47 protein-coding genes, 3 tRNA genes and 1 other RNA gene (1 of these 51 only partly in view) are annotated in these 53,027 nt (G+C 66.9%); 12 read left to right on the top strand and 39 right to left on the bottom strand.

Going from position 1 to position 53,027, the window contains the following annotated elements; translation table 11 throughout:
- The 4 genes from F813_RS0101365 to F813_RS0101350 all read right to left on the bottom strand — a co-directional run.
- A partial coding sequence (locus F813_RS0101365) for an elongation factor Tu (RefSeq protein ID WP_017925268.1) occupies positions 1-751 on the bottom strand: 751 nt, incomplete at its 3' end.
- A 66-nt stretch (positions 752-817) separates the two neighbouring features.
- Positions 818-893: transfer RNA gene (locus F813_RS0101360), tRNA-Thr, on the bottom strand.
- Positions 894-937: 44 nt separating this feature from the next.
- Positions 938-1,011 (bottom strand) — tRNA-Gly (locus F813_RS0101355).
- 56 nt (positions 1,012-1,067) lie between these two features.
- Positions 1,068-1,152 (bottom strand) — tRNA-Tyr (locus tag F813_RS0101350).
- Between the two features lie 208 nt (positions 1,153-1,360).
- On the opposite strand from F813_RS0101350, the gene pilB reads away from it, so the two are divergent.
- The 5 genes from pilB to zapD all read left to right on the top strand — a co-directional run bounded on the left by pilB (position 1,361) and on the right by zapD (position 7,067).
- A complete protein-coding gene (gene pilB / locus F813_RS0101345) occupies positions 1,361-3,079 on the top strand; it encodes a type IV-A pilus assembly ATPase PilB (protein ID WP_012983546.1) in 1,719 nt (572 codons plus the stop codon).
- A 60-nt stretch (positions 3,080-3,139) separates the two neighbouring features.
- The gene (locus tag F813_RS0101340; RefSeq protein WP_012983547.1) at positions 3,140-4,351 is read left to right on the top strand and encodes a type II secretion system F family protein; all 1,212 of its coding nucleotides are present in this window, start codon (positions 3,140-3,142) and stop codon (positions 4,349-4,351) included.
- A 315-nt stretch (positions 4,352-4,666) separates the two neighbouring features.
- Entirely contained in the window at positions 4,667-5,530 is an 864-nt protein-coding gene (locus tag F813_RS0101335) for an A24 family peptidase (protein ID WP_017925267.1), read from the top strand.
- Positions 5,531-5,534: 4 nt separating this feature from the next.
- The gene (coaE, locus tag F813_RS0101330) at positions 5,535-6,146 is read left to right on the top strand and encodes a dephospho-CoA kinase (protein WP_012983549.1); all 612 of its coding nucleotides are present in this window, start codon (positions 5,535-5,537) and stop codon (positions 6,144-6,146) included.
- Positions 6,147-6,296: 150 nt separating this feature from the next.
- On the top strand, positions 6,297-7,067 hold the full coding sequence (zapD, locus tag F813_RS0101325; protein ID WP_012983550.1) for a cell division protein ZapD: 771 nt from the start codon (positions 6,297-6,299) through the stop codon (positions 7,065-7,067).
- Positions 7,068-7,089: 22 nt separating this feature from the next.
- Here the strand turns inward: zapD and F813_RS0101320 are convergent, their stop codons facing one another.
- From F813_RS0101320 to F813_RS0101305, 4 genes are all read right to left on the bottom strand, one after another.
- Positions 7,090-8,091, bottom strand: a complete 1,002-nt coding sequence (locus F813_RS0101320; RefSeq protein ID WP_026148089.1) for a Nudix family hydrolase — start codon at positions 8,089-8,091, stop codon at positions 7,090-7,092.
- Positions 8,072-9,283, bottom strand: coding sequence for a bifunctional glutamate N-acetyltransferase/amino-acid acetyltransferase ArgJ (gene argJ / locus F813_RS0101315; protein ID WP_017925265.1), 1,212 nt, complete (start codon positions 9,281-9,283; stop codon positions 8,072-8,074). The genes F813_RS0101320 and argJ overlap by 20 nt, the downstream gene beginning before the upstream one ends.
- Before the next feature lie 19 nt (positions 9,284-9,302).
- Positions 9,303-12,089: a preprotein translocase subunit SecA gene (secA, locus tag F813_RS0101310; RefSeq protein ID WP_017925264.1), complete on the bottom strand. Its 2,787-nt coding sequence runs from the start codon at positions 12,087-12,089 to the stop codon at positions 9,303-9,305.
- 113 nt (positions 12,090-12,202) lie between these two features.
- Positions 12,203-13,093: a M23 family metallopeptidase gene (locus F813_RS0101305; protein ID WP_012983554.1), complete on the bottom strand. Its 891-nt coding sequence runs from the start codon at positions 13,091-13,093 to the stop codon at positions 12,203-12,205.
- A gap of 48 nt (positions 13,094-13,141) precedes the next feature.
- On the opposite strand from F813_RS0101305, the gene F813_RS0101300 reads away from it, so the two are divergent.
- Positions 13,142-13,570, top strand: a complete 429-nt coding sequence (locus tag F813_RS0101300) for a DciA family protein (protein ID WP_012983555.1) — start codon at positions 13,142-13,144, stop codon at positions 13,568-13,570.
- Positions 13,571-13,581: 11 nt separating this feature from the next.
- Here the strand turns inward: F813_RS0101300 and lpxC are convergent, their stop codons facing one another.
- From lpxC to rsmI, 19 genes are all read right to left on the bottom strand, one after another.
- The gene (lpxC, locus tag F813_RS0101295; RefSeq protein WP_012983556.1) at positions 13,582-14,505 is read right to left on the bottom strand and encodes a UDP-3-O-acyl-N-acetylglucosamine deacetylase; all 924 of its coding nucleotides are present in this window, start codon (positions 14,503-14,505) and stop codon (positions 13,582-13,584) included.
- Positions 14,506-14,626: 121 nt separating this feature from the next.
- A complete protein-coding gene (gene ftsZ, locus F813_RS0101290) occupies positions 14,627-15,784 on the bottom strand; it encodes a cell division protein FtsZ (RefSeq protein ID WP_012983557.1) in 1,158 nt (385 codons plus the stop codon).
- 91 nt (positions 15,785-15,875) lie between these two features.
- Positions 15,876-17,111, bottom strand: a complete 1,236-nt coding sequence (gene ftsA, locus F813_RS0101285) for a cell division protein FtsA (RefSeq protein ID WP_017925262.1) — start codon at positions 17,109-17,111, stop codon at positions 15,876-15,878.
- Between the two features lie 23 nt (positions 17,112-17,134).
- Positions 17,135-17,857, bottom strand: coding sequence for a cell division protein FtsQ/DivIB (locus tag F813_RS0101280; protein WP_012983559.1), 723 nt, complete (start codon positions 17,855-17,857; stop codon positions 17,135-17,137).
- Positions 17,858-17,916: 59 nt separating this feature from the next.
- Complete coding sequence (locus F813_RS0101275) at positions 17,917-18,858, bottom strand: D-alanine--D-alanine ligase (RefSeq protein ID WP_012983560.1); 942 nt, start codon at positions 18,856-18,858, stop codon at positions 17,917-17,919.
- The gene (murB, locus tag F813_RS0101270; RefSeq protein ID WP_017925261.1) at positions 18,855-19,814 is read right to left on the bottom strand and encodes a UDP-N-acetylmuramate dehydrogenase; all 960 of its coding nucleotides are present in this window, start codon (positions 19,812-19,814) and stop codon (positions 18,855-18,857) included. The genes F813_RS0101275 and murB overlap by 4 nt, the downstream gene beginning before the upstream one ends.
- Positions 19,811-21,247, bottom strand: coding sequence for a UDP-N-acetylmuramate--L-alanine ligase (gene murC, locus F813_RS0101265; protein WP_012983562.1), 1,437 nt, complete (start codon positions 21,245-21,247; stop codon positions 19,811-19,813). The genes murB and murC overlap by 4 nt, the downstream gene beginning before the upstream one ends.
- Positions 21,244-22,344 carry an undecaprenyldiphospho-muramoylpentapeptide beta-N-acetylglucosaminyltransferase gene (gene murG / locus F813_RS0101260; RefSeq protein WP_012983563.1) on the bottom strand — a complete coding sequence of 367 codons (1,101 nt, stop codon included), beginning with the start codon at positions 22,342-22,344 and terminating at the stop codon, positions 21,244-21,246. Before murG ends, murC begins: the two co-directional genes overlap by 4 nt.
- Positions 22,341-23,543, bottom strand: coding sequence for a putative lipid II flippase FtsW (ftsW, locus tag F813_RS0101255; RefSeq protein WP_017925260.1), 1,203 nt, complete (start codon positions 23,541-23,543; stop codon positions 22,341-22,343). Before ftsW ends, murG begins: the two co-directional genes overlap by 4 nt.
- Positions 23,540-24,886: a UDP-N-acetylmuramoyl-L-alanine--D-glutamate ligase gene (gene murD / locus F813_RS0101250; RefSeq protein ID WP_012983565.1), complete on the bottom strand. Its 1,347-nt coding sequence runs from the start codon at positions 24,884-24,886 to the stop codon at positions 23,540-23,542. The genes ftsW and murD overlap by 4 nt, the downstream gene beginning before the upstream one ends.
- A gap of 4 nt (positions 24,887-24,890) precedes the next feature.
- Positions 24,891-25,973, bottom strand: a complete 1,083-nt coding sequence (gene mraY / locus F813_RS0101245) for a phospho-N-acetylmuramoyl-pentapeptide-transferase (protein ID WP_012983566.1) — start codon at positions 25,971-25,973, stop codon at positions 24,891-24,893.
- On the bottom strand, positions 25,954-27,327 hold the full coding sequence (murF, locus tag F813_RS0101240) for a UDP-N-acetylmuramoyl-tripeptide--D-alanyl-D-alanine ligase (RefSeq protein ID WP_012983567.1): 1,374 nt from the start codon (positions 27,325-27,327) through the stop codon (positions 25,954-25,956). The genes mraY and murF overlap by 20 nt, the downstream gene beginning before the upstream one ends.
- Positions 27,324-28,841 carry a UDP-N-acetylmuramoyl-L-alanyl-D-glutamate--2,6-diaminopimelate ligase gene (locus F813_RS0101235; protein ID WP_012983568.1) on the bottom strand — a complete coding sequence of 506 codons (1,518 nt, stop codon included), beginning with the start codon at positions 28,839-28,841 and terminating at the stop codon, positions 27,324-27,326. Before F813_RS0101235 ends, murF begins: the two co-directional genes overlap by 4 nt.
- Complete coding sequence (locus tag F813_RS0101230) at positions 28,838-30,553, bottom strand: penicillin-binding protein 2 (RefSeq protein ID WP_017925259.1); 1,716 nt, start codon at positions 30,551-30,553, stop codon at positions 28,838-28,840. Before F813_RS0101230 ends, F813_RS0101235 begins: the two co-directional genes overlap by 4 nt.
- Positions 30,541-30,825 (bottom strand): cell division protein FtsL, encoded by a 285-nt coding sequence (gene ftsL / locus F813_RS0101225; protein WP_012983570.1) that lies wholly within the window; start codon positions 30,823-30,825, stop codon positions 30,541-30,543. Before ftsL ends, F813_RS0101230 begins: the two co-directional genes overlap by 13 nt.
- Positions 30,825-31,754 (bottom strand): 16S rRNA (cytosine(1402)-N(4))-methyltransferase RsmH, encoded by a 930-nt coding sequence (gene rsmH / locus F813_RS0101220; protein ID WP_038059919.1) that lies wholly within the window; start codon positions 31,752-31,754, stop codon positions 30,825-30,827. The genes ftsL and rsmH overlap by 1 nt, the downstream gene beginning before the upstream one ends.
- Positions 31,755-31,756: 2 nt before the next feature.
- Entirely contained in the window at positions 31,757-32,197 is a 441-nt protein-coding gene (gene mraZ, locus F813_RS0101215) for a division/cell wall cluster transcriptional repressor MraZ (RefSeq protein ID WP_012983572.1), read from the bottom strand.
- A gap of 292 nt (positions 32,198-32,489) precedes the next feature.
- Positions 32,490-32,836, bottom strand: an RNA gene (rnpB, locus tag F813_RS13800) — RNase P RNA component class A.
- A 48-nt stretch (positions 32,837-32,884) separates the two neighbouring features.
- Positions 32,885-33,721: a 16S rRNA (cytidine(1402)-2'-O)-methyltransferase gene (rsmI, locus tag F813_RS0101210; protein WP_017925257.1), complete on the bottom strand. Its 837-nt coding sequence runs from the start codon at positions 33,719-33,721 to the stop codon at positions 32,885-32,887.
- An 80-nt stretch (positions 33,722-33,801) separates the two neighbouring features.
- Between rsmI and F813_RS0101205 the strand changes: the two genes are divergently transcribed.
- From F813_RS0101205 to F813_RS0101195, 3 genes are read left to right on the top strand one after another with little or no spacing between them, the layout of a single operon-like run.
- A complete protein-coding gene (locus F813_RS0101205) occupies positions 33,802-35,667 on the top strand; it encodes a penicillin-binding protein activator (protein WP_017925256.1) in 1,866 nt (621 codons plus the stop codon).
- A gap of 3 nt (positions 35,668-35,670) precedes the next feature.
- Positions 35,671-36,027 carry a YraN family protein gene (locus tag F813_RS0101200; RefSeq protein ID WP_012983575.1) on the top strand — a complete coding sequence of 119 codons (357 nt, stop codon included), beginning with the start codon at positions 35,671-35,673 and terminating at the stop codon, positions 36,025-36,027.
- Positions 36,024-37,418, top strand: a complete 1,395-nt coding sequence (locus F813_RS0101195) for an FAD-binding oxidoreductase (protein ID WP_017925255.1) — start codon at positions 36,024-36,026, stop codon at positions 37,416-37,418. Before F813_RS0101200 ends, F813_RS0101195 begins: the two co-directional genes overlap by 4 nt.
- Here the strand turns inward: F813_RS0101195 and F813_RS0101190 are convergent.
- The 6 genes from F813_RS0101190 to F813_RS0101165 form a co-directional block, all read right to left on the bottom strand.
- Complete coding sequence (locus F813_RS0101190; RefSeq protein ID WP_012983577.1) at positions 37,411-37,845, bottom strand: ClpXP protease specificity-enhancing factor; 435 nt, start codon at positions 37,843-37,845, stop codon at positions 37,411-37,413. The two genes, F813_RS0101195 and F813_RS0101190, sit on opposite strands and share 8 nt — an antisense overlap.
- Entirely contained in the window at positions 37,842-38,468 is a 627-nt protein-coding gene (locus F813_RS0101185) for a glutathione S-transferase N-terminal domain-containing protein (protein WP_012983578.1), read from the bottom strand. Before F813_RS0101185 ends, F813_RS0101190 begins: the two co-directional genes overlap by 4 nt.
- Before the next feature lie 105 nt (positions 38,469-38,573).
- Positions 38,574-39,317, bottom strand: coding sequence for a cytochrome c1 (locus tag F813_RS0101180; protein ID WP_012983579.1), 744 nt, complete (start codon positions 39,315-39,317; stop codon positions 38,574-38,576).
- Positions 39,317-40,726 carry a cytochrome b N-terminal domain-containing protein gene (locus F813_RS0101175; RefSeq protein ID WP_012983580.1) on the bottom strand — a complete coding sequence of 470 codons (1,410 nt, stop codon included), beginning with the start codon at positions 40,724-40,726 and terminating at the stop codon, positions 39,317-39,319. The genes F813_RS0101180 and F813_RS0101175 overlap by 1 nt, the downstream gene beginning before the upstream one ends.
- Positions 40,726-41,328, bottom strand: a complete 603-nt coding sequence (gene petA, locus F813_RS0101170) for a ubiquinol-cytochrome c reductase iron-sulfur subunit (protein WP_012983581.1) — start codon at positions 41,326-41,328, stop codon at positions 40,726-40,728. The genes F813_RS0101175 and petA overlap by 1 nt, the downstream gene beginning before the upstream one ends.
- Before the next feature lie 331 nt (positions 41,329-41,659).
- Positions 41,660-42,409, bottom strand: coding sequence for a Nif3-like dinuclear metal center hexameric protein (locus tag F813_RS0101165; RefSeq protein ID WP_012983582.1), 750 nt, complete (start codon positions 42,407-42,409; stop codon positions 41,660-41,662).
- A gap of 67 nt (positions 42,410-42,476) precedes the next feature.
- Here F813_RS0101165 and F813_RS0101160 point away from each other — a divergent pair, with 67 nt between their 5' ends.
- Positions 42,477-43,595 (top strand): S1C family serine protease, encoded by a 1,119-nt coding sequence (locus F813_RS0101160; protein WP_026148088.1) that lies wholly within the window; start codon positions 42,477-42,479, stop codon positions 43,593-43,595.
- A gap of 36 nt (positions 43,596-43,631) precedes the next feature.
- On the opposite strand, the gene F813_RS0101155 is transcribed toward F813_RS0101160, so the two are convergent.
- The 6 genes from F813_RS0101155 to pepN form a co-directional block, all read right to left on the bottom strand.
- On the bottom strand, positions 43,632-44,540 hold the full coding sequence (locus F813_RS0101155; protein WP_017925250.1) for a CopD family protein: 909 nt from the start codon (positions 44,538-44,540) through the stop codon (positions 43,632-43,634).
- A gap of 3 nt (positions 44,541-44,543) precedes the next feature.
- Positions 44,544-44,912, bottom strand: a complete 369-nt coding sequence (locus F813_RS0101150) for a copper resistance CopC family protein (RefSeq protein ID WP_017925249.1) — start codon at positions 44,910-44,912, stop codon at positions 44,544-44,546.
- A 98-nt stretch (positions 44,913-45,010) separates the two neighbouring features.
- Positions 45,011-46,435, bottom strand: coding sequence for a multicopper oxidase family protein (locus F813_RS0101145; RefSeq protein ID WP_017925248.1), 1,425 nt, complete (start codon positions 46,433-46,435; stop codon positions 45,011-45,013).
- Positions 46,435-47,961, bottom strand: coding sequence for a TolC family protein (locus tag F813_RS0101140; protein ID WP_017925247.1), 1,527 nt, complete (start codon positions 47,959-47,961; stop codon positions 46,435-46,437). The genes F813_RS0101145 and F813_RS0101140 overlap by 1 nt, the downstream gene beginning before the upstream one ends.
- A gap of 147 nt (positions 47,962-48,108) precedes the next feature.
- Positions 48,109-48,549, bottom strand: coding sequence for a hypothetical protein (locus F813_RS0101135; protein WP_051048341.1), 441 nt, complete (start codon positions 48,547-48,549; stop codon positions 48,109-48,111).
- Between the two features lie 270 nt (positions 48,550-48,819).
- Positions 48,820-51,456 (bottom strand): aminopeptidase N, encoded by a 2,637-nt coding sequence (gene pepN / locus F813_RS0101130; RefSeq protein ID WP_017925245.1) that lies wholly within the window; start codon positions 51,454-51,456, stop codon positions 48,820-48,822.
- A 165-nt stretch (positions 51,457-51,621) separates the two neighbouring features.
- On the opposite strand from pepN, the gene F813_RS0101125 reads away from it, so the two are divergent.
- Positions 51,622-52,443: a TatD family hydrolase gene (locus tag F813_RS0101125; RefSeq protein ID WP_017925244.1), complete on the top strand. Its 822-nt coding sequence runs from the start codon at positions 51,622-51,624 to the stop codon at positions 52,441-52,443.
- 93 nt (positions 52,444-52,536) lie between these two features.
- Positions 52,537-53,027 carry the beginning of a RhuM family protein gene (rhuM, locus tag F813_RS0101120; RefSeq protein WP_017925243.1) on the top strand. It continues 523 nt past the right edge of the window, so the window shows 491 of its 1,014 coding nt (coding positions 1-491); the start codon lies at positions 52,537-52,539; its stop codon lies off the right edge, out of view.

The following is a 53,027-nucleotide window of genomic DNA, read 5'->3' as shown; positions in this document are numbered from 1 at the left end:
GGATACCGACAATCTCGATCTCCTCGCCCACCTTGACCACACCGCGCTCGATACGACCCGTCACCACAGTGCCGCGCCCGGAGATCGAGAACACGTCTTCCACCGGCATCAGGAAGTCGCCGTCCACCGCGCGCTCCGGCTCCGGAATCCAGCTGTCCATCGCCTCGACCAGCTTGTAGATCGCCTGCGCGCCCACTTCGCTCTCGTCACCTTCCAGCGCCTTCAGCGCGGAACCGGTGATCACCGGGGTGTCGTCGCCCGGGAAATCATAGGAAGACAGCAGATCGCGCACTTCCATCTCGACCAGCTCGAGCAGCTCGGGGTCGTCGACCATGTCGGCCTTGTTCAGGAACACCACGATGTACGGCACACCCACCTGACGCGCCAGCAGAATGTGCTCGCGGGTCTGCGGCATCGGACCATCGGCCGCGGACACCACCAGAATCGCGCCGTCCATCTGCGCCGCACCCGTGATCATGTTCTTCACGTAGTCCGCGTGCCCAGGGCAATCCACATGCGCGTAGTGACGAATGTCGGATTCGTATTCCACGTGCGCCGTGGCAATCGTAATCCCGCGCGCCTTCTCTTCCGGCGCATTGTCGATCTGGTCAAACGCACGGGCTTCGCTACCGTACTTCTTGCCCAGCACCGTCGTCATCGCCGCCGTCAGCGTGGTCTTGCCATGGTCCACATGACCAATCGTCCCCACATTCACATGCGGCTTCTTACGCTCGAACTTTTCCTTGGACATCTCTCGCTTCCCCGGATCGTGACGCTTTCACAAGCGACGCAGGTTGTACGCTGACTTACACAAAATTGGAGCTCATGACCGGATTCGAACCGGTGACCTCTTCCTTACCAAGGAAGTGCTCTACCGACTGAGCTACATGAGCCTGACTTACCTGGCCAGGGCCGGACCCGAACCGTTCGGATCAACTGGAGCGGGTGATGGGAATCGAACCCACATCATCAGCTTGGAAGGCTGAGGTTCTACCATTGAACTACACCCGCAGAACCCTGGCTTGCCGAACCACCGCCCGCTACAGGCCGCTGGCTTGAAAACCCGATGGTGGAGGGAGGAGGATTCGAACCTCCGAAGGCTGAGCCAGCAGATTTACAGTCTGCCCCCGTTGACCGCTTGGGTATCCCTCCTCGATCAAGCCGCGTATTCTGAACCAGCGCGAAGCACAGCGTCAAGCGGGGATTACATCCCGCGCGCAGATCACGCGGGCATGCGCGCATGTCGCTCATTCTCTACCTATGATTTCCGGTCATACGGTGCGCCTGACGGTTTCCATTCCACGACAGACGCACGTAGAGTGTGCCTATTCAGGACTTGAAGATTCGCGCGTAGAGGCCCATGCCCAACACGACAACGGCGCCCCGCCTGCCGGGTCTGGCCAAGCGTCTCGTGGACGCCGGCCTGATTGCGGAAGATATCGCTGCCCAGATCGCCGAGGAATCGCGCGCTCAGCAGACCCCTTTGATGCCCCTGCTCGCCAGCAAGGGGCAGGTCTCCGAGGCCCGCCTGGCCGAGGCCGCGGCCGAGGAGTTCGGCCTCCCGGTACTGGATTTGTCGTGCTTTGAACCCGAGCTGCTGCCCAAGGATCACCTGAACGAGAAGCTGATCCAGAAACACCACGCCCTGCCGATCATGCAGCGCGGCAACCGCCTGTATATCGCGGTATCCGACCCCACCAACCTGGGGGCCACCGACGAGTTCAAGTTCGCGACCGGGATGCCGGTGGAGGCCGTACTGGTCGAGGGGCACAAGCTCGACCGCCTGATCGAAAGCGCCCTGAGCGCTGCGTCGTCGCTGATGGACGACCTGGGCGACGACGATCTCGAAAACCTGGCCATCGAATCGGGTGGCGGCGATGACGGCGACACTTCGGACGCCGCCGACGCGGTGGACGACGCGCCCGTGGTGCGCTTCGTCAACAAGGTGCTGATGGACGCGATCAACCGCAAGGCGTCGGACATCCACCTCGAGCCGTTCGAGAAGGATTTCCGCGTGCGCTTTCGCATCGACGGCGTGCTGCACGAGATCGCCCACCCGCCGAACACCCTGGCGCCACGCATCACCGCGCGGGTCAAGGTCATGTCGCGCATGGACATCGCCGAGCGGCGGGTCCCGCAGGATGGGCGCATCAAGCTGAAGCTCTCGCGCACGCGAGCGATCGATTTTCGTGTCAGCACACTGCCCACACTGTACGGCGAAAAGATCGTAATGCGTATCCTCGACCCGAGCAGCACCCAGATCGGGATCGATCAGCTCGGCTACGAGGAGCACCAGAAGGAGGCCTACCTCCAGGCGCTCAAGCGACCCTACGGGATGATCCTGGTCACCGGGCCGACCGGCTCGGGTAAAACGGTGTCGCTGTACACCGGCCTTGGGATCCTGAACACGGCCGACCGCAACATCTCCACCGCGGAAGACCCCTCGGAAATCAACATGCCCGGGGTCAACCAGGTCAACGTGAACCCGAAGGTCGGGCTGACCTTCGCCAGCGCGCTACGCGCCTTCCTGCGTCAGGATCCGGACGTGATCATGGTGGGGGAGATCCGCGACCTCGAGACCGCGGAGATCGCGATCAAGGCGGCGCAGACAGGGCACCTGGTGCTCTCCACGCTGCATACCAACGATGCCCCGCAGACCCTGACCCGACTGGCGAACATGGGGGTACCCCCCTACAACATCGCCTCCTCGATCCTGCTGATCATCGCTCAGCGCCTGGCGCGCCGGCTGTGCCCGAACTGCAAGGAACCGGAGGATCTCCCGGAAGAGGTCCTGCGCAAGGAGGGCTTCACCGACGCCGACATTCAGGCCGGCGTAACCGCGTATCGAGCAGTGGGCTGCGATCAGTGCACGAACGGCTACAAGGGGCGGGTCGGCATCTATCAGGTCATGCCGATCAGCGAAGAGATGCAGCGCGGGATCCTGGAGGGCTACAACTCCATGCAGCTGGCTCAACAGGCCGCAAAGGAAGGGGTCGAGGACCTGCGTCGCGCCGGCCTGGTAAAGGTTCTGGCAGGGATGACCAGCCTCGAGGAAGTTAACCGCGTGACCAAGGACTAGCACGCCGCGACCCGCTCAGGACGGCTCCGGTTCGGGTCACCAGCACAGGGGGACAGGTAGATGGCCGATTCCGGGACAATCTACGCTTGGGAAGGACTGAACAAGAACGGCGACCGGGTCAAGGGCGAAACCCCGGCCGACAGCGAAGCCGTCGCACGCTCCGAACTGCGCAAGAACGGCATCAATGTCGTCAAGATTCGCAAGAAGCCAAAGTCGCTACTCTCCGGGGGCAAGAAAAAGATCGTCCCCGCGGACATCGCCTACTTCCTGCGACAGATGACCACGATGCTGCAATCCGGCGTGCCGCTGGTACAGGCCTTCGAGATTGTCGGGCGCGGCAACGAGAAGCCGGCGATGCGCGATCTCGTGCTCAAGCTCAAGGCCGACGTCGAGGGCGGCGAGACCTTCGCCGCCGCGCTCGCCAAACAGCCCAAGTACTTCGACGACCTGGTGGTCAACCTGGTCGAGGCCGGCGAGCAGGCGGGGACGCTCGAGACCCTGCTCGACAAGGTCGCCACCTACAAGGAAAAGACCGAGGCCCTGAAGGCCAAGATCCGCAAGGCGATGTTCTACCCGGCGGCGGTCGTCGTGGTGGCCATCGTGGTGACGGCCATCCTGCTGATCTACGTGGTCCCGCAGTTCGAATCCCTGTTCCAGGGCTTTGGCGCGGACCTGCCGGTCTTCACCCGCATGGTGGTCGACCTGTCGGGATTCGTGCAGTCCTGGTGGTGGCTGATCCTCGCGATCATGGTCGCGATCGGCTTCGCATTCGTAGAGACCCGGCGGCGTTCGCCACGATTTGCACGTTTCCTCGATATCGCGATCCTCAAGGCCCCGGCCTTTGGCCCGATCCTGCGCAAAGCCGCGATCGCCCGCTTCGCACGGACGCTGTCCACCATGTTCTCCGCCGGCGTCCCGCTGGTCGATGCCCTGACTTCGGTCTCCGGCGCCACGGGCAACGCGCTGTATCGCGAGGCCACGCTGCGCATGCGCGACGAGACCTCGGCCGGGGCCCAGCTGCAATGGTCGATGCGCAATACCGGCGTGTTCCCCAACATGGTCGTGCAGATGGTCGCGATCGGCGAGGAATCCGGCTCGCTGGACTCGATGCTGGCGAAGGTGGCGGACTTCTACGAGGCCGAGGTGGACAACGCCGTGGACAGCCTCTCGAGCCTGCTGGAACCCCTGATCATGGTCGTACTCGGCGTACTGGTCGGCGGCCTGGTGATCGCGATGTACCTGCCCATCTTCCAGATGGGTCAGGTCATCTAGGGAAACACTGACCAATGTACACACTCGCGTTGGTACCCCAGGTTTTCCGAGACAAGGCACGTCGCGCAGCGGGTAGTGGTTCTACCCGCCCGGTTTTGATGGATTCGGGGCGCAACGCAGGATCGGGGAACAGGGGTTACCAACCCCACAAGCGATTGAAAGCAGGGGCTCGGCCGCCCGTTGTTATCAAGAACGGGCGCGCGCACGGCGTTGCGGCTCCCTTGTGCAGAATGACTGCACGGCAGTCACCGCGCATTAAACGCACGCAAAAGCGACTCGAGCGCGAGCGTGCACATTGGTCAGGGCTTCCCTAGGATGCTCGGCACGGAAGTGCTCCTGTCGCCACCCTGGGCAATCGCGGTCGCAGCGATTTTCGGGCTGCTAATCGGCAGTTTTCTGAACGTGGTCATCGCCCGGCTGCCGGTGATGCTGGAGCGCGGCTGGAATGCCGAGGCACGCGCGATCCTGGAGCAGGAGCCCCCAGCGGACGACGTCCCGTTCGATCTGCTGCGTCCACGCTCGCGCTGCCCCCACTGCGAGCGACCGATCCGTGCGTACGAGAACATCCCCGTGCTCAGCTTCCTCTGGCTGCGCGGACGCTGCCCGGGCTGCGGCACAGCCATCAGCTGGCAGTACCCGCTGGTCGAGATCCTCACCGCAGTCCTGTTTGCCCTGACCATCTGGCACTTCGGACCCGACACGACAGCGCTGCTGGCGCTGATCTTCACCGGCGTCCTGATCGCCGCCGCCGGGATCGACGCGCGCACCACCCTGCTCCCGGACCAGCTGACCCTGCCACTGCTCTGGCTGGGGCTGCTGGTCAATATCCCGGGCACCTTCACCGATCTGCAGTCGGCCGTGATCGGAGCGGCCGCCGGTTACCTGGTGCTGTGGCTGATCTTCCACGGCTTCCGCCTGGCCACCGGCAAGGAGGGCATGGGGTACGGCGACTTCAAGCTGCTCGCCGCGCTGGGCGCATGGCTCGGCTGGCAGGCCCTGCCGGTAATCCTGCTGCTGGCCTCGCTGGTCGGAGCGGTGGTCGGCATCCTGCTGATCCTGCTGCGCGGGCGCGACCGCAACATCCCGATCCCGTTCGGGCCGTATCTGGCAGCCGCCGGGTGGCTGGCGCTGATCTGGGGCGATACGCTGGTGGCGTTCTACTTCCCACAGGGGCTCTAGTTTTATGCGGCGGGTCGGACTGACAGGCGGGATTGGCTGCGGCAAGAGCCGCGTCGCCGGGTTGTTTGCCAGCCTGGGGGTGCCGGTGCTCGACGCCGACCGCATCACCCGCGAACTGCAGGAGCCGGGGCACGACCTGCATGCCGCAATCGTTCAACAGTTCGGGCCAGGGGTGCTCGACGCACGGGGGCACCTGGATCGCGGGGCCCTGCGCACACGGGTCTTCGCACGACCCGACGAGCGCAAGGCGCTGGAAGCGCTGGTCCACCCCGCGGTGCACGCGGAACTGGAACGCCGTCTCCGTGAGCTGCCAGACACCAACGGTTATGCGCTGATCGTGGTGCCGCTGCTGTTCGAGGCTGGCTGGGAGCAGGAATTCGACGCGGTCATCGTCGTCGACTGCGAGCCGGAGGAACAGCTCGAGCGGGTCACCCATCGCGATGGCCGTACCCCGGCCGAGGTGCAGGCCATCATGGACTGCCAGCTGAGTCCGGACGAGCGCCGCCAACGCGGCGACCGGGTGATCACGAACAGCCGCACGACCACGGACGAGGATCTGCGCCGGCAGGTGTCCGACCTGCACGATCAGCTTCGAGCCGCAACGGGGAAGGGCTAGCCACATGCGTCTAGCCCGCGATAGGGGGAGAGCTTGCGCACCGACTCCGATTGCTGGCAGGGACGGGTGGAAAGTCCCCCCCGGAATACTGGATACTGCCAGGGTCGTGTTGCCCCGCAACACCGAGAACCCAAGCCGGACGGGCCGCCCGTGACCCAATTACTCACCTTCGAACAACCGCTGCACGAACGCGTGCGACTGCTGTTGCGCCTGGAGGCGCTGGCTCAGCGGTTCGGGGACGCCCTGGAGTCCGGCCGGCCTTTTGACCATCACGAGGCCCTGGTCTCGCTGGTCGACATCTATGCCCTGGTCACCCGCGTCGACATCAAGCGCGAATTGATGGGCGAGATCGAGCGCCAGACTGCCAACCTCAACCGACTCACGCACCAGCCGGGCGTCGACCCGGAGCGTTTCACCGAGACCATGCAGGCGCAGAAACGCCTGCACACCGCCCTGGAAGAACAGGCCGGGTCGCTGGATCATCGAGTGCGTGGCAACGAATTCTTCAACAGCGTGCGCCAGCGCATGGCGCTACCCGGCGGGGCCTTCGATTTCGACCTGCCGATCTACCATCACTGGCTGGCCCAGAGTTCCCCGGAGCGCACCGCACTGTTGCTGGAATGGTTCGAACCGTTGAACACGGTTGCCGAGGCAACCGTCCAGGTCCTGTCCTATATGCGCCGATCCGGGCGCTCGGAGTCCGCGATCGCCGAAGACGGCTATTTCGAACGCAGCCTGGACACGAGTCATGCATGGCAACTGATCCGGGTCAGTGTCGATCCCGATCTGGGGTATTACCCGGAGATCAGCGCGGGACGCCAACGCTTCACGGTGCGTTTTTTCTCACCCGAGGATTTCCGCAGCCGCCCCATCCCCGCCGCACAGGACATTGAATTCCAGCTGTGCTGCTGCGCCTTGTAAACGGGCTGAACGGGCTCACCACTCAGACCGCCGTTTCACCGGCCTCCATCCCCAGCAGCCCCCGGATCGCCGCGATCCCCTGGGCACCGCAGGTCCGCGCCTGTTCCAGATCGGACGCACGCATCCCGCCCAGGGCATAAACCGGGACCCCAGCCTCGCGCACCTGCGCGGCGAATTGCGCCCACCCCATACCCGGCACGCCGGGATGGGAGACCGTGGAACACACTGGACTCAGGACGGCAAAATCCAGCCCCAGCCGGGCGGCCGCAGTCAGTCCTTCGGCGTCATGCACCGACGCTGCCACCAGACCCGACACCGGGGGGCGCTCGTCCAGCGCACGCCAGCGCCGTTCGGGAAGATGCCATCCGATACCGGACAGGTCCGCAACCCACTCCCACGGGGCGTTGGCCAGCAGCGGTATGCCGCGACCGCGGGCAAACCCGTGGAGTGGCTCGACCAAGGCTCGGTAGTCCTTCCGCCCCAGCGATGGCGCCCGGACCTGCAGCATCGCGTCGTCCATAGCCACCAGCGCTGCCTGGACCTGCTCAACCACAGCCGGGATCTCGGCCCGCACCGCAGGGGATGGTGTAATCACATAGCGCTGCGGCAGAACCAGGGCCTGAAACATCGGGTGATTGGCAGCGGGGAAATCCGCGGGGTCCAGGGTAGCCGGGTCGCGCCAGGCCCATTCCTGCCCTTCGCGGCCATGCACCGTGCCGGACCAGTCCGTTACCCGGAACACGCGCAGGGCCACGGAACACTCGGCAAAGTCATGGCGCACGGTCAGACATTGAACACCGGCGCGCACGACAATCCCCAGCTCTTCGTGCAACTCGCGCACCAGGCCGGCAAAGGCGCTTTCGCCGGCATCGATCTTGCCGCCCGGAAACTCCCAATAGCCGGCGAGGTGCCGGCCGGCCAGACGTCGACTGACCAGCACGCGGCCCTCGGCATCGAGCACCAGCCCCACCGCGACCTCCAACGGCGGAACGGATCCGGCCGGCTCAGGACCGGTATTCGGCATTGATACGAACGTACTCGTGGGAGAAGTCGCAGGTGTACTTGCGGGCCGCAGCCGGCCCCCGACCCAGCGCGATGTGGATTTCGATCTCGTCCTGCGCAAAGGCCTGCTGCCCGGCCGCTTCGGTGTAGTCCGGGGAACGGCCGCCCCCGCGAACGATCGCGACGCCATTGACGGTGATGGCGACCTGCTCGATCGCCAGGTCCGCGACGCCGGCGCGACCGACCGCGGCCAGGATGCGCCCCCAATTGGGATCGGACGCGAAAAGGGCGGTCTTGACCAGCGGCGACAGGGCCACGGTCTCGGCCACCCGGGCAGCCTCGGCCTCGTCACGGGCCGACTCCACCGCCACGGTCACGAACTTGGTCGCGCCCTCGCCGTCGCGCACGATCGCCTGCGCGAGCTCCAGGCACAAGTCTCCGAGTGCGCGCGTGAAGGTCTCGCGGTCCTCGGCCGTGGCCAGCGTCGCGCCGCTGGCGCCCGAGGCCATGCAGACGACCGCATCGTTCGTAGAAGTGTCGCCATCCACCGTGATGGCGTTAAAGCTGGCCGCATTCGCTGCGCGCAGCAAAGGCAACAGGTCCGCTTCGGTGATAACGAGATCGGTCCCGATGAACCCGAGCATCGTGGCCATATTCGGGTGGATCATCCCGGAGCCCTTGGCGATCCCGGTCAGGTTCACGGTACCGCCCGAGAGCTCGATACGGCGACTGCCGCCCTTGAGCACGGTATCGGTGGTCATGATCGCGCGGCCCGCCCGCATCCAGCCATTCGGCACCAGCGCCGCTTGCAGGGTGGGCAGAACCGCTGTAATCCGCTCGACCGGTAGCGGCTCGCCGATCACGCCGGTAGAGAAGGGCAGCACCGCACGGGCATCCCCGCCGACCACTGCGGCGACTGCCTCGCAACAGGCACGCGCGGCGGCCAGCCCTGTCTCCCCGGTCCCGGCGTTGGCATTGCCCGCGTTGATCAACAGCCAGCGGCCGGGGCACGCGGACTGGTGCTCACGGGCCACGATGACCGGCGCGGCGCAGAAGGCGTTGGTGGTATAGAGCGCCACAATGGTGGCGTCCGGGCCGGCATCGACCAGTACCAGGTCGTCGCGCCCGGCGTAGCGGATGCCCGCCGCGGTAGTCGCCAGGCGGATGCCCGGCACCGGCAGCAGCGTCTCCGGTGGTTGCAGACCGACAGCCATCAAGGAGTCCCGGACAAAATCAGAGCTTGCCGTGGCACTGCTTGTACTTCTTGCCCGAACCGCACCAGCAGGGTTCGTTGCGGCCAAGCTTGGGGCCCTCGCGACGATAAGGGGTGTCACCACTGGCCACAGGCTCGCGCTCTTCCGCCCCGGCGTCCAGCGCGCTGTCCGGGTTCTCGTGCTGGAAGTTCATGTTGGACTCGGCCGGGGCCTTTTTCTTCGGCTGCAGCGCCTCGACCTCTTCGGGCGAGCGCAGCTGGATGCGCAGCAGATACTTGATGACGTCGTGCTTGATGCGCTCCAGCAGGGCCTGGAACATCGCGAAGGCTTCTTTCTTGTATTCCTGCTTCGGGTTGCGCTGTGCGTAGCCGCGCAGCCCGATGCCCTGGCGCAGGTAGTCCATCGCGGCCAGGTGTTCCTTCCACTGGGTATCCAGCACCTGGAGCATCATGTCGCGCTGCAGGCGGTTCATCGTGGTATCGCCCAGCTGCTCGCGCTTGCCGGCAAGCAGCGTGCGGGCGTGCTCGATAATCCGTTCGCGCAGCGGCTCTTCGTGCAGGTCGTCCTCATCCTCCAGCCACTGCTTCACGGGCAACTCGATCCCGAACTCGCCGGCCAGGGCCTGCTCCAGACCCTCGACGTCCCACTCGTCCTCAATGGAACCGGGCGGGATGTACTCGCTGATCTGGGCATTGATCACGTCATTGAGCAACGCCTCGATGGTGTCGCTGATGTCGTCGGTGGTCAGCAACTCGGCACGCTGTTCGTAGATCACCCGCCGCTGGTCGTTGGCGACGTCGTCGTACTCCAGCAGCTGCTTGCGGATATCGAAGTTGTGCGCCTCGACCTTGCGCTGGGCGTTCTCGATCGCGCGCGAGACCCAGGCATTCTCGATCGCCTCGCCCTCCTTCATGCCCAGGCGTTGCATCAGCCCGCGCACGCGCTCGGAGGCGAACACTCGCATCAGGTTGTCTTCCAGCGACAGGAAGAAACGGCTGGAGCCCGGGTCACCCTGACGCCCGGAACGACCGCGCAGCTGGTTGTCGATGCGGCGGGATTCGTGGCGCTCGGAACCGATGATGTGCAAGCCGCCGGACGCGAGCACGGCATCGTGGCGCTTCTGCCAGTCCGCCTTGATCTGCTCGCATTTCGCGGTGTCTTCCGGGTCCACCTCGGCCAGCTCGGCATCCAGCGACCCACCCAGCACGATGTCGGTCCCGCGGCCCGCCATGTTGGTGGCCAGGGTGATCGCACCGGGGCGCCCGGCATGGGCAATGATCGCGGCCTCGCGCTCGTGCTGCTTGGCGTTGAGCACCTCGAATTTGATCCCGGTCTTTTTCAGGGCCTGGGCCAGGCGTTCGGAGGCCTCGACGGATGCGGTGCCGACCAGTACGGGCTGGCCGCGATCCACGCACCACTGGATCTCCTTGATGATCGCCTGGTACTTCTCTTCCTGTGTCAGGTAGACGAGGTCCTGCATGTCGTCCCGCACCAGCGGCCTGTTGCCAGGCACCACAACAACCTCGAGGCCGTAGATCGTCTGGAACTCGTAGGCCTCGGTGTCCGCGGTACCGGTCATGCCGGCCAGTTTCTCGTACAGACGGAAATAGTTCTGGAAGGTAATCGAGGCCAGGGTCTGGTTTTCGCGCTGGATCGGGACGCCTTCCTTCGCCTCGATCGCCTGGTGCAGACCCTCGGACCAGCGCCGACCACCCATGATGCGGCCGGTGAATTCGTCGATGATCTGGACCTTGTTGTCACGCACCAGGTAGTCCACGTCGCGGTGGAACAGCGCATGGGCACGCAGGGCGGCGTTCAGGTGATGCAGGACCTGGATCGCGCCGGCGTCATACAGAGACTGGTACTCCTCCAGCAACCCTTCCTCGCGCAGCAGCTGCTCGGCCTTCTCGTGCCCGTCCTCGCTCAGGAAGACCTGCTTGGCCTTCTCGTCGACGTAGTAGTCGCCCTCGCTCTCCTCGTCTTCCTGACGGGTGAGCTGGGGCGGGATCTTGTTCATCCGCTCGTAGAGCTCGGAGCTGTCGCCACTGGGGCCGGAGATGATCAACGGGGTCCGGGCCTCATCGATCAGGATCGAGTCGACCTCGTCGACCACCGCGAAATTGAGGCCCCGCTGCACCCGCTGATCGGCGGAAAACGCCATGTTGTCGCGCAGGTAGTCGAAGCCGAACTCGTTGTTGGTGCCGTAGGTGATATCGGCGGCATAGGCCTCGCGGCGGGTCACCGGACGCAGGTGGTCCATTCCGCCTTCTTCGGCCTTGTACTCGGGGTCGTACAGATACGAGGCGCTGTCCACGCCCAGCCCGCCGGAGGAGTTAATCACCCCGACGCTGAGTCCCAGGGCGTGATACAGCCGGCCCATCCACGCGGCGTCGCGGCGGGCCAGGTAGTCGTTGACCGTGACCACGTGCACACCATCGCCGGACAGGGCGTTGAGGTAGGCAGGGAGCGTGGCGACCAGGGTCTTGCCTTCCCCCGTGCGCATCTCGGCGATGCGCCCGTCGTTCAGCACCATGCCACCGATCAACTGCACGTCGAAATGGCGCATGCCAAGGGCATGCACGCTCATGGCGCGGCAGACCGCAAAGGCCTCCGGCAACAGCTTGTCGATGGACTCGCCGTCCTGGGCGCGCTGGCGCAGCTCCGTGGTCTTGTGTTGCAGCTCCTGGCGCGGCAGGGCCTCGGTGGCTTCCGCGAGGGCGTTCACCTGCTCAACCTGCTTGCGATAGCGCTTGATGATGCGGTCGTTGCGACTGCCGAAGAACTTCTGTACGAGCTGCTTGACCATAGGGATCCGCTTGAGGGGGGCTTGTATTAAGAGCCAGCCGTTGTCCGAAACCTATCTAGGATAAACCATCCGCCCAGCACCTGCGCGTGGGCGGATGCCGGAGGGGTTCGGATTCAGTCGTCGCTAGGCAGGAAGTCGTAGGGATTAACGGCCTGCCCCGCCTTGAGGACTTCATAGTGCAGGTGCGTGTCCGTGGCACGGCCCGTGCGGCCCATGCGTGCAATGGTGTCGCCGGCATCCACGCGCTGCCCCGGCTCCACGAGCAGCTCGGAGTTGTGCGCGTAGCGGGTACGCAGACCGCCCCCGTGGTCAATCTCCACCATCTTGCCGTAGGCATCGCGTTTGCCCGAGAACACCACGATGCCACCACCCGCGGCGCGGATCTCCGAGCCCGGACTGCCAGCGAAGTCCATGCCGGAATGGAAGCGCCGCGCGCCGGTAAACGGGTCGTTGCGATAACCAAAGGCCGAGCTGATCCAGGCCTCGTCATCGACCGGCATCAATTGCGGACGCAGGGCCTCGCGCGAGGCATCCTCGCGCAGTGTGTCGTCGATCAGGGCCACCGAGGTCTGTTGCCGATGGAGCAGGCGCTCGAGGGCGTAGAGGCGTTCATCCATCGCAACGGGGGAATCCGGCCCCTCCAGTTCAGGTCCACCCTGCCCCCCCATCGCGGGCGTCAGCTCGGACAAATCCAGGTCAAGCGTCTCGCCCACCGAGCGCATGCGCAGGTCAACACGGGCGAGCTGGCGTTCCAGGGCCACCACCCGTTCGGCGAGGTGTTTCAGGCCCTCGTGCGCCACCTCGCGCTCGGCGGCCTCGATCACCGCCTGGTCGCTCCCCGGCACCACCGGTACCTTGATAACCTCGCGCTGCTGTTGCCCCACCCAGTAGGCGGCGGCCACGGCCGCCACGACCAGGGCGAGCAGGGTTACGGACAGGACGAGGGTGACGCGAAGCGGAAGGCGGGTACAAAGGCCATCCGGTCGTAGTACGATCAGTTGCATGCGTTTCTCAATTACTCTTGTACTGTCGGGCTTCGTGGAGCCGCGCCAATGATGCCGCGCCCCGCGAACCGCTTTGTCGCGGCGAATTTGAGCGTTCACAGCGACCGCGACCGGGAGCTGGAACGCGCCCTCGCCCCCGTGGTGGGAGAGGAGCTACGGCGCGGACGCCTGGCGCTGACCCGGCAAGGAGAGACCCTGATCGCGGTCTGCGCCGATCGGCCACTGGCGACCGAGATCCGTTTCCAACAGCGCGAACTGCTGAAGACGCTCGCGGCGGCCGGAATCGACGGCACCACCGAGGTGCGCATCCGACTCGACAGCACGCCACGCGCGCCACAACCCAAACGGGTCGCGGTTCAACGCGAGATCCCGGAGTCGGCCCGCTCCCTACTGATGCAGACCGCGCGCTCGATCAGCGACCCGGAACTGGCCGGGGCACTGGAACGCCTCGCGGCACTGCCCCCGCAGGGACGCTAGCCCCGCCAGGCCTAGCCAGTGGCGATCGTGGGCGCCAGCTGCCCGAAGGAGATCGGCAGGCGCTCCGAGGGGTCCTCGAAGGTAACCTTTTCCCAGGCCGTCTCGTCCGCCGCCAACTGGCGGATTAACTGGTTGTTCAGCGCATGCCCGGACTTGTGCCCGGTAAACGCGCCGATCAGGCTGTGTCCGAGCAGATACAGATCGCCGACCACGTCGAGGATCTTGTGCTTGACCAGCTCGTTGTCGTAGCGCAGACCGTTCTCGTTCAGGATCTTGTAGTCATCAAGCACAACGGCGTTGTCCAGGCTGCCACCCAGCGCCAGCTGGTTGGCGCGCAGGGCCTCGATATCGCGCATGAACCCGAAGGTCCGGGCACGCGAGACCTCCTTTACAAAGGAGGTGGACGAGAAGTCCAGCTCGGCGCGCTGGCTTCCGTCGGTAAACATCGGGTGTTCGAAGTCGATGCAGAAACCGACCTTGAACCCGTCATAGGGGTCGAAGCGCACCCATTTGTCGCCCTCGCGGACTTCCACGCTGCGCTTCACCCGGATGAATTCCTTGGGGGCATCCTGTTCCTTGAGCCCGGCGGACTGCAACAGGAACACAAACGGCCCGGCACTGCCGTCCATGATCGGGACCTCGGCGGCACTGACATCCACGTGCAGGTTGTCGATGCCCAGCCCCGCGATCGCGGAAAGCAGATGTTCCACGGTGGAGACGCGCACGTCCCCCTTGACGAGCGTTGTCGACAAACGCGTGTCGCCCACGTTCTCCGCCCGAGCCGGGATTTCGACGACGGGGTCCAGATCGCTCCGATGGAAGACGATCCCGGTATTCACCGGCGCCGGTCGCAGCGTAAGCACGACCTTTTCCCCGGTATGCAGCCCCACGCCTGTGGCCCGGATGCTGTTCTTGAGCGTTCTTTGTCGAATCAACGCGTATAACCTCTTGCTTTTTCAGGTGCAAAGTGGAGCCCGGGCCCTCCCGGGCTCCTCATGCACACAACGATTACCGCATTATTGCAAGTTTCCGCTCTCCCTGCATGCGGCCCCTTGCTCAGTCGGCTTGTTTGCGCAGAAAGGCCGGGATATCCAGCACATCGATGCCTTGCTGCTGGTTGTAGTCGACCGCGAGATTGTCCCCGCCGCGACGCTTCACCGTCGGCTGGTCGAGGTCCACCTCGACGTCGGAGCCGACCGCGCGCTTCGGCTGGGCATCGACCACACGCACCTGCGGGCGTTCCTGCTGGGCCGTCTGGGCACCGAGGCCGGTGGCCACCAGGGTCACACGCAGTTCGTCGCTCATCTCGGGATCAATCACGGTACCGACCACCACGGTCGCATCCTCGGACGCCAGGGCCTTCACGGCCTCGCCGACCTCCTCGAACTCGCCGATTCCGACATCCATGCCCCCGGTGACGTTCACCAGAATCCCGCGAGCACCGGAGATATCGACATCCTCGAGCAACGGGCTGGCAATCGCGGCCTCGGCGGCCTGACGCGCACGGTCCTCGCCGGTACCGGTGCCGGTGCCCATCATCGCCATGCCCATCTCGCGCATCACGTTGCGCACGTCGGCGAAGTCGACGTTGATCAGGCCCGGGCGGGTGATCAGTTCGGCGATCCCCTGCACCGCACCAAACAGCACGTCGTTGGCAGCCTTGAAGGCGTCCAGCAACGTGGTGTTCTTGCCCAGCACGGTCAGCAGTTTCTCGTTCGGGATGGTGATCAGCGAATCGACCTGCTCGGTCAGCGCCTTGATCCCGGACACGGCCACCTGCATGCGCTTCTTGCCCTCGAACGGGAACGGCTTGGTGACCACTGCAACCGTCAGGATGCCCATCTCCTTGGCGATCTGTGCAACCACCGGGGCCGCGCCCGTGCCGGTACCGCCACCCATGCCGGCGGTAATGAACACCATGTCCGCACCCTGGAGCAGGTCCTGGATGCGCTCGCGGTCTTCCAGGGCCGCCTCGCGCCCGACCGACGGATCGGCCCCTGCACCCAGACCCTTGGTGATGTCGCCACCCAGCTGCAGCAGCGTCTTGGAGTCCAGGCTCTTCAGGGCCTGGGCATCGGTATTGGCGCAGATGAAATCCACGCCGTCGAGTTGCGAGTGAACCATGTGCTGTACGGCATTGCCGCCACCACCCCCAACGCCAACGACCTTAATCGTGGCGTTCTGGCTAAAGGTATCCATCAGTTCGAACGTCATGGCTGCGTCCTCTCGGTTCGTGTGTACATGTCAGTCGTTTGCCTATGGCCGGAGAGCGGTCCGACCCCCATAACCCCGGCGGTTCTGGTCATCAGAACTGGCCGGATAACCAGCGCTTCATGCGCGCCCATACACCCTGGAACCCGCTGCTCACGGGCCGGGCCTCCTGTTCCGCACGCGACTCGCGGGCGTAGAGCAACAGCCCTACGCCCGTCGCGTGGATCGGATTCTTCACCACATCCAGGAGCCCGGTGACGCGTTGCGGCACCCCCAGGCGCACGGGCATGTGGAAGACCTCTTCGGCAAGGTCCACCACACCTTCCATTCGAGACGATCCGCCGGTCAGTACCACCCCGGCGGCGATCATTTCCTCGGTGCCGCTGCGGCGCAGTTCCGCCTGCACCAGCTGCAGCAGTTCCTCGTAGCGCGGCTCGACCACGGAGGCGAGCGTCTGGCGCGACAGCCGGCGCGCGGCCCGATCGCCGACCCCCGGGACCTCGATGGTCTCGCCCGGGTCGGCCAGCGTGCGCAACGCACAGGCGTACTTGATCTTGAGTTCGTCGGCGTACTGGGTCGGCGTACGCAGGGCCACCGCGATGTCGTTGGTCACCTGGTCACCGGCAATCGGGATGACCGCGGTGTGCATGATCGCGCCGTGGGCGAACACCGCGATGTCGGTAGTGCCCCCGCCGATGTCGACCAGACACACACCCAGATCCTTCTCATCCTCGCTGAGCACCGAGTAACTGGAGGCGAGCTGCTCCAGGATGATGTCATCCACCCGCAGTCCACAGCGCTCCACGCACTTGACGATGTTCTGCGCCGCGGACACCGCGCCGGTGACCAGGTGCACCTTGGCCTCCAGCCGCACCCCGGACATCCCGATCGGCTCGCGGATGCCCTCCTGCTCGTCAATGATGTATTCCTGCGGCAGCACGTGGAGGATGCGCTGATCGGCCGGGATCGCGATCGCGCGGGCGGCATCGATCACCCGGTCGACATCACCCGCCACGACCTCGCCGTCCTTGATCGCGACCACGCCGGTGGAGTTGTAGCTCTTGATGTGCGAGCCGGCGATGCCGGTGTAAACCGAATGAATCTCGCAGCCGGCCATCAGCTCGGCCTCCTCCACCGCGCGCTGGATCGACTGGACGGTGGACTCGATGTTCACGACCACGCCCTTCTTCAGTCCGCGCGACGGCGAGGAGCCGATGCCGATGATCTCGATCTCGCCCTCGTCGGTCAGCTCGCCGACGATCGCCTCGATCTTCGAGGTGCCGACATCCAGGCCAACGATCAGTCCGGGTTCCGACTTCTTTGCCATCATCTTTCTGCGTCCTGTCGTTCGTGTCATCGGGCGTTGCCGCCGTCGTTGTCCGCTTCTTCGGCCCAAGCCACGGCCAGCCCGTGCGGATAGCGCAGGTCCACCCGCGCAATCGGGGCATCCTCACGCGCCCGCAGGGCCGGCGCCGCGCGCACCAGCTGGCCCAGCCGGTTCAGATTCACGTCGCGGCCCATCAGGACCTCCGCCCCATCGGCCAGGTGGATGGTCCAGTCATGCCGCTTGCCCTCGTGCACGCCCACCACCTCGAACCCGGCGTCGGCCAGGCGCGCGGAGACCTCCAGGTAGCGGTGCATCAGCACCACCTGACGGCCGTCCTCGCCGGCCAGAGCCGGCAGGAAATCCCATTCGGCCAGGTCCACCGGCCCGAACAGGCGCCCGTGGCGGTCAACCAGGTGATCGTCGCCCCACTGGGCCACCGGGACCGGTTCGGTCACATGGACCTCCAGGGTGTCGGGCCAGCGACGGCGCAGTTGCACCGCGTCCACCCAGGGCATGGCCTGCAGCTCCTCGCGCAGCACCTCGAGGTCCGTACCCACAAATCCCGGCGCATGAGCCCGCACCCGTTCGAGGATCGCGTCCGTGTCGGCATGACGCGGCTCGCCGGTAATCTGGATGGAGCCAATCGGCAGGTGCTGATCCGGGTCGAAGTGCAGCCACAGGCTGAGGCCCAGCACCAGCGCCCCGGCCAGCCCCATGCCGGCGAGCAGGCGCAGCCCCGGCCCGGTCATGGCCTGCAGACGCGACGGACCGGCCGGCCGCCGCGCAGGTCGCGTTGTACGTCGCGCGCTCAACGCAGCCCTCCGCATTCAAAGCTGGAATCGAGAATGCGCAGGCACAGCTCGTCGAAGTCGATGCCCGCCTGCGCGGCGGCCTTGGGGACCAGCGAATGGCCGGTCATGCCGGGGATGGTGTTGACCTCGATCAGGAAGTTCTCGCCGTGTTCGTCCTGCAGGATGTCCACCCGGCCCCAGCCGCAGCCCTCGAGGGCAGCAAAGGCGGCGATCGCCAGCGACTGCAGCTCCAGCTGGGCGCTGCGCGACAGGTCCGGCGGCGGGCACAGGTAACCGGTATCGTCCGCCTCGTACTTCGCGTGGTAGTCGTAAAAGCCGCTGGCCGCGCGAATCTCGATCACCGGGAGCGGCTCGTTGCCGAGCACGGCGACGGTGAATTCGCGACCGGTGATCCACTGTTCGGCGAACACCTGGCCCGGCTGCACGCGAGCGGCCTCGAACGCAGCCGGCAGGTCCGCAACGCGATCGACCCGGGTGATGCCCAGACTGGAGCCACCGCGCGCGGGCTTGACGATCAGCGGCAGGCCGAGGGCATCGGCCACCGCCTCCGGATCGAAGCCCGGCGTCAGCAGGCGATACGGCGCGCTCGGCAGATTCGTGCCCGCCCAGAGGCGCTTGCAGGCCAGCTTGTCCATGCCCAGCGCCGAGCCGAGGACCCCGGTCCCGGTGTAGGGCATGCCACCCATATCGAGGCAGCCCTGCAGCGTGCCGTCCTCGCCGCACTCGCCATGCAGCGCGATAAATACCCGGTCGTAGCCCTCCAGCGCCATGCAGCGCGCCGTCTCGCGGGTGAGATCGACGGCATGGGCATCGACGCCCTGGCGGCGCAGCGCCGCCAGCACGGCATTGCCGCTCTTGAGAGAGATGTCCCGCTCGCCGGACCAGCCGCCCATCAGGACCGCCACCCGCCCATATTCTTCCGGTTTGCGCCTGCTCATTGCCTTCCCTCGGTTGTCTCGTCCATGGGACCCGGTCGACCCAGCAGCCGCACCTCGGGCTCCAGGCGCACGCCAAAGCGCCGCTCGACCTCGCTTTGGGCATGGCGCAGCAGCCACTCGATGTCGGCGGCATGCGCCGAGCCATCGTGGGTAATGAAGTTCGCGTGCTTGGGGGATATCTCCGCGCCGCCGTGGCGCAGGCCCTTCAGTCCCGCCGCCTCGATCAGGCGCGCGGCGTGATCGCCGGGCGGGTTGCGGAACACCGATCCGCAGGACGGCAGGCCCAGCGGCTGCTTGCGAGAACGCTCGCGCAGGAGCTCCTTGATACGCGCCGTGCCAGCAGCCGGATCGCCCGACTCCAGTTGCAGCACGCAGCCGGTAAACCACTCGTCCGGACCCTCGACGCTGCGATAGCCGATGCGGTACTCGGCCGGCTCGCGCCGATGCTCCTGCCCGTCGGCATCCACGGTGGATACCGCCTCGACCAGCGGCCAGATCTCGCCGCCCCAGGCCCCCGCGTTCATGCACAAGGCACCGCCCAGGGTGCCCGGGATGCCGGCCAGGAATTCACCACCTACCAGCCCCTGACGGGCACAGAACCGTGCGGCCTGGGCGCAGGCAAGTCCCGCCCCGAGACGTACGCGGTTGCCCTCCAGGCGCTCGCGCTCGTTGATCACGCCGGACAGGTGCACCACCAGCCCTTCGATGCCGCCATCACGGATCAGCACATTGCTGCCCAGCCCCAGGAAGGTCACCGGCATCGCGGGGGCATGGCGGGCGTGATCCGCCAGCGCCGACACGAGATCGGCCCGATCCACCGGCCGGAACAGCCAGTCGGCCGGACCGCCCACACGCCAGGAGGTCAGCCCTGCCAGCGGGGCATGGGGCCGTACCTCGCCCCGAGGGGCGTGGGCAAACGGACCGTTCACCGGTTCCACCGCGCGCGCCGCCATCATGTCGCACTCCCGGGGCGCTTCTTCGCCCCCAGTTGGTCCGGCAGCAGGCTCGCCAGCCGGCCGATATCGCCGGCCCCCTGAGTGATCACGACGTCGTTCGGCTTCAGCATCCCGGACAGCACCTCGGCCACGTCGGCCGCATGCTCGACGAACACCGGCTCGACCTGTCCGCGCAGACGGATCGCGCGGGCAAGGCTGCGGCCATCGGCGCTGGGGATCGGCTCCTCGCCGGCGGGGTAGACCTCCAGCAGGATCAGCACATCGGTCTCGGACAAGGCCTCGGCAAAGTCCTCGAACAGGTCGCGGGTGCGCGTGTAACGGTGGGGCTGGAACACGGTGATGCGCCGCCGGTCGGGCCAGGCATCGCGCGCCGCGGCCTGGGTCGCCTCGATCTCGCGCGGGTGATGGCCGTAGTCGTCGACCAGGGTCAGCGGGCCCTGCGCGGTCTCGAGCTCCTGCACCTGGAAGCGCCGCCCGATCCCCTGGAAGCGCTCGAGCGCCGCCTGGATCGCCTCGGGGGCGACCTCCAGTTCATGAGCGACGGCCGCCGCGGCCAGGGCGTTGAGCACGTTGTGCCGTCCGGGCAGGTTCAGCGTGACCGGGAACGCGGCCTGCCCCGGCAGCTTCAGGTCGAAGAACATGCGCACGCCTTCCTGGCGCACGTTCAGGGCGCGCACATCGGCTTGTGCCTCGATGCCGTAAGTCAGGCGCGGGCGCTCCAGTTCCGGATAGAGGTCGCGCACCTGCGGGTCGTCCGCGCACAGCACGGCGATGCCGTAGAACGGCAGGTGGTGCAGAAACTCGAGGAAGGTCGCGCGCAGGTTCCCGAAGTCGTTGCCATAGGTCCCGAGGTGGTCGGCATCGATGTTGGTCACGATGCTGATCATCGGCTGCAGATGCAGGAACGAGGCATCGCTCTCGTCGGCCTCGGCCACCAGATAGTCGCCCGCCCCCAGGTTCGAGTGGCTGGCCGTGCTGTTCAGGCGCCCGCCGATCACGAAGGTGGGGTCCATACCGGCCTCGGCGAGCACGCTGGCCACCAGGCTGGTCGTGGTGGTCTTGCCGTGGGTACCGGCCACGGCAATGCCGTAGCGAAAACGCATCAACTCCGCGAGCATCTCCGCGCGGCGCACGATCGGGATCCCGCGGCGGCGGGCCGCCTGCACCTCGGGGTTGGAGGGGTCGATTGCGCTGGAGACGACCAGCACGTCGGCCTCGGCGACGTTCTCTTCGGTATGCGCGGGGGCCACCGGAATCCCCATCCCGGTCAGACGCGCGACCATCGCCGACTGCCCGAGATCCGATCCGGAGACCTCGTAGCCCAGCTGGTGCAGGACCTCGGCGATCCCGCTCATACCGGAACCACCGATCCCGACACAGTGAATACGGCGGATGCGACGCATCGCGTGGCGTGGCAGGCGCGGGGCGTTCATGAGTTCTTCCTCCCGCGCCGGGCATTGGCCATCTCCAGGCAGGCCTCGGCCAGACGCTCGGCGGTGTCAGGGCAGGCCTGCTCGCGCGCCAGCCGAGCACGTTCGCGCAGGGCCTCGCGCCCCAGTGGCCGAACGATGCCGGCAACCCGCTCGGGCGTCAGATCGGCATCCGCCAGGCACCAGGCCGCACCCGCCTCGACGAGGGCGCGGGCATTCGCCGTCTGGTGATCGTCGACCGCATGCGGATAGGGTACGAACAGGGCCGGCACACCAGCCGCCGCAATCTCGGCCACGGTCAGCGCACCGGCCCGGCAGATCACTAGATCCGCCCAGCCATAGGCCGCGGCCATGTCCTCGATGAACGGAGTCACTTCGTATTCCAGCGCGGTCTCGGCATAGGCGGCGCGCGCCTCGTCCAGCGTGCGCTCCCCGGCCTGGTGACGAATCACCATCGGCTTCGCGTCGCGGGTCTGCTCGAGCCCCGCCGGGACGATGCGGTTCAGCGAGCGCGCCCCAAGGCTGCCACCCAGCACCAGCACCCGCAGCGGGCCCGAGCGCTCGTCGAAGCGCTGTTCCGGCTCCGGCAACGCGGCGATCTCCGCGCGGACCGGATTGCCCACCACCGTCACGGTGTGACGCTCCGGGAAGGCATGATCGAAGCCCGCATAGACCCGGTCCGCGATGCGCGCCAGCCAGCGGTTGGTGAGACCGGCGACCGCGTTCTGCTCGTGGATCGCCAGCGGGCGCCCCAGCGCGGCGGCCATCAGGCCGCCAGGGCCGGCCGCGAAGCCGCCAAAGCCGATCACGGCGGCCGGACGCAACCGGGTAATCAGGGCCAGTGCCGCCCACAACGAGATCCCGAGGCGCCAGGGCGCCAGCAACAGCCCGATCAGACCCTTGCCACGCACCCCGCTGATCGGGAGGGTGTGCAGCTCGATCCCCGCCGCAGGCACCAGGCGCGTCTCGATCCCGCGGGCGCTACCCAGCCAGAGGACCTCGACGCCACGGGCACGCAGGGCCTCGGCGACCGCCAGCCCCGGGAAGACGTGCCCGCCGGTACCGCCGGCCATGATCAGGATGCGCAGGGGATTGTTCATGCCTGCCCCCTCTTGCGCCGCGGCGGGGTCGATTGACGCGGGGCCGGGATCTGCGCCTCGCGATAGACCCGCATCACCAGACCGATCGCCATCAGCGTTACGATCAGCGAACTGCCGCCGTAGCTGAGAAAAGGGAGCGTCATGCCCTTGGTCGGCAGCAACCCCATGTTCACCGCAAGATTGAGCGCGCTCTGCAGCGCCAGCCAGATCGCGACCCCAAAGGCCAGATGCGAACCAAATGCATGCCCCGCCCGCTCGGCCCAGAGTCCGATCTTCACGCAGCGCCAGACCACGACCGCAAACAGTGCGATCAGGGCGAGCACACCGATAAAGCCAAACTCCTCGGCGAAGACCGCGAACAGGAAGTCGTTATGGGCTTCTGGCAGGTAGAACAGCTTCTGCACGCTGTTGCCCAGACCGGTACCGAACCAGCCGCCGGAGCCGATCGCGATCAGCGACTGGGTCAGCTGGAAGCCGGTCGCGAACGGGTCCTGCCAGGGGTCGAGGAACGCGGTCAGGCGCGCGACCCGGTAGGGCGCAGCCACGGCCACGAAGGCCATACCCACCGCAATGGTCGCGCCAAGCGTGGCGAACTGCCACAGCTTGGCGCCAGCCAGGAACAGCATGCCCATGCCGATCGCCAGCATGATGGCCGCGCCACCGAAGTCGGGCTGCAGCAGCAGGAGTACCGTCCCGAATCCCAGCACGACCAGCGGGCGGACGAACCCCCGCAGGTGCAGCCGCAATGCCGAGTAGTGGCGCACGATGTAGCCGGCCAGGTACATGACCACCAGCAGCTTCACCGGCTCGGCCACCTGGAGGTTGAACATGCCGATCGGGATCCAGCGAGTCGCGCCGTTCACGGTTCGGCCCACGCCCGGGAGCAGCACCGCAATCAGCAGCACCATCACCAGGATCAGCAGCCAGGGACCGGCCCGCTCCCAGCGCTCCAGCGGAACTGCCCACATCACGGTCGCCAGCGCCAGACCGATGGCGGCGAACAGGACCTGGCGCTGGAAGAAGTGCCAGGTGTTGCCATAGTAGCGCTCGCCCAGATCCATCGAGGCCGAGGCGACCATGATCAGGCCGAGCCCCAGCAGCAACGCGGCCGCCGCCAGCAGCGGCAGATCCACGCTGTTGCGCAGCCCGTCGAGCGAGTCGCGCGACGGCAGTCCGAGGGGCAGCGATCCGGTACTCATGCCGCTCGCTCCCGTACAACCCGCGCGAAGTCGTCGCCGCGGGCCTGATAGTTCTCGTACATGTCCAAGCTCGCGCAGCCCGGCGACAGCAGCACGGTATCGCCGGGCTGCGCCCAGGCCGCGGCCTGCGCCACGGCGGCGGTCATGTCGTCCACCCGCTGCACCGGCACCACCGAGGCCAGGGCACGGGCAATCAGCGGGGCATCCTCGCCGAGCAGCACCACACCCCGGACCTTGCCGGGCACGTAGTCCGCCAGCGGCGAGAAGTCCTGTCCCTTGCCCTGGCCACCGGCGATCAGCACCAGGGGCCCCGGCGTACCCCGAAGCGCGGCCAGGGTCGCGCCCACGTTGGTGCCCTTGGAATCGTTGATGTAGTCGACCTCGGCGACCCGCGCGATCCACTGCGAACGGTGCGGCAGGCCCGCGAAGTCGGCCAGCGCAGCCAGCGCCTCGCTGCGCGCCTGGAGCGATTCCAGCCACGGCCAGGCCAGCGCCAGAGCGGCCAGGGCATTGGCCCAGTTGTGCTGCCCGCGCAGACGCAGGCGCGCGGTGGACAGCAGCCGTTCCTCCCCACGCACCAGGTCCGGCTCCGCCTCGCCCGTGTTCACGCCAAAGTCGGTCGCGGCCAGCGGGGCATCCAGCCCGAACGAGACCACGCGCAGACCGGCCGGCAGGGGCAGCTCGCGCAGCCAGGGATCGTCGCGGTTGAGCACGCCGCGGGCGGCGCGATCGAGGATGCGGGCCTTGGCCTGGATGTACGCGGCAAGATCCGGGTAGCGATCCATGTGGTCGGGCGAGATGTTCAGGATCGCGGCCCCGTCCGGCTTCAGCTGCTCGCTGCGTTCGAGCTGAAAACTCGACAGCTCCAGCACATAGACCTCCACCACCGGGTCCAGAAGATCCAGCGCCGGGGTGCCAAAATTGCCGCCAATCGCGACCTTGCGACCTGCGGCCGTCAGGATCTCGCCCACCAGGGCGGTGACCGTGCTCTTGCCGTTGGAGCCGGTGATCGCAATGACCGGGGCCTGCGCCACAGCAGCGAACAGGTCGATATCGCCGGTAATCACCGCGCCGGCGGCCCGGGCCTGTTCGACGGCCGGGTGTTCGAGCGGGACCCCCGGCGAGACGACCAGGCGGGCGTAGCCTGCAGTATCGAGACCATCCAGGGGTCCGGCCCAGGCCTCGGCCAGCCACGCGGCGTCGGCCCCGGCCGCCAGCGCCGGTGGATCGCGACGCGTGTCGGTGATCGCAAAGGTCTCGCCACGCGCACGCAGAAAACGGGCGACGGACTGCCCCGTCACCCCGGTTCCCACGATCAGATTGTGCGGCTGTGGCTTCGACATGGCGTCAGCGGATCTTCAGGGTCGCAAGACCGATCAGGACGAACACCACGGTCAGGATCCAGAAACGCACGATCACGCGCGGCTCAGGCCAACCCTTGAGTTCGAAGTGGTGATGCAGCGGCGCCATGCGGAAGATGCGCCGCCCGGTGAGCTTGAACGAGGCGACCTGCAGCATCACCGACAGCGTCTCCAGCACGAAGATGCCGCCCATGATCAGGAGCACGATCTCCTGACGGGTCAGGATCGCCATCATGCCCAGGGCCGCCCCCAGGGCCAGGGCCCCGACATCGCCCATGAAGACCTGGGCGGGATAGGCGTTGAACCACAGGAAGCCGAGCCCGGCCCCGACCAGTGCAGCGGCGAAGACACCGACCTCGCCCACCCCTGGCACCGCCGGGATCTGCAGGTAATCCGCGAATACCGCGTGGCCGGCCGCATAGGCGAATACCCCGAGGGCCCCGGCCACCAGCACCGCCGGCATGATGGCCAGGCCGTCGAGGCCGTCGGTCAGGTTGACCGCGTTGGAGGACCCGACCACGACCAGCCAGACCAGCGGGATGAACAGCCAGCCGAGGTGCAGCTCGAAATCCTTGAAGATCGGGAGATAGAAGCTCGTCTCCACCGGGCTCTGCGCGGTGGCCATGATCACCCCGGCGGCGATCAGCGCGAACAGCGTCTGCCACAGGAGCTTGGCCTTGGCCGAAAGCCCCTTGCTGTTGCCGTAACGCAGCTTCAGGTAGTCGTCCCAGCCCCCGACTGCACCAAAGGCCAGCGTGGTCAGCAGCACGATCCAGACGAAGCGGTTGGTGAGGTCGCTCCACAGCAGCGTGGCCACTGCCACCGCCACCAGGATGAGCGCCCCGCCCATGGTCGGGGTACCGGCCTTGCTCAGGTGCGATTCCGGGCCGTCGTCGCGGACCTGCTGGCCCACGTTGCCGACCGTCAGCCGACGGATCATTGCCGGGCCGATCAGCAACGCGATCGCCAGCGCAGTCACCACGCCCAGGATGGCGCGGAAGGTCAGGTACTGAAAGACCGTAAAGCCGCTGTAGAACTGCGTGAGATATTCAGTCAGCGCGTACAGCATTCGCAGCCCCCCGCGCCGACGGGGCCGTCTCCAGCCCTTCGATGATTCGCTCCATGTGCTGGCTGCGCGAGCCCTTGATCAGGACCGTGGTCTCGTCCTCCAGCAGTGCTTCCAGGCGCGTCCGCAGGGCGTCATGGTCGGCAAACCACTCGCCGCCCTCGCCAAACGCCTCGGCGCTGTCGCGCGCGGCCTCGCCCAGGGCCAGGCAGTAGTCCACACCCATCGCGCGGGCCAGCGCCCCGGTCTCACGGTGCAGCACCGGGGTCTCGGCGCCCAGTTCCCCCATCGCACCCAGCACGAGGATGCGCCGGCCGGGCATCGCGGCCAGCACCTCGAGCCCCGCGCGCAGCGAGTCGGGGTTGGCGTTGTAGGTGTCGTCCCAGAGGCGGGCACCGCTGACATGCCAGAGCTCCTGCAAACGCCCCTGCACCGGCGTCCAGCCCGCCAGACCGTTGGCGATCGCGTCGATCGCCACACCCACCGCATTCGCCGCGGCGGCCGCGGCGATCGCATTGGCAGCGACATGGCGCCCCGGGCTGGCCAGACGCAGGTCACGGCCGGCGCCCAGGATCGTCAGACGCAGGCGGTCGGGGGCCTGCCACACACCCTCGATCTCGCCACCGCCCTCCAGGGAAAAGCGCTGGCAGTGGTGGTGCTCGTTCAGCGACAGCCAATAGTCGGCGAACGGGTCGTCCAGATTGATCACCGCCGTACCGCCCTGGGACGGCAGCCCCGAGAAGATTTCGGCCTTCGCGTGGGCCACCCCCTCAAGGCTGCCAAAGCCCTCCAGATGGGCCCGCCCGGCGTTGGTGATCATGGCGACCATCGGTTCGGTCCAGCGCGCCATGCGCCCGATCTCGCCGGCATGGTTGGCGCCCATCTCGATCACCGCGTAATCGGTGTCCTCGGGCATGGCCAGCAGCGTCAGCGGCACGCCGATCTCGTTATTCAGGTTGCCCTGGGTGGCATGCACCGAGCCCACGCCCTCGAGGATGCAGCGCAGCATCTCTTTGGTGGTGGTCTTGCCGTTGGAGCCGGTCAGCGCGATCACCCGCGCCCGGCTGCGGCGGCGCCAGTGCTGGGCCAGCCGGCCCAGGGCCTCGCCGGTATCGGCCACGACCACCTGCGGGTGCGGGACATCCAGCACGCGCTCCACCAGTAGCACAGCGGCCGGCAGGTCGGCGGCGACATGCTCGTGGGCATCAAAGCGCGGGCCGCGCAGCGCCACGAACAGCCCTCCTTCGAGCGGTTGCCGGGTGTCGGTGAACACCCCCTCGAAGACCCGCTCGCCGTCGCCGTTTTCCAGACGGCCGCGCACGGCGTCCGCCAGTTCCTGTCCGGTCATCCGGATCATTGGATACCCCCCCCACTGTCTCCCGCATTCGTCCGAGCGGCGAGCGCTAACGCCAGCTCGCGATCACTGAACGGATAAAACTGCGTACCCACCTGCTGAGTGGTCTCGTGCCCCTTGCCCGCCAGCAGGATGACGTCGCCCGGGCCCGCCTCGGCCACCGCCGCGCGCACCGCCGCCTCGCGATCGCCCAGCTCGCGGCAGGCCTCGGGCCGGTCACAGCCGGCGAGTACGGCGGCGCGGATCGCGGCCGGGTCTTCGGAACGCGGGTTGTCGTCCGTCACGATCACCTGGTCGGCGCGCGCACTGGCGGCCCGCCCCATGGCCGGACGCTTGGTGACATCGCGGTCTCCACCACAGCCAAAGACTGCGATCAGGCGGCCGGCCGTGTGCGGGCGCAAGGCATCCAGCGCCGCGGCCAGCGCCTGTTCGGTGTGGGCATAGTCCACGACCAGCAATGCCCCACTGGGCAGTTCGAAGCGCTCCATGCGCCCCGGGACACCGCGCAGGCGCGACACCGCATCGACGGCGGCCGGCCAGGAATGACCCAGCGCCCGCAGGGCGGCGAGCGTCGCCAGCAGATTGCCGACCTGGAACAGCCCGAACAGGGCCGCTTGCACCGGCCAGGCCTCGCCGGCCACCTCCAGCGTGAAGCGAATGCCGTCGGAGCCTGCCTCGACCTCCCGCGCGACCAGGTCGGCGGAGGCCCCGACGGCACTGTAGGTGAGGATGTGTTCAGCCGTGGTTTCACGGATCAGGCGCTGCCCGAGGGCGTCGTCGGCATTGAGCACCGCGGTCTCCAGCCCCGGCCAGGCGAACAGCCGCGCCTTGGCGTCGGCATAGGCCTGCTGGCTGCCATGAAAATCCAGATGGTCCGAACCCAGCCGGGTCAGCACGGCGACGCGCACCGGCAACCCGGCCATCCGCCCCTGTTCGAGGCCGTGGGACGAGGCCTCGATCGAGAGCGCCCGGCAGCCGTCGGCGGTCAAATGCGCGAGGTGTCGATGCAGGTCGATCACGCCCGGGGTCGTGTGGCCACAATCTTCCAGCGCCCCAAAGCGGCCCGTGCCCAGCGTCCCGACCACCCCTGTGGGGACACCGAGCTGCTCCAGGGCGCCGGCGAACAACTGGCTGACCGAGGTCTTGCCATCAGTACCGGTCACCGCGACGACGGGATAATCGGCCGGCCAGGCACCCCACAGGGCGTCACAGATCGCCGGCAGCGCGACGCGCAGGCCCGGGAGATGCAGCACCGGGATGCTCAGGGCGGGGGCCGCCTCGGCCTCGTCCCACAGGATGGCCACAGCCCCCTGCTCGGCCGCGGCCCGCGCATGGGCAAGGCCGTGGCCCTGGGTCCCGCGCAGGGCCACGAAGACGGCACCCGGGGTCACCCGGCGGCTGTCCTGGGCAAGGTCGGTGACACGCTGCCCGGCGACCTCGCTCGGCAGCGCTGGCGCCCCGGCGGGCCACAGGCGGCCCAGTGTCGCGACGGTCTGGACCGTATTCGCCGCCATCATGTCGAGCCCTCGCGTTCGGCGGCGAACTGCATGGGGATATCCGGCATCGCGTCCGGGCGCACGTTGAACATCCGCAGCGCCGAGCCGATCACGTTGCGGAATACCGGCGCCGCCACGGCGCCGCCGAAGTAGGTGCCAGCATTGGGTTCGTCGATCACCACGGCCATCACGAAACGCGGATCGGACGCCGGCGCGAGACCCACAAAGCTGGAGATATAGCGATCTTCGGTATAGCCACCGGGCCCGCTCTTGCGGCTGGTACCGGTCTTGCCCGCGATGCGGTAGCCGTCGATCGCGGCCTGACGGGCGGTACCCTCGGAGCCGATGGTGTGCTCCATCATCGCGAGCACACGCTGGGCAGTTTCCGGCGACATCACACCCGCCGGTTCGCGCAGGTCGTCGGCGGTCTGCACCAGCCGCACCGGGATGCGCTCGCCGTCGTTGGCAAATGCGGTATAGGCCGCGGCCATCTGCAGTGGCGTAATGGAGAGGCCGTAGCCATACCCCATCGTGGCCTGTTCGACCTCGCGCCAGGTCGGGAAGTCGCGCAGACGGCCGCTCACCTCGCCCGGGAAGTGGGTCCCGGTCGACTGGCCGAACCCGGCCTGGTGCAGCACCTGCCAGAATCGGTCCGGCGGCAGGTCCAGCGCCAGCTTGGTCGCGCCGACATTGCTGGAGCGCGCGATCAGGGTGGTCAGGTCAATCACGCCATAGTCCCGAAAGTCGCGCACGGTCAGCCGCCCGACACGCATGGTCCCGGGACGGGTGTCCAGGGTCACATTGGGGTCGATGATGCCGGCATCCAGGGCCGCCGCAACGGTGAAGGGCTTGATGACGGAACCCGGCTCCATGCTGTCGGTCAGGGATCGGTTGCGCGCGAGCTCCGAGCGGATCGAACCGCGATTGTTCGGGTTGAAACTCGGCTGATTGACCATCGCCAGGACATCACCCGTACGGGCGTCCAGCAGCACGGCCGACCCGCCCTGGGCATCATGCTCCGCCACCGCGGCCTTCAGCTCGCGGTAGGCCAGATACTGCAGGCGCTGATCGATGGTCAGGCGCAGCGTGCGGCCGTCGCGGGCGGGGCGGATACTGGCCACATCGCGGATCGTGCGTCCGTGGCGGTCGCGCAACACCCGCTTGGCACCCGGCGCGCCCGACAGCCAGTCGTTGAACGCAAGCTCGACGCCCTCCTGCCCGCGATCGTCAATATCGGTGTAGCCAAGGATGTGCGAGGTCGTCTCGCCATGCGGGTAGTAGCGCCGGAACTCACGCGTCAGGCCAAGGCCCTGGATGCGCAAGGCGGTCACCTGCTCCGCCTGGGCCGGCAGCATATGCCGGCGCAGGTACATGAATTCCCGGCCGGCGCGCGACTCGATGCGCTCGGCCAGCCAGTCGGCATCAACCTGCAGCGCCTCGGCCAGTTCCGGCCAGCGATCGCGTTGCTCCAGCAAGTCCTTCGGGTTCGCCCAGGCGGTCTGCACCGGGGCGGAGATCGCCAGCGGCTCGCCGTTGCGATCCGTGACCATGCCGCGATGGGCCGATTCGGTCAGCGTACGCACCTGGCGCTGCTCGCCCTGCTGCGTGAGGAAATCGCGGCTGAGGACCTGCAGATCGATTGCGCGCAGCACCAGGGCCACAAGCACCAGCGCGGAGACCACCAGCAGCACCTTCAGACGGCCATGGCTGACCTGACGCTTCAGCGCTCCCATGTGCGCCCCCCGATCACCACGATGCGATCCGGCTCGGGCTTGATCATGCCCAGTTCCTCGAGCGCCTGCCGCTCGATACGGCCCTGCGTCGCCCAGGTCGACTGCTCGATCTGCAGCTGCGTCCACTCCAGGTTCAGCGCGTCGCGCTCCGAAAGCTCCGACTGATGCGCGATAAAGGCCTGGCGTGCCTCGTGCTTGGCCGCCACCACACCGACGGCGGAGGCAAAGACCCCGGTCGCCAGGATGATCAGGATGAAGCCGCGAAAGACCATCAGGTGCGCTCCCCCACACGCAGCACCGCCGAGCGTGCGCGCGGGTTGCGGCGCTGCTCTTCGGCGTCGGCACGCACGGGCTTGCCGATCGGGCGCCACGGGCGCTCGGGTGTTTCGGGCATCACCGGCAGCCCGCGCGGCAGGCGCGTGTCCGGGCGCGGCCCACGCAGTGCCTGCTTGACCATGCGATCCTCGAGCGAGTGAAAGCTGATCACCACCATCCGCGCGCCCGGGTGCAGGATGCCCGGGATCGTCTCGAGCCACTGCTCCAGCTCCTCGAGCTCCCGATTCACATGGATGCGCAGGGCCTGAAAGGTACGCGTGGCCGGGTGCTTGCCCGGTTCGCGCCCGGGCACCGCGCGGCGCACGATCTCGGCGAGCTGTGCGGTGCGTGTAATCGCGGCATCCGCGCGCGCAGCGACGATCGCACGGGCGACGCGGCGGGAATGGCGCTCCTCGCCATAGTGGTAAATCACGTCGGCGATCTCGTCCTGCTCCGCGCGGGCCAGCCAGTCCGCGGCACTCTCGCCCTGCGTGGGGTCCATGCGCATGTCCAGCGGGCCATCGTGCTGGAAGCTGAAACCACGCTCGGGGGTGTCCAGCTGCGGGGAGGAGACCCCCAGATCCAGAAACACGCCATCCGGCGCACGATCGGGGAAGCGCCGGCGCAGGGTATCGGCCATCGTCGAGAACGGACCCGGCTCGAAGACGAAGCGTGGATCGTCCGCAAACGAAGAGGCGGCCGCAGCCGCCTCGGGGTCCCGGTCCATTGCCAGCAGGCTTCCGCCGGCACCGAGGCGATCGAGAATCGCGCGGCTGTGCCCGCCGCGCCCGAAGGTCCCATCCACGTAGAACCCGTCAGCGCGCACGGCCAGCCCCTCCAGCACCGCGTCGCGCAGCACCGGGATATGAGCGACGGTTTCCGTCATGGTCACAACGCAATGGACTCGAGTGCGTCGTCATCCACGTCACCCCCCAGCGCCTGCTCGCAACGGGCATCCCAGGCATCGGCATCCCAGATCTCGAACTTGTTGCCCTGCCCCAGCAGCACCGCGCGCTTGTCCAGACTGGCGTACTGGCGCAGCGGCGTCGGCAGCAGGAGACGGCCGCTACCGTCCAGCTCGCACTCGGTCGCGTGCCCGACCAGGAGACGCTGCAGGTTACGGACCTTCGGATTCATGTTGGGGCGGGACATCAGACTTTGCTCGATGCGCTCCCACTCGGGGAACGGATACAGGAGCAGGCACCGGTCGGGGTCTACGGTAATCACCAGCTGGCCACCACAGGACGCCGCCAGCGTATCGCGATAGCGCGCGGGCATGGCCAAGCGACCCTTGGCATCCAGATTGAGTTGGCTTACGCCTCGAAACATGGCCGGTACCGGTTGCGGTGGTCACCCACCTTTCCCCACCTTTTCCCACTTTTCGACACTATAGGTACGGCTATCTCCAGGAGTCAAGAAAATCGACCCGAAAAAACCAAAAATAAGCGTTGAATCACAGAGACTTAGCGAACACCTGCCCAGCGACAGTGCAGCCAGAAAATAACACCCCAAAAGCCGCGTCTTGAGGGTCACACTTAAGAAACTACTTCACTATTTTTCGGTAGGAACCGCCGACACGGCGAGACACCGGCCCGCGGAGGGGGCCGCAAAGGTGGGAAAAAGTGGGAGCCGGCCGTAAGCCGGGTTCTGTCGTGGACAGTCATTCATCTGGGACGTCCGTCACCGGACGCCTCGAGCAGCCTACCCGGGTGCGATGCGGGCCACACCATGCACCCCTATTTGGCCTTGCTCCGGACGGGGTTTACCCTGCCACGGACTGTTACCAGCCGTGCGGTGCGCTCTTACCGCACCTTTTCACCCTTGCCTGTGCCCGAAGGCCATCGGCGGTGTATTTTCTGCGGCACTTTCCGTCGGCTCGCGCCGCCCAGGCGTTACCTGGCGTCCTGCCCTGTGGAGCCCGGACTTTCCTCCGCATCCAGTGGATACAGCGACTGCCAGGCCAGCTCCCGCGCTCCTTTTACGCCCGCACCCGCAACAACGCAAGAAAAACCCCCATCAACCCTCGTCCTTCAGACGCAGGCCCCGGGCATAGACACGGTTGCGCGGCACTCCGGTGGCGTCGGCAAGAACCCGCACCGCTCGTTTCAATGGGAGCTCCCCCAGCAAGGCCCCCAGCAGGCGCTCATGTTCGTCGGCGAGCGGGGCATCCTCGGACTCCGGATCGGCCGCCTGCGGCGCCGGCGCGAGGATCAACACGAACTCCCCCCGCAGACGATTGGCATCAGCATCGAGCCAGGCCGGGAGCTCGTCCGCAACACCTCTATAGTGTTCCTCGAACTGCTTGGTCAGCTCACGCCCCAGGAACACCAGCCGCTCCGGCGCGAGCGCGGCCAGGTCGTCGGCAGCGGCACGTACGCGATGCGACGACTCGAACAGGATCGTCGTCACCGGCTGCGACAGCAAGGCCTCCAGGCGGCGACGGCGGGCCCCGCCGGCATGCGGCAGAAAGCCCTCGAAGCAGAAACGATCGGAGGGCAGGCCGGCGACGGCCAGAGCGGCAAGCGGCGCGCTGGCGCCAGGCACCGCACGCACCGGCAGCCCTGCCTCGGCGGCCGCTCGTACCAGACGATACCCCGGGTCGGATACCAGCGGCGTACCGGCATCCGAGATCAACGCGAGATCGTCGCCTGCCTCCAGCGCAGACAATAAAGAGGGGATGCGCTCGCGCTCGTTATGTTCATGGAGGCTGACCAGGGGCGTCAGTACCCCCAGGTGCGCCAGCAACCCGCCGCTGTGTCGCGTATCCTCCGCAGCGATACGCGAAACGCGCGCCAGCACGTCACGGGCACGCGGGCTGAGATCGGCCAGATTGCCGATCGGCGTGGCAACCACCCATAACGTGCCGCAATTCGTTGACACAATCTGATGCGCTTTCAATACTGACTCCCCAATACGCTGAGCATCCCGCTATCGTGAACCTATACCTCTCTCCAGCTGCCGGGGGGCGCTACCGGGGCCGCCTGGCCCTGAGCCTGCTCGCCGGCGCAATCCTCGCCGGCTGCGCGACGCCGCGCCCGGACCCCACCCCCGCCCCGGAACCGGAGGAGGAACGACCCGAGGTCGTTGACCTGCCGGCCGAGCAACAGGCCCCGATCCTGATCAGCGAGGCCTGGGCGGACCCGCAGCCGGACAACGTGCGCGCAGCGATCGACGCGGTCCTGAGACTAGACGAGCCGGACGGCGACCTGGTCGACCGCGCGGACGCGCTGTGGCGCGACCTGGATGCCCAGCACCGGGAACCGCTGGCCGACCGTGTGCGCGGTGCCCGCCTGGCGGCCACACGCGGCGAGTGGGAAACCGCGCGCGAGCGGCTCGGCGCCGACGACCCGGACGACGAGACCCGCACGCCCGAGGTCTACCGCGAGGGTCTGGGCCTGCATGCCCGCCTGCTCGAGCACGAGCGCGAATGGTATCAGGCGCTGGACGCCCGGTTGCGCCTCGACGGCCTGCTCCTGCTGAAGCCCGATGAGCAAACAGCCAACCAGAAACGCATCTGGGGTCTGCTCTCGGCGCTTCGACCCGCCCAGCGGGACGGCCTGGCGGCGGGCGAACACCCGGATGCCGAGCCCTGGGTTCGCCTGTTCACCGGATTGCGCAGCGTCCATTCGGAAGACGACGCCCGCCGCGTGGCCGGCCAGTGGCGGGAGCGCTATCCGTCGCACCCGGCCAACAGCCTGCTCCCGGAACTGGTCGCAAGTCACCCGCTCCAGCCCGAGGCGCCGGAGACGATCCTGGTCCTCCTGCCGCTGTCCGGTGATCTCGCCCAGCTCGGCAATGCGATCCTCGACGGCATCACGCGCGCCTACTACGCGGAGACCGGGGGCCACGGCCGACTGTTGGTGCGCGACACACGCGGCGACCCCGACACGGCTGCAGACCTCTACAGGCGCGGCGTCGAGGACGGTGTGGACCGCATCATCGGACCGCTCGACCGCGATGCGGTGCGCGCGGTGGCCGCAAGCGAGGAGACGCGCCCGACGCTGCTGCTCAACCGTACCCGGCTCGACGGCAACGGTGCCTTCGGCACGCTGGCACTGAATCCGGAAGAGGATGCCTACGCTGTGGTGGACCGCGCGGTGCGCACGGGTTGGCGCAACCCGCTCGTAATCCTGCCCGAGGGCCAGTTCGGGGACCGCATTGCGGAGGCCTACCAGGAAGCGCTCGCGGACCACGGCCTGCGGCCGCGGGACATCGTGCGCCTGCGCCCGGATGCCGAGGACATCAATGCCCGGGTGGGCAATGCGCTCGGGATTGAGCAGAGCGAGGCACGCATTCGCGATGTCGCCCGCCGGACTGGCCTGAGTCTGGAGGGCGACCCCCAGGTTCGGGGCGATGCCGATCACCTGTTCGTGACCGGAACCTCGCGCCAGATGCGGCAACTCGTGCCACACCTGCACTTCCACGGGGCCCGGCAACTCCCGATTATGGCGACGCCTCATATCTACGCCGGGCAGCCAAACGCCAATCGCGACCGCGATCTCAACGGCATCGTTTTCCCCGACGCGCCCTATCTGTTCACGACCATCGAGCCGCTGAACGGCGAAATGGCCGAAGGGGCGACTGACGAGCTCCCACGCTTCGTCGCGCTGGGCATGGATGCGATGCGGCTGAGCCTGCATGATCACGCGGTACGCGAGGCCACCCACCATCAAATCGTCGGGGGTGCCGGAACCTGGTCACTGAACCCGATCAGCGGGGACTGGGTGCGCGAGCCGGCCTGGGCGCGCTTCGAGAGCGGCGCACCACGCCAGCTGGGGTCCACCAGCGAGGGCAGCTGACCAATGTTTCGCCCGGGCATGGCCGGCCAAGCCGCCGAGGACCGTGCGGCGCACTACCTGACCGGGCAAGGCCTCATCCTGGTGGCGCGCAACGTGCGCCGCCCGTGGGGCGAGCTGGATCTGGTCGCACGCGAGGGCGATACGCTGGTTCTGGTCGAGGTACGCAAGCGCAGCCACCGCAACTTTGGCGGCGGAGCCGAGAGCATCGATGCCGGCAAGCGCAGGCGACTGCTACGGGCGGCCGAGGGCTATCTGCAGGAGACCCGCTGGCAAGGCCCCGTGCGCTTCGATGTCGTGCTGCTGGACGGCGACGACACGATCGAATGGCTGCCCGACGCCATTCAGGGGGACCGGGCATGACACCGCTGGCACGCGAAATCGAACAACTCCTTCCGGCCGAGGACCGCCTGCTGGACCCGGCCGATTGCTGGTCCTACGGTGCCGACAACTCCAAGCTGCATGCCCCGCCGGATGCGGTCGCGTTTGCACGCGACGCCGAGACGGTCGCTGAACTGGTACGGCTTTGCCGACGTCTGGGCGCACCCGTGACCTGCCGCGGGCGCGGCACCGGCACCACAGGCGCGGCGGTCCCCGACCATGGCGGATTAGTCCTGTCGTTCGAACGCATGAACCGGATCCTGGAGGTCGACCCGGCAAACCGTTGGCTGATCGCGGAACCTGGCGTAACCAACGGCGAGGTGCAGGAAGCGGCAGGGGCCCAGGGGTTTTTCTGGCCCCCGGACCCCACGAGCAGTACTTACTGCACGCTCGGCGGCAATCTGGCCTACAACTCGGCAGGCCCCCATGCCGTGAAGTACGGCACGCCACGGGACAACACCCTCGGGCTTGCGGCGGTCGCCGGCACCGGCGAGGCCTTCCGTACGGGCGTGCACACGACCAAGGGCGTCGTCGGGTACGACCTGACCCGGCTGCTGATCGGGTCCGAGGGGACCCTGGCCGTGATCACCGAGGCCACGCTGCGCCTCACACCAAAACCCGAAGCCACGCGCCTGATTCAGGCTATGTATCGGACCGTGGGCGACGCGGCGGCCGCCGTGTCGCGGCTGATGGGCCGCGCGGAGGTACCGTCGGCCCTGGAGTTCATGGACCATTCGGCGATTGCCATGATCCGCGACTACGCACCGGACTGCCCGCTGCCAAGGGACGCCGGCGCCATCCTGATGATCGAGACGGACGGCACCGAGGCCGGGATCGATGCGACGACGCGCGGCGTCCGCGCCGCCGCCGATGGCGATGGCTGCCTGCAGACCATCAGCGCGGACACCGCGGAAGAGACCCGGGCCTTGTGGGCCGTGCGCAAGGCCCTCTCGCCGGCGCTGCGTACCGTCGCGCCGAAGAAGATCAACGAGGATGTGGTCGTGCCCGTCTCCCGCATCCCCGACCTGATCGCGGGCCTCGACCGGCTCGCCCAGGCGCACGCGATCAAGATCGTGAATTTTGGGCACGCCGGCAACGGCAACATCCACGTGAATCTGCTGGTGAACCCGGACGATCCGCAGGAACTCGCCGCCGCCGAACGCTGCCTGGACGAGGTCTTCACGCTGGTGCTGGGGCTTGGGGGTACGCTGTCCGGCGAGCACGGGATCGGGCTGGTGAAACGCGCCTTTGTGGGCCGGGAGATCGATCCCGTGGCGCTGAACCTGATGAGCGGGATCAAGCGGAGCTTCGATCCCGACAACATCCTGAACCCCGGCAAGGCGCCGGGGCCGGCCATCACGGGTCTTACTTGACGACCTTCAGGGCGGGACCCTTGCGCTTGGCAGCCGGCTTGTCCCCATTCTGATCGGAGCCCGTAGGGCCAGAGTCGTCCGGTCCGTCGCCGCCCGGGCCATCGTCCGGCCCCGGCCCCGGCTCGCTGCCGAACATCATCCCCTGGCCGTTCTCGCGCGCATAGACGGCGAGCACAGCCTGCGTGGGCACGTAGACGTCCATCGGGCTGCCGGCGAAACGCGCCGAGAAGGCGACCGCCTCGTCCCCGATATTCAGGGCCTGCACCGCGGACGGGCCGATGTTGAGCGTGATCTTGCCCTGCTCGACAAAGGCATCGGGCACTAGCGCACCCTCCACCGTGGCGTCGACCAGGATATGCGGCGTAAACCCGTTATCCGTGATCCACTCCCACAAGGCCCGGAGCAGATAGGGACGCGAAGAGGTCACAGCCTCAGCTCGCGCTCGGCCTCGGTGAGACTGATCTGGAAGGATTCCCGCTTGCAGACGCGATCCGCGTATTCCTGAATCGCAGTCGGCAGGGACTCGAGGTCGATCCCCAGCGACGGCAGACGCCACATGACCGGGGCGATCGCGCAATCCACGATGCTGAACTCGTCACTCAGGAAGTACGGCTTCAGCTCGAAGATCTCCGCCGAGTTCATCAGGCTCTCGCGCAGGATCTTGCGTGCCTTGGTCAGCCCGCCCCCGGATGCCTTCTTCACCGCGTCCAGGCCCTCGTACCAGTCTCGCTCGACGCGATAAAGCGCCAGCCGCGCGGCGGCACGCGAAACCGGGTCCACCGGCATCAGCGGCGGATGCGGGAAACGCTCGTCCAGGTATTCGGTGATCACGTGAGTCCCGTACAGCGCCAGGTCCCGATCCACCAGGGTCGGTACCTCGTTGTAGGGATTGAGATCGGAGAGATCCTCGGGAAGCTCGTCCGGCCCGAGGTTGACGACATCCACCGCGATGTCCTTCTCGGCGAGGATGATACGCACGCGGTGGCAGCGCACGCAGTCGTGAGCGGAAAACAGAGTCATTACGGAACGACGATTGGCGACCAGCGCCATAGCTTTCTCCCTACCCCGGCCGGGCACGAGGCCACACCGGGCAGACGGTCAATAACACCGGCGGGCGCTCATCCCTGAGCGCCCGCCGGCGACGGTTCAGGCCGCCTAGTGTACGTCTTTCCAGTACTCCTTTTTCAAGAAGTAGGCCAGCACGGTAAACACGGCCAGGAAAATCAGAACGTACAGACCGATGCGCTGACGGTCGAGCTGCATCGGTTCGCCCATATACGAAAGGTAGGTGACCAGGTCACGCACCGCGCGATCGTACTCGCTCTGGCTCATCGAGCCATTGCGCACGAGCTCCAGACGCTCGTTGCCGTCATCGTCCTCGACCAGCTCCTGCCAGCCCTGCAGCTCCCACAACACGTGGGGCATGCCGACGTTGCTGAACACCGTGTTGTTGGCACCCAGCGGACGGTCCTCGTCGATGTAGAAGCTCTTGAGGAAGGTGTACACCCAGTCCTCGCCATGGATGCGGGTCGCCAGGGTCAGATCCGGCGGCGTCACACCAAAGGCCTCGTCGGCATAGGAGTCCGACATCGCGTTCTTCATCAGCGAGCCCGGGTTCACCAGGTCGCCATCCTCATCGGTGATGAAGATGAAGTTCTCGGTAACCTGCTCCTCGGTCAGACCGATGTCGCGCCCCACGCGGTTGTAGCGCATGTACTGGGTGGAGTGGCAGGCCATGCAGTAGTTCATGTACAGCCGGGCGCCGCGTTGCAGCGACGCCTGGTTGGTCACGTCCACATTGGCTTTTTGCAGATCACCACTGTAGCTGGCGGCCGAGGCCGCCGGCACGGTGAATAGGGCCGCCAGGGCCATAACAGTCGTTGCGATAAACGTTTTCATTACGAAGTCACCCTTTCCGGAACGGCACGATCACGACCCAGACCCCGGGCAAACACCGGGACCACCATGCAGACGAACAGATGCACGGTCGGGATCAGCCAGGACCACATAATCAGGCTTGCGTCACTCGGATCGAAGCGCGTGATGTCGTAGAGGGTGTAGATACCCACGACCACCGCGAACAGGATCAGACTGACCGCCGCAGAGCGCTCCCGACTGAGGAACCACAGCAGGAAGAAGAACGCGAAGTACACGAGCGACCAGCGGAAGCTCATTTCGCTGATCATCGTGGTCGCCTGCTGCAGACCCAGCCAGCCCAGGATCACGAAGGCCACCACGAATGCCGCCAGGTTGAACTTGGCCGCGAACGAGCGGTAGCGCATCGACAGCACCGGGTTGCGGTCCAGCCAGGGGATGAAGAACAGCATCACCACCGCGAGGCCCATGGCCACCACGCCGAGGAACGGATCCGGCACGGAACGCAGCACCGAGTACATCGAGGTGAAGTACCAGACCGGCGGAATCAGTTCAGGGGTGACCAGCGGATCGGCCGGGATCATGTTGTCCGGCTTCAGGAACAGACCGCCGCCCATCGGGAAGAAGAACATGATGACCGCGAACACCATCAGGAAGACACCGACGCCGACGATGTCCTTCACGGTGTAGTACGGGTGGAACGGGATGCCGTCCTTCGGGATGCCGTTCTCGTCCTTGTTCTTCTTGATCTCGACGCCGTCGGGGTTGTTCGAACCCACTTCGTGCAGCGCGATGATGTGCGCGGCTACCAGCAGGATCAGCACCAGCGGCAGGGCAATCACGTGCAGCGCGAAGAAACGCGTGAGCGTAGCGTCGGACAGCAGGAAGTCACCGCGGATCCAGGTCACCAGGTCCGGCCCAATGTACGGGATGGTCTGGAACAGGTTCACGATCACCTGCGCGCCCCAGTAGGACATCTGGCCCCACGGCAGCAGGTAGCCGGCGAAGGCTTCGGCCATCAGCACCAGATAGATCAGCACACCAAAGATCCAGATCAGCTCGCGCGGCTTCTTGTAGGAGCCGTACAGCAGCGCCCGGAACATGTGCAGATAGACCACCACGAAGAACATCGAGGCGCCCGTGGAGTGCATGTAGCGGATCAGCCAGCCCCACTCCACATCACGCATGATGTACTCGACCGATGCGAAGGCCAGCTCGGCATCGGGCTTGTAGAACATGGTCAGGAAGATGCCGGAGACGATCTGGATGACCAGCACCAGCAGGGCGAGGGAACCGAAGAAATACCAGAAGTTGAAGTTCTTCGGCGCATAATACTGAGCCAGATGTTCGTTCCACATCTGGGACAGGGGGAAGCGGGCGTCAACCCAGCCCAGCAGCCCACCCTGCCACTTTTCCGCGGGATTACCGGCCATCAGACAGCTCCTCCGTCTTCATCTTCACCCACGAGCAGCAGGTTGTCCGTGATGTAGTGGTGCGGCGGCACCTCCAGGTTGTCGACTGCCGGCATGTTGCGATAGACGCGGCCGGCCATGTCGAAGCGGGAACCGTGGCAACCGCACAGCCAGCCGCCCTGCCAGTCGGAACCCATACCGGGATCACCGATCTCCGGGCGGAACGACGGCGAGCACCCGAGGTGGGTGCAGATCCCGATCAGCACCAGGATTTCCGGCTTGATCGAGCGGTGCTCGTTCTGCGCGTATTCCGGCTGCTGGGCCTCGTTCTCGGAGTCCGGATCGCGCAGGCGATCGGTCACCTGGGACAAACCTTCCAGCATCTCGTCGGTACGCCGCACGATCCAGATCGGCTGTCCCCGCCACTCGATGCTGACGCGCTGGCCGGGCTCGACCTCGGTCACGTCGAACTCGACCGGGGCCCCTGCTGCCTGAGCGCGAGCGCTAGGCTGCAAGGACGCCAGGAACGGAGTCGCGACCGCAACGACACCGGCACCGCCGACGACTGATGTGGCAGCGACGAGGAACCGACGACGGCCTCGATTTACGCCTTGGTTTGCCATGTTTGTCTCTCCAAACAACGTGTTGAAATCGTGTCCCGGCAGCCACTCGATACGCGTACGAGGGTGCGGAGATGCCCGCAGACTGCCCCGTGAGCGCGCCGCCCTGGGCGCGCTCACGGGCGAACGGGCAGGCCACCGCGGGGCGGCCAGTAAAATCCGATAGAATTCCCGAACACGCTAATAAGGTCAAGTAGGTGAATGCCTTAAGACCGGGCGGACGGCCTCTCCAGACGCGCCCAATCGATTATAAGTTATTCATGATAAAGGCGGGATTTCAGCGCCCCCAGCAAGAGCAGATTGCCCCGCGAATGTGCGCTCGCCGGGGCGCCGTTCAAGCGGGGTTGTCGATGTCGATAAACCGATGCTCCAGACCGAAGCGCTCGGCGCACCACTCCCCCAGGGCAGGCGCCCCGTAGCGCTCGGTCGCATGATGTCCGGCGGCGAAGTAGTGCACCCCGCTCTCGCGCGCCTCGTGGGTGGTCTGCTCGGAGATCTCGCCACTGATATAGGCGTCCACGCCCTGCGCCGCCGCCTCCATCAGCAATGACTGCGCCCCGCCGGTGCACCAGGCAAGCCGCCGGATCGGCCGCTCGCCGCCCGGCACCCACAGACACTCGCGCCCCAGCACAGCCGAGATGTGGTCGCGCAGGTCCGCCCCCGACACTTCGGCGGCGGGGCGCCCGTACTGGCCCACGCCGTCCTCGCGCAGCACGCCCTCGATCGCGAACCCGAGGCGATTGGCCAGCTGCGTGTTGTTGCCCAGCTCCGGGTGCGCGTCCAGCGGCAGGTGGTAGGCCACCAGGTTGATATCGTGCTCCAGCAGCCGGCGCAGGCGTTCGCGCTTCATGCCGGTGACCACCTCCGGCTCGCCCTTCCAGAAATAGCCGTGATGCACCAGGATCGTGTCGGCCCCGTCCGCGATCGCGGCCTCGACCAGCGCCAGCGAAGCCGTCACCCCGCTGACGATGCGGCGCACCTGGGCCCGTCCCTCCACCTGCAGCCCGTTCGGGCAATAGTCGCGAAAGCGCTCCGGCTGGAGCTCTTCGTTCAGGGCCTGCATTAATACGTCACGTTCGATCACGATCGGTTCTCCGGCTGGACCGGGATCGGCGGCTGTGCAGCCCATCCCATTTCGGTATATTCGCTATATGGTGAATTTCTCGCGTTTCCTGCTGCAAGCCGCCCTGACCGGCGTGGCGATCGCCGTAGTCGTCGCCGTGTTCTTTCCCCATGTGCTCGACCGCGACCGGGCCGAGCGGGCGGAGCTGCAAGTCGCCACCCCGCTTTCCACGACCAACGGGGCCGCGGTCAGCTATGCCGACGGGGTCGAGCGCGCCGCGCCGGCCGTGGTCAACATCATGACCTCGCGCGTGCTCGACACCCCTGGCATCCTTGACCTGCACGAGTTCTTTGGCCAGCCCATGCCCCCGGGCGACACCGAGCAGGCCAGCCTGGGCTCCGGTGTAATCATGACCGATCGGGGCCATATCCTGACCAATCACCACGTGATCGAGGAGGCCGACGCGATCGCCGTGGTCCTGCCCAATGGCGACGCCCATCCGGTCGAGATCATCGGCATCGACCCCGATACCGACCTCGCCGTCCTGCGCATCCGTACCGACGAGGTGGCAGTGGCCACGGTTGGCCACTCCCGCGACCTGCGCGTCGGCGACGTCGTACTCGCGATCGGCAACCCCTTCGGCGTCGGGCAGACCGTGACCCAGGGGATCGTCTCCGCCACCGGGCGCAACCAGCTCGGGATTAACACCTTCGAGGACTTTATCCAGACCGACGCAGCGATCAATCCCGGCAACTCCGGTGGCGCGCTGATCAATGCCAAGGGCGAGGTCATCGGCATCAACACCGCGATCTTCTCGCGCTCCGGGGGCTCGCACGGCATCGGCTTCGCGATCCCGGTGGACCTCGCCCGTGACGTGATGACCGAGATCATCGAACAGGGCTATGTCGCCCGCGGATGGCTGGGGATCGAGGTCCAGGCGATGAACCGCGAACTGGCTGATTCCTTCGGGCTGGATGCCCCGCGCGGAGTGCTGGTCGCCGGCATCCTGCGGGACGGCCCCGCCCAGGAGGCCGGCATCGAGATCGGCGACGCGATCACCCATCTCAATGGCGACGCGGTCAACAGCCCGCGCGAGGCCCTGAATATCATCGCCCGCACCGATCCCGGAGCCGAGTTGCCCATCACGCTCCTGCGCGACGGAGAGGAAGTGAAACTCGACGCCACCGTCGCCCAGCGCCCAATCTGATGGGAGCCCCGGCCCAAAGGCCGGGGGCTCGTCCTTTCACCCGTTGGCCGGGGAACTGACCGTAGTCAACGTCGCCGTGACCAGCAGGACCAGCCCCACCAGCACGACCTCGGACGCGATGCTGCGTTGCAGCCGTTGCGAGGCCCGCGCCTCGCCCCGCTCAAAGGCTGGCACCAGACGCCATTTATTGGACGCCGCCAACAGCAGTAGCAAGGCGACGATCAGCACCTTGCCGATCAGAAACTGCCCGTAGCCGGTCGTGAGCAGTGGCGTGACGCCGCCGAGCAACAGCGCGGCCAGGACGACACCCGCCAGCACTAGCAGGCCGACACCGAACACGGCCACCCGCCCGAAGCGATCCAGGATACGTACGGCGTCCGCCCCACCGGGCGGGTGTCCCGACAGGCGGTACAAAGGCCACAACGAGCCAACCCAGAACGCGGCCGCCAGCAGATGAACGACCAGCAAGCCGCCCAGCAGCCACCGGGGTTCGTCCACGGTGTGCCCGACCTGCACGAATGCGAGCATGACCAGCAATACACCGGCAAGGCTCAGGCCGTACCCAAGCCCCGGCAGGCGCCGAGCATCCAGCAGGATGGCCTGGAGCAGTACAAGCCCGCTCACGGCCAGGATCAGACGGGTCCCCTGCGCGCCCTCGAACACCATCCCGAGCAACATCGGATCGACCGCGGCGGCGCCATTGCCACCACCGAGATAACCAGCCTGCAGCGGCCACTGAATCAGGACAAACACAATCGCGACCCAGGCCGCGATCGCTCCCGTGCGGCTGGCCGCCCGACGCTCCGGATCCGGCAGATCCGGAAACGCCAGGCGGAACAGCACCGCCCCGGCCGCCCACAAGGCACCAGCATAGAACCCGGCCTCAACCAGGATCATGGCGACCGTCCAGGTATCCACTTCGGCGAGCGCGGACAGCCAGGCCACGGTTCAGTCCTCCACCGTAAAGCGGAAGCTTCCGGACATCATGTGGCCGTCACGGGCCAGACCGCGCCAGCGCACCTCGTAGTTGCCGGGTTCGAGCGAGCCGGCCGGACGCACATGGTATTCCTCGGTCGGGTCATTGCCCGGCCCGTCCTCCAGGGACACACGGCCCCGCGGGCCGATCACGTCGAACTGGGTGATGCGCATCTCGCCGTCGAAGTGAATCCCGATCTCCTCCGGGGTGCCCTGCACCGTGGAGCCATCCTCCGGGACCTGGCCCATCTCGCCCTCGTGGGCCATCAGGGGAGCGGCAAAAGCCAGCAACAGGGCCGCAAGGGCCGAACGCAGGGTATTGCGGGTACGAATCGTCATCATGAAATGCCTCTTTTTTAAGTGCAGTCGTGTCAGGGTCAGGCGGTCACGGACCACCGGGGCCGCCTTGCGGCGGTCCCGGCGCCCGCGCCGATGGAACCTCAGTGGTTGTGGCCTCCGTGGCCGTTGTGTCCTCCATGCCCCCCGTGGCCGCCATGTCCGCCGTGGGCATCGCGGCTGGGCGTCGGGAGCTCATCGGAATCCGCACCTGCGACCCTGCCGCGGCGTACCGGATTGCCGAAATCGGGATCGCTGCTCACGCGGCGAGCGACCTCGCCGTCCGGGTGCCAGTACCAGCCGGGATCACTGAAGTCGCCGGGCTCCAGGTCGTCGCGCACCTTGATCAGGGTGAACATCCCGCCCATGCCGATGTTGCCGAACGGGCCCTGGCCCATCCCCATCGGCAGCGTGTTCTCGGGGCCGCGCATATGGCCGCCATCGGTATGATCCTGATGGTCCGCCATGCCGTGTTCGCCCATGGCCATGTATCCCGGCAGCAGCGTGCGGATTTCGTCCTCGAGGCCGGATTGATCCACGCCCAGGGTATTGGCAATGCCATGGCCCATCGGGTTCATGGTGTGGTGCGACATGTGGCAGTGGAATGCCCAGTCACCGGGCGGGGCGACGAACTCGATGTCGCGCGTCTGGCCGACCGCCACGATCTCGGTGGTCTCCTTGCGCCACTGCTCGCGCGGCCAGCGCCCACCATCCGAGCCGGTCACCTCGAACGACACCCCGTGGACGTGCATCGGGTGGTTCCACATCGACAGATTGCCCATGCGGATGCGCACGCGCTCGCCGGTCTTCGCCACCAGCGAGTCGATGGCCGGGAACACCTTGGAGTTCATCGACCACAGGTCGAAGTCCACCATGATCGACGGATCCGGCGTGCGGGTACCGGGATGCAGGGCCCAGTTGTGCAGCAGGATTGCGTAATCGCGGTCCACCGGTTCGATCTCGCCATCCTTCGGGTGGATGATGAACATGCCCATCATCCCCATCGCCATCTGCACCATCTCGTCGGCATGCGGGTGGTACATGTGCGTGCCGTGCTGGTTCAGCTCGAACTCGTAGACGAAGGTCTCGCCCGGATGGATCGGCGGCTGGGTCACGCCCTTCACCCCGTCCATGCCCGAGGGCAGATGGATGCCGTGCCAGTGCACCGAGGTGTATTCCGGCAACCGGTTGGTCACGTAGATACGGACCTTGTCCCCTTCGACAGCTTCGATGGTCGGGCCGGGCGTGGTGCCGTTGTAGCCCCAGCACTTGGCCACCGAACCGGGCGCGAATTCGTGCTCGATCTCCTCGGCGACCAGGTGGAACTCCTTCACGCCGTTGTTCATCTCGTACGGCAGGGTCCAGCCGTTCGGCGTGTGCACCGGCATGTAGCCCTGGTTGGTGCGCTCACCCGGCGTGGTTTCGCCCTCGTTGTGGTGCTCGTGACCCGTTTCGGCCATCACTCGGGTCAGTGTCGTTGCCGGCAGCATTGCGGCGCCGGCGGCCAGCAGGAAGTTACGCCGTTTCATCAGTGATGCCCTCCGTGACCGTCGTCGAACGAGTGGTCGTTTTGCTCGTCGCCGTGGTCACCATGATCGCCGTGTCCGTGATCTCCGTGATCTCCGTGATCTCCGTGATCTCCATGATCTCCGTGATCCCCGTGATCTCCATGATCTCCGTGATCCCCGTGGTCCATCTCGGAGGGGTCATGCTCGAGCGCATCGGTCTCGAGATAGCCCTCGTCACCCGGTGCTCCTCCCGGCAGCTCGCCGGCCACCGCAAAGCCCAGCTCCACCCGGGCGCGCCAGTAGTCACCCAGCGCGGCAACCGCCCGCTGCCAGTCGGCCAGCTCCTCCTGCTTGGTCACCAGCAGGTCGAAAACATCGTCGAACATGAAGTTCACACGCTCCTGCATGCGCTCCAGCTCGATCTCGCGGGCCGGCAGCAGTTCATAACGCTTGGTACCGAACTTGTCCCGGTGATGGGCCAGGCGCACGAAGTGCTGGTGGACATCGGCGGTGATCGCCTGCTCCAGCTTGGCACGCCGGGCCTCGCCGTCCTCCAGCCGTGCCTCGGCGCGGGCGATGCCGGCCTGGTTCTGGTTGAAGATCGGCAGGGTGAACGAGATGCCGCCGCCCCACAGGCGGGTACCGTCAGTCTCGCGCTCGAACTCGATCCCGGGCTCGATATCGCCCAGCCAGCGATAACGCCGCACCAGGGCTACGCCCTCGGTGAGCCCTTCCAGGGCATGATCCAGGGCACGCAGATCGAGACGCTGTTCCAGGGCCTGCTCGACCAGGGCCTCGCGATCACCCAAACCCGCCAGCGGCAGGGGCAGCTTTCCCGGGACCTCCCATTCATCGACCTCGCCGGGCAGCCCCATCAGATGGGCCAGGCGCAGGCGCGTCTCGCGTTCGCGCTGGCGTGCGTCCTCGAGCTTCAGCCGGGCCTCTGCGGCGCGGATACGCAACTGGGAGCGCTTCAGGTCGGTCATGTTGCCGGCGTCATAGAAACGCTCGCCCAGCAGCGACCCGAGATCCGCCGCACGGGTTTCCAGGGCCTGTACCTGGGCGCGCTGGCGCGCAGCCACCGCGTCATACCAGGCGCGTTCGGTGTCCGAGGCCAGGGCCACCATCCCCTCGGCCAGTTGCAGCCGGGTGGACTCCCAGTGGGACTCGGCAATGTCCTGACGGGCACTGCGCATCAGCAGACCGGATATGCCCCAGGCCAGACCGACGCCATACTCGTTGCCGCCCCCGCCCTCCGGGCGCATCACCGACAGCGACAAGGTGGGATTGGAAAACTGGGAGGCCTCGACCACATCGGCGGCCGTCAGGTCCAGTTTGGCGTAGGCCTGCTGCATGCGCGGGTTACGCCACAGGGCCTGATGAATCGCCTCCTCGAGCGTCAGCTCGCCGGAGGGTCGGGGCATCTCCGACTCAGGCAGGTCGATCCCCTGCACCGAGATGTCCTCCGCCATTTCGGAGCGATCCAGCTCGGGCGCGGTAACCGCGCAACCGGCGAGGAACAGCACCGATACGACGGGGAGCAGCAATCGGGTTGCTCGCATCGTGAAAATCTCCTTGATCGGACTTCGACTCCGCATCCCGCGCGAACGCGCGACACGGCCTTGCCGTCCGCCAGCACCGAGTGGAAACCCGGACGTGCGGACAGCCCCGGCGCTCGGGCCGGTACGGTCAGATCAGGAGAGGATCGGGGGTCGGTATAACGCGGCCGCAGGCGGACCGCTCTGGAAGGAATACAGGTTCGCCGCCTGGGTCATCGGGCTCAGGGCATTGATACCGGTGATGGACGGCATACCCTGGCAATGGCTGCAGGCCGAGCAAGAGGCCAGACAGGTGGCGTCCATGCAATCCACGTGCACGATCACCCCGCTGGCGTCAGAGGAATCCGAAGTCTCGCGGGTGTGGTCATCGCCATGCCGGGTATCGGCATGATCGTCATGCGCATGATGATCGTGGTCGTCGCCGTGCGCGTGATCATGTGAGTGGTCATGGGCCGTGTGATCCGCAGGCTTGTCGCCCTGCGACTGGGCCCCGTGCATCGCATGCCCGGCGTGACCGCCTTCCTCGCTCGCAACCGCCGCAAGCGCCGGCAGGCCGGCAATCGCCAGCACCAGCATCCAGCACAGCAGTCGGTGGAAGACCCGTTTCACGTCGGTCAAACCTCGTTTGGGGGCCCCTCGGCCCGGCAATCGGCGGTCAACATACCACAACCCTCACCCTTGGGCGCCACCCCTGTAGGAGGCCAGCCCTCTGGCCGACAGGGACCCGACCAGCGCCCCATCGGCGAGAGGCTCGCCTCCTGCAGATCCGGGGCTGACCCCCTGTTTAAGGCCAGCCCCTGGCCGATTGCGACCTGACCAACGCCCATCGGCCAGAGGGCTGGCCTCCTACGCGAGCGCGCGCTCGATCACGTCGCGCAGGTCGCGCGACACTTCGAGCGCGGCGAGGCGCTCGAGTTCCGCACGCATCTGCTCGCCGCGAACCTTGTCCACCTTTTGCCAGCGCGTCAGCGGCTGGGCCAGGCGCGCGGCGGTCTGCGGGTTCATCGCGTCGAGCTTCTCGACGAAGCCACTCATGCGCCGGTAGCCGGCACCGTCTTCCTGGTGGAAATGGCGTTCGTTCCGCGCCATGAACGGCCCCAGCACCGCGCGCACTCGGTTCGGGTTGGTCCAGCGGAACCCGGGGTGCTCCAGCAGCGCGTCCAGGCGCTCGAAACCGCCGGCGACCTGGCTGCCGGCCTGCAACCCGAAGTACTTGTCCAGCACCAGCGGATCGTCGCGGTAACGCTGCTCGAAGTCCGTCAGCAGCACCTCGCGGGCCTCGTGATCCAGCTCGTTCACCGCATTCAGCGCGCCCATGCGCATGGTCATGCTGCGCGCCTTCTGGTATTGCGCCAGGGCCTCGGGCACCGCGGCCTGGTCGCCGGCGGCCACGCGCAGCGCCAGCAGGCGGTTGCGCAGCTGGCGCAGGCCCATCGCCTCGGCGGTGAAGGCGCCGTTGTCCACGTCGTCCAGCTTCGGCTGGATCTGCTGCATCGCGCCGGCCAGCGGGGCGTAAAGGCGCTTCTCCAGGTCATCGCGCTCCATGCGCAGGCGCACCGGATCGACGCGCTCGAACAGCTCGGCCAGCTCGCGCGTGGGCGGCAGTTGCAGGATGGTCGCCAGCAGCACCGGCTCGATCGCCGGGTCCTCGATCAGGGCGTGCAGGGCGTGCTCGGTGGCGGCCTCCAGCGCGGAGTCGGCGGCGTCGTGTTCGATACGCGCGCGGATCGCGCGGCGGAACAGGGTCTGAGCGGCCTCCCAGCGGGCGAAGGCATCGTCGTCATGCGCCAGCAGGTGGGCCAGCTCGTCCACGCCCTGGTTGGCGTTCAGGATCACCGGGGCGGAGAAGCCACGCAGCCAGGAGATCGCGGTCGGCTCGGCGGACAGGCCCTCGAAACAGAAGGTGTGCTCGGCGGCATCCAGCTCCAGTACCCATTCGTCGCGCTCGGCGTCGTCGCCATCCAGGCGCGCGCGGATGCGCTGGCCGTCGGCATCGAGGAAAGCAACCCGCATCGGGATCACCACCGGCTCCTTGTGCGCCTGCCCCGGGGTCGCCGGCGTCTCCTGTGCGAGCGTCATGCGGGCCGGGCCGCCGGGGCCGTCAAACGCGGTGCTTGCGGTCACGTGCGGGGTGCCCGCCTGGGTGTACCAGCGCTTGAAGCGGGAGAGATCGCGCCCGCTGGCCTCGGCCATCACCGCGACAAAGTCGTCGGTGGTCACCGCCTGGCCGTCGAAACGCTCGAAGTAGAGATCCAGCCCGCGACGGAAGGTCTCGCGCCCGATCAGGGTGCGCAGCATGCGGATCAGCTCCGCGCCCTTCTCGTACACCGTCAGGGTGTAGAAGTTGTTGATCTCGGCGTAGTGGTCCGGTCGCACCGGGTGTGCCAGCGGACCCGCGTCCTCCGGGAACTGGAAGGCGCGCAGCATGGCGACATCGTCGATGCGCTTCACGCCGAACAGGGTGCAGTCGGTGGTGAATTCCTGGTCGCGGAAGACCGTGAGCCCCTCCTTGAGCGACAGCTGGAACCAGTCGCGACAGGTCACGCGGTTGCCCGACCAGTTGTGGAAGTACTCGTGGGCGATCACCGACTCGATGGCGACGAAGTCGTCATCCGTGGCGGTGTCGGGGCTGGCCAGCACGTACTTGGCATTGAACAGGTTGAGCCCCTTGTTCTCCATCGCCCCCATGTTGAAGTCGTCCACCGCGACGATCATGTACACGTCCAGATCGTATTCGCGGCCGAAGGCCTCCTCGTCATAGCGCATCGCGCGCTTCAGCGAGGCCAGCGCGTGGTCACAGCGATCGGCGTTGTGCGCCTCGACATACAGCTCCAGCGCGACCTCGCGCCCGGACATGGTGGTGAAGGTGTCGCGCTGGCAGGCCAGATCCCCGGCGACCAGCGCAAACAGGTACGACGGCTTGGGGAACGGATCCTCCCACACCGCATAGTGGCGCCCGCCATCCAGCTCGCCGGCCTCCACGCGGTTGCCGTTGGCCAGCAGGACCGGGTACTGCGCCCGGTCCGCCTCCAGGCGCACACGGTAGGGGGTCAGCACATCCGGGCGGTCGGGGAAGAAGGTGATGCGGCGAAAGCCCTCCGGCTCGCACTGCGTGCACAGATTGCCGCTGGAGGCGTACAGGCCTTCCAGCGCGGTGTTCTGCTCCGGGTGACAGCGGCTGACGATCTCCAGCCGCGCACGCTCCGGCAGGCCGTGCAGCAGCAGGCCCTCGGCATCCTGCTCCACCCGACCTTCCGCGGGCTCGGCACCATCCACCGTGAGTGACACCAACTCGACGCCATCGCCGTACAGTCGCAGCGGCGCATCCGGCTCCACCGCCTGCGGATTGCGCCGCACCGCCGTGCGCGTGGTCACCTCGGTGGTCGCCGCGGACAGATCAAAGTCCAGCTCCAGGCTCTCCACCACAAACGCCGGCGGCTGGTAATCGCTCAGATAAACCGCCTGGGGACTCGCATCACGCATTCCAAACTCCAGATCAAAGGCACTGCAAAAAGGTTTAACACGCCACCACAGCCTCGACGTCAAACCCGGACCATGGCCCTGTCATTGCCAACGCGGCTCCGGCCCCACGCCGCGATCACGTACCGGAAACTGGCACCAGAACACCAATCCGTTAGCATACCGCGCATGGAATGGATCGATATCTGCTTTAACCTCACCCACGAATCCTTCAACAAGGAACGCGACGAGGTCCTCGAGCGCGCCCGCGAGGCCGGCGTCTCCTGGATGCTGATCACCGGCGCCGACGCCCACCAGAGCGAGAAGTGCCTGGAGATCGCCGACCAGTACCCGGACTGCTGCCGCGCCACCCTGGGCGTGCATCCGCACCTGGCAAAGCAGTGGACCGATGCGATCGCCGCCCGGTTCAGTGACCTCGCCCGCGCGGATGCCAACGTCGTCGCCATGGGCGAGATGGGCCTCGACTACAACCGCGACTTCTCGCCACGCCCGCAGCAGCGCATCGCCTTCGAGGCCCAGCTGGAGCTGGCCGCCGATCTCGGGCTGCCGGTGTTCCTGCACGAACGCGACGCCCACCACGACTTCGCCCAGATCCTGCGCCGCTGGCGCGACAAGGTGCCGGCCGCCGTAGTGCACTGCTTTACCGGCGAGGCCGACGCCCTGGCCGAATACCTCGACCTCGACTGCCACATCGGCATCACCGGGTGGGTCTGCGACGAGCGCCGCGGCACCCACCTGCACCCGCTGGTGCGGACCATCCCGCCCGGCCGCCTGATGATCGAGACCGACGCCCCCTACCTCCTGCCACGCACCCTGCCCAAGGGCACCGGCAAGAAGATCGGCAACGGCCGGCGCAACGAGCCCGCCTTCCTCCCTCACATCGGCGAATACGTGGCCCAGCTGCGCGACGAAACCCCGGAAGATCTCGCCGCCCACACCACCGCCACCGCCCGCGCCTTCTACAACCTCCCGCCGGCATCAGGCGAGTAACACGGTGAGAGCATCCACCCGGCCAGCTGGTGACAGGAAACACAGCCAGGAAATAGTTATAAAACAGCATCCCCTCAGGGAAGAGGAGCCGACATGACCCGGGAAGACGAAACCCCGATCGTCATCTACGAAGATGATGCCGACCACATCGTGGAAGTCCGACTGGACGCCGGACGCGATACCGTTTGGTTGACGCAGCGGCAAATGGCCGAGCTCTTCGACACCTCCACCGACAACGTCGGTCTGCATCTAAAGAACATCTACAAAGACGACGAACTCGATGAACCGGCAACTACCGAGGATTCCTCGGTAGTTCGGGAGGAAGGCACCCGCCAGGTCTCACGACGTATCAAGCACTACAACCTGGACGCCATCATCTCGGTCGGCTACCGGGTCAACTCCCGCCGTGCTGTGCGCTTCCGCCAATGGGCCACCCGCGTACTGCGTGAGCACCTGACGCGCGGCTGGACCCTCAACCGCCAGCGCTTCGAGACCAATGCCCGGGAGTTGGAAGCCGCACTGGAACTGGTGCGCCGGACCGCCCGCAGCCCGGAACTGGGCGTCGAAGCCGGTCGCGGGCTGGT

Origin of the sequence: Thioalkalivibrio sp. HL-Eb18 (assembly GCF_000364985.1) — a bacterium.
In the GTDB taxonomy this organism is placed as follows: domain Bacteria; phylum Pseudomonadota; class Gammaproteobacteria; order Ectothiorhodospirales; family Ectothiorhodospiraceae; genus Thioalkalivibrio.
Note: the sequence above shows the minus strand (reverse complement) of the source record. Positions and strands in the feature narration are given on the sequence as shown.

Excerpts from the sequence above, each read along its gene's own strand:
- ftsW (WP_017925260.1), bottom strand. The coding sequence starts at position 23,543 with ATGAGTACCGGATCGCTGCCCCTCGGACTGCCGTCGCGCGACTCGCTC.
- F813_RS0101145 (WP_017925248.1), bottom strand. The coding sequence starts at position 46,435 with ATGAAACGGCGTAACTTCCTGCTGGCCGCCGGCGCCGCAATGCTGCCG.
- F813_RS0101125 (WP_017925244.1), top strand. The coding sequence starts at position 51,622 with ATGGAATGGATCGATATCTGCTTTAACCTCACCCACGAATCCTTCAAC.
- F813_RS0101275 (WP_012983560.1), bottom strand. The coding sequence starts at position 18,858 with ATGAGCAGGCGCAAACCGGAAGAATATGGGCGGGTGGCGGTCCTGATG.
- mraY (WP_012983566.1), bottom strand. The coding sequence starts at position 25,973 with ATGCTGTACGCGCTGACTGAATATCTCACGCAGTTCTACAGCGGCTTT.
- F813_RS0101135 (WP_051048341.1), bottom strand. The coding sequence starts at position 48,549 with ATGCTGGTGCTGGCGATTGCCGGCCTGCCGGCGCTTGCGGCGGTTGCG.
- F813_RS0101175 (WP_012983580.1), bottom strand. The coding sequence starts at position 40,726 with ATGGCCGGTAATCCCGCGGAAAAGTGGCAGGGTGGGCTGCTGGGCTGG.
- pilB (WP_012983546.1), top strand. The coding sequence starts at position 1,361 with ATGCCCAACACGACAACGGCGCCCCGCCTGCCGGGTCTGGCCAAGCGT.
- F813_RS0101235 (WP_012983568.1), bottom strand. The coding sequence starts at position 28,841 with ATGATGGCGGCGAATACGGTCCAGACCGTCGCGACACTGGGCCGCCTG.
- F813_RS0101280 (WP_012983559.1), bottom strand. The coding sequence starts at position 17,857 with ATGACCGGGCCGGGGCTGCGCCTGCTCGCCGGCATGGGGCTGGCCGGG.
- F813_RS0101230 (WP_017925259.1), bottom strand. The coding sequence starts at position 30,553 with ATGGGAGCGCTGAAGCGTCAGGTCAGCCATGGCCGTCTGAAGGTGCTG.
- murF (WP_012983567.1), bottom strand. The coding sequence starts at position 27,327 with ATGATCCGGATGACCGGACAGGAACTGGCGGACGCCGTGCGCGGCCGT.
- coaE (WP_012983549.1), top strand. The coding sequence starts at position 5,535 with ATGCGGCGGGTCGGACTGACAGGCGGGATTGGCTGCGGCAAGAGCCGC.
- F813_RS0101160 (WP_026148088.1), top strand. The coding sequence starts at position 42,477 with ATGGTGAATTTCTCGCGTTTCCTGCTGCAAGCCGCCCTGACCGGCGTG.
- F813_RS0101185 (WP_012983578.1), bottom strand. The coding sequence starts at position 38,468 with ATGGCGCTGGTCGCCAATCGTCGTTCCGTAATGACTCTGTTTTCCGCT.
- F813_RS0101305 (WP_012983554.1), bottom strand. The coding sequence starts at position 13,093 with ATGCAACTGATCGTACTACGACCGGATGGCCTTTGTACCCGCCTTCCG.
- pepN (WP_017925245.1), bottom strand. The coding sequence starts at position 51,456 with ATGCGTGATGCGAGTCCCCAGGCGGTTTATCTGAGCGATTACCAGCCG.
- rsmH (WP_038059919.1), bottom strand. The coding sequence starts at position 31,754 with ATGACGGAAACCGTCGCTCATATCCCGGTGCTGCGCGACGCGGTGCTG.
- F813_RS0101180 (WP_012983579.1), bottom strand. The coding sequence starts at position 39,317 with ATGAAAACGTTTATCGCAACGACTGTTATGGCCCTGGCGGCCCTATTC.
- murB (WP_017925261.1), bottom strand. The coding sequence starts at position 19,814 with ATGATGGCGGCGCGCGCGGTGGAACCGGTGAACGGTCCGTTTGCCCAC.
- secA (WP_017925264.1), bottom strand. The coding sequence starts at position 12,089 with ATGGTCAAGCAGCTCGTACAGAAGTTCTTCGGCAGTCGCAACGACCGC.
- F813_RS0101340 (WP_012983547.1), top strand. The coding sequence starts at position 3,140 with ATGGCCGATTCCGGGACAATCTACGCTTGGGAAGGACTGAACAAGAAC.
- F813_RS0101200 (WP_012983575.1), top strand. The coding sequence starts at position 35,671 with ATGTTTCGCCCGGGCATGGCCGGCCAAGCCGCCGAGGACCGTGCGGCG.
- murG (WP_012983563.1), bottom strand. The coding sequence starts at position 22,344 with ATGAACAATCCCCTGCGCATCCTGATCATGGCCGGCGGTACCGGCGGG.
- ftsA (WP_017925262.1), bottom strand. The coding sequence starts at position 17,111 with ATGATGGCAAAGAAGTCGGAACCCGGACTGATCGTTGGCCTGGATGTC.
- murC (WP_012983562.1), bottom strand. The coding sequence starts at position 21,247 with ATGAACGCCCCGCGCCTGCCACGCCACGCGATGCGTCGCATCCGCCGT.
- F813_RS0101335 (WP_017925267.1), top strand. The coding sequence starts at position 4,667 with ATGCTCGGCACGGAAGTGCTCCTGTCGCCACCCTGGGCAATCGCGGTC.
- petA (WP_012983581.1), bottom strand. The coding sequence starts at position 41,328 with ATGGCAAACCAAGGCGTAAATCGAGGCCGTCGTCGGTTCCTCGTCGCT.
- ftsL (WP_012983570.1), bottom strand. The coding sequence starts at position 30,825 with ATGGTCTTTCGCGGCTTCATCCTGATCATCCTGGCGACCGGGGTCTTT.
- ftsZ (WP_012983557.1), bottom strand. The coding sequence starts at position 15,784 with ATGACGTTCGAACTGATGGATACCTTTAGCCAGAACGCCACGATTAAG.
- F813_RS0101300 (WP_012983555.1), top strand. The coding sequence starts at position 13,142 with ATGATGCCGCGCCCCGCGAACCGCTTTGTCGCGGCGAATTTGAGCGTT.
- F813_RS0101195 (WP_017925255.1), top strand. The coding sequence starts at position 36,024 with ATGACACCGCTGGCACGCGAAATCGAACAACTCCTTCCGGCCGAGGAC.
- mraZ (WP_012983572.1), bottom strand. The coding sequence starts at position 32,197 with ATGTTTCGAGGCGTAAGCCAACTCAATCTGGATGCCAAGGGTCGCTTG.
- F813_RS0101320 (WP_026148089.1), bottom strand. The coding sequence starts at position 8,091 with ATGCCGAATACCGGTCCTGAGCCGGCCGGATCCGTTCCGCCGTTGGAG.
- F813_RS0101150 (WP_017925249.1), bottom strand. The coding sequence starts at position 44,912 with ATGATGACGATTCGTACCCGCAATACCCTGCGTTCGGCCCTTGCGGCC.
- murD (WP_012983565.1), bottom strand. The coding sequence starts at position 24,886 with ATGTCGAAGCCACAGCCGCACAATCTGATCGTGGGAACCGGGGTGACG.
- argJ (WP_017925265.1), bottom strand. The coding sequence starts at position 9,283 with ATGGCTGTCGGTCTGCAACCACCGGAGACGCTGCTGCCGGTGCCGGGC.